Source organism: Streptomyces spongiicola (assembly GCF_003122365.1).
GTDB classification, from domain to species: Bacteria; Actinomycetota; Actinomycetes; order Streptomycetales; family Streptomycetaceae; genus Streptomyces; species Streptomyces spongiicola.
In genome coordinates, this window is sequence record NZ_CP029254.1 from 2,166,903 (window position 1) to 2,223,873 (window position 56,971).

50 protein-coding genes (1 of these 50 running past the window's edge) are annotated in these 56,971 nt (G+C 73.7%); 20 read left to right on the top strand and 30 right to left on the bottom strand.

Features of this window, described 5'->3' with window-relative positions; translation table 11 throughout:
- A protein-coding gene (locus DDQ41_RS09360; protein ID WP_109297642.1) for a glycoside hydrolase family 15 protein crosses the window boundary here: on the bottom strand, nt 1-865 show its 5' portion. It extends 983 nt beyond the left edge of the window; only the first 865 of its 1,848 coding nucleotides appear in the window; its start codon is at nt 863-865; its stop codon lies off the left edge, out of view.
- A 380-nt stretch (nt 866-1,245) separates the two neighbouring features.
- On the opposite strand from DDQ41_RS09360, the gene DDQ41_RS09365 reads away from it, so the two are divergent.
- From DDQ41_RS09365 to DDQ41_RS09380, 5 genes are all read left to right on the top strand, one after another.
- On the top strand, nt 1,246-1,752 hold the full coding sequence (locus DDQ41_RS09365; RefSeq protein WP_109294073.1) for a hypothetical protein: 507 nt from the start codon (nt 1,246-1,248) through the stop codon (nt 1,750-1,752).
- 508 nt (nt 1,753-2,260) lie between these two features.
- On the top strand, nt 2,261-2,500 hold the full coding sequence (locus DDQ41_RS09370) for a DUF2180 family protein (protein WP_109294074.1): 240 nt from the start codon (nt 2,261-2,263) through the stop codon (nt 2,498-2,500).
- Nucleotides 2,501-2,748: 248 nt separating this feature from the next.
- Nucleotides 2,749-2,898, top strand: coding sequence for a hypothetical protein (locus DDQ41_RS31645; RefSeq protein WP_167450245.1), 150 nt, complete (start codon nt 2,749-2,751; stop codon nt 2,896-2,898).
- The gene (locus tag DDQ41_RS09375; RefSeq protein ID WP_109294075.1) at nt 2,895-3,461 is read left to right on the top strand and encodes a PRC-barrel domain-containing protein; all 567 of its coding nucleotides are present in this window, start codon (nt 2,895-2,897) and stop codon (nt 3,459-3,461) included. Before DDQ41_RS31645 ends, DDQ41_RS09375 begins: the two co-directional genes overlap by 4 nt.
- Complete coding sequence (locus DDQ41_RS09380; RefSeq protein ID WP_245990799.1) at nt 3,458-3,901, top strand: PRC-barrel domain-containing protein; 444 nt, start codon at nt 3,458-3,460, stop codon at nt 3,899-3,901. Before DDQ41_RS09375 ends, DDQ41_RS09380 begins: the two co-directional genes overlap by 4 nt.
- A 458-nt stretch (nt 3,902-4,359) precedes the next feature.
- Here the strand turns inward: DDQ41_RS09380 and DDQ41_RS09385 are convergent, their stop codons facing one another.
- From DDQ41_RS09385 to DDQ41_RS09395, 3 genes are all read right to left on the bottom strand, one after another.
- Nucleotides 4,360-5,382, bottom strand: a complete 1,023-nt coding sequence (locus DDQ41_RS09385; protein ID WP_109294077.1) for a TerC family protein — start codon at nt 5,380-5,382, stop codon at nt 4,360-4,362.
- A 685-nt stretch (nt 5,383-6,067) separates the two neighbouring features.
- A complete protein-coding gene (locus DDQ41_RS09390; protein ID WP_109294078.1) occupies nt 6,068-7,210 on the bottom strand; it encodes a site-2 protease family protein in 1,143 nt (380 codons plus the stop codon).
- A complete protein-coding gene (locus tag DDQ41_RS09395) occupies nt 7,207-7,662 on the bottom strand; it encodes a DUF3040 domain-containing protein (protein WP_109294079.1) in 456 nt (151 codons plus the stop codon). The genes DDQ41_RS09390 and DDQ41_RS09395 overlap by 4 nt, the downstream gene beginning before the upstream one ends.
- 500 nt (nt 7,663-8,162) lie before the next feature.
- Here DDQ41_RS09395 and DDQ41_RS09405 point away from each other — a divergent pair, with 500 nt between their 5' ends.
- Nucleotides 8,163-9,098 (top strand): slipin family protein, encoded by a 936-nt coding sequence (locus DDQ41_RS09405; protein ID WP_262508407.1) that lies wholly within the window; start codon nt 8,163-8,165, stop codon nt 9,096-9,098.
- Nucleotides 9,099-10,255: 1,157 nt separating this feature from the next.
- Here the strand turns inward: DDQ41_RS09405 and DDQ41_RS09415 are convergent.
- Complete coding sequence (locus DDQ41_RS09415; RefSeq protein WP_109294082.1) at nt 10,256-10,774, bottom strand: MarR family winged helix-turn-helix transcriptional regulator; 519 nt, start codon at nt 10,772-10,774, stop codon at nt 10,256-10,258.
- On the bottom strand, nt 10,771-11,904 hold the full coding sequence (locus DDQ41_RS09420) for a PP2C family protein-serine/threonine phosphatase (protein WP_109294083.1): 1,134 nt from the start codon (nt 11,902-11,904) through the stop codon (nt 10,771-10,773). Before DDQ41_RS09420 ends, DDQ41_RS09415 begins: the two co-directional genes overlap by 4 nt.
- Before the next feature lie 179 nt (nt 11,905-12,083).
- Between DDQ41_RS09420 and DDQ41_RS09425 the strand changes: the two genes are divergently transcribed.
- The 3 genes from DDQ41_RS09425 (at nt 12,084) to DDQ41_RS09435 (ending at nt 15,228) form a co-directional block, all read left to right on the top strand.
- Nucleotides 12,084-12,617 (top strand): nitroreductase family deazaflavin-dependent oxidoreductase, encoded by a 534-nt coding sequence (locus DDQ41_RS09425; RefSeq protein ID WP_109294084.1) that lies wholly within the window; start codon nt 12,084-12,086, stop codon nt 12,615-12,617.
- Nucleotides 12,618-12,809: 192 nt separating this feature from the next.
- Nucleotides 12,810-13,559 (top strand): DUF4142 domain-containing protein, encoded by a 750-nt coding sequence (locus tag DDQ41_RS09430; protein WP_172607585.1) that lies wholly within the window; start codon nt 12,810-12,812, stop codon nt 13,557-13,559.
- Between the two features lie 502 nt (nt 13,560-14,061).
- Nucleotides 14,062-15,228, top strand: coding sequence for a PucR family transcriptional regulator (locus DDQ41_RS09435; protein WP_109294086.1), 1,167 nt, complete (start codon nt 14,062-14,064; stop codon nt 15,226-15,228).
- 198 nt (nt 15,229-15,426) lie between these two features.
- Here the strand turns inward: DDQ41_RS09435 and hypE are convergent, their stop codons facing one another.
- The 15 genes from hypE to DDQ41_RS09505 all read right to left on the bottom strand — a co-directional run bounded on the left by hypE (nt 15,427) and on the right by DDQ41_RS09505 (nt 30,898).
- The gene (gene hypE / locus DDQ41_RS09440) at nt 15,427-16,494 is read right to left on the bottom strand and encodes a hydrogenase expression/formation protein HypE (RefSeq protein ID WP_109294087.1); all 1,068 of its coding nucleotides are present in this window, start codon (nt 16,492-16,494) and stop codon (nt 15,427-15,429) included.
- On the bottom strand, nt 16,487-17,620 hold the full coding sequence (gene hypD / locus DDQ41_RS09445; protein ID WP_109294088.1) for a hydrogenase formation protein HypD: 1,134 nt from the start codon (nt 17,618-17,620) through the stop codon (nt 16,487-16,489). Before hypD ends, hypE begins: the two co-directional genes overlap by 8 nt.
- On the bottom strand, nt 17,617-17,964 hold the full coding sequence (locus DDQ41_RS09450; protein WP_262508408.1) for a HypC/HybG/HupF family hydrogenase formation chaperone: 348 nt from the start codon (nt 17,962-17,964) through the stop codon (nt 17,617-17,619). The genes hypD and DDQ41_RS09450 overlap by 4 nt, the downstream gene beginning before the upstream one ends.
- A 3-nt stretch (nt 17,965-17,967) precedes the next feature.
- On the bottom strand, nt 17,968-20,460 hold the full coding sequence (gene hypF, locus DDQ41_RS09455) for a carbamoyltransferase HypF (protein WP_109294089.1): 2,493 nt from the start codon (nt 20,458-20,460) through the stop codon (nt 17,968-17,970).
- Entirely contained in the window at nt 20,457-21,152 is a 696-nt protein-coding gene (gene hypB / locus DDQ41_RS09460; RefSeq protein WP_109294090.1) for a hydrogenase nickel incorporation protein HypB, read from the bottom strand. Before hypB ends, hypF begins: the two co-directional genes overlap by 4 nt.
- Before the next feature lie 3 nt (nt 21,153-21,155).
- Complete coding sequence (locus DDQ41_RS09465; protein ID WP_109294091.1) at nt 21,156-21,548, bottom strand: hydrogenase maturation nickel metallochaperone HypA/HybF; 393 nt, start codon at nt 21,546-21,548, stop codon at nt 21,156-21,158.
- Nucleotides 21,549-22,092: 544 nt separating this feature from the next.
- On the bottom strand, nt 22,093-22,200 hold the full coding sequence (locus DDQ41_RS33005; protein WP_394342132.1) for a DUF6893 family small protein: 108 nt from the start codon (nt 22,198-22,200) through the stop codon (nt 22,093-22,095).
- Nucleotides 22,197-22,790, bottom strand: coding sequence for a hydrogenase maturation protease (locus DDQ41_RS09470; RefSeq protein ID WP_109294092.1), 594 nt, complete (start codon nt 22,788-22,790; stop codon nt 22,197-22,199). Before DDQ41_RS09470 ends, DDQ41_RS33005 begins: the two co-directional genes overlap by 4 nt.
- Nucleotides 22,787-24,238, bottom strand: coding sequence for a hypothetical protein (locus DDQ41_RS09475; protein WP_245990791.1), 1,452 nt, complete (start codon nt 24,236-24,238; stop codon nt 22,787-22,789). The genes DDQ41_RS09470 and DDQ41_RS09475 overlap by 4 nt, the downstream gene beginning before the upstream one ends.
- The gene (locus DDQ41_RS09480) at nt 24,235-24,876 is read right to left on the bottom strand and encodes a DUF6084 family protein (RefSeq protein WP_109294093.1); all 642 of its coding nucleotides are present in this window, start codon (nt 24,874-24,876) and stop codon (nt 24,235-24,237) included. Before DDQ41_RS09480 ends, DDQ41_RS09475 begins: the two co-directional genes overlap by 4 nt.
- Complete coding sequence (locus DDQ41_RS09485) at nt 24,873-25,538, bottom strand: DUF5947 family protein (protein ID WP_109294094.1); 666 nt, start codon at nt 25,536-25,538, stop codon at nt 24,873-24,875. Before DDQ41_RS09485 ends, DDQ41_RS09480 begins: the two co-directional genes overlap by 4 nt.
- Nucleotides 25,535-26,122, bottom strand: coding sequence for a hypothetical protein (locus DDQ41_RS09490; protein WP_109294095.1), 588 nt, complete (start codon nt 26,120-26,122; stop codon nt 25,535-25,537). The genes DDQ41_RS09485 and DDQ41_RS09490 overlap by 4 nt, the downstream gene beginning before the upstream one ends.
- Nucleotides 26,119-27,897 (bottom strand): nickel-dependent hydrogenase large subunit, encoded by a 1,779-nt coding sequence (locus DDQ41_RS09495; protein ID WP_109294096.1) that lies wholly within the window; start codon nt 27,895-27,897, stop codon nt 26,119-26,121. Before DDQ41_RS09495 ends, DDQ41_RS09490 begins: the two co-directional genes overlap by 4 nt.
- A 144-nt stretch (nt 27,898-28,041) precedes the next feature.
- The gene (locus DDQ41_RS09500) at nt 28,042-29,136 is read right to left on the bottom strand and encodes an NADH-quinone oxidoreductase subunit B family protein (protein ID WP_109294097.1); all 1,095 of its coding nucleotides are present in this window, start codon (nt 29,134-29,136) and stop codon (nt 28,042-28,044) included.
- A gap of 55 nt (nt 29,137-29,191) precedes the next feature.
- Nucleotides 29,192-30,898, bottom strand: a complete 1,707-nt coding sequence (locus tag DDQ41_RS09505) for an enoyl-CoA hydratase-related protein (protein ID WP_109294098.1) — start codon at nt 30,896-30,898, stop codon at nt 29,192-29,194.
- A 1,120-nt stretch (nt 30,899-32,018) separates the two neighbouring features.
- On the opposite strand from DDQ41_RS09505, the gene DDQ41_RS09510 reads away from it, so the two are divergent.
- The 3 genes from DDQ41_RS09510 to DDQ41_RS09520 all read left to right on the top strand — a co-directional run bounded on the left by DDQ41_RS09510 (nt 32,019) and on the right by DDQ41_RS09520 (nt 37,290).
- Nucleotides 32,019-33,713, top strand: coding sequence for a serine/threonine-protein kinase (locus tag DDQ41_RS09510; protein WP_109294099.1), 1,695 nt, complete (start codon nt 32,019-32,021; stop codon nt 33,711-33,713).
- Nucleotides 33,710-34,408 carry a hypothetical protein gene (locus DDQ41_RS09515; RefSeq protein ID WP_109294100.1) on the top strand — a complete coding sequence of 233 codons (699 nt, stop codon included), beginning with the start codon at nt 33,710-33,712 and terminating at the stop codon, nt 34,406-34,408. Before DDQ41_RS09510 ends, DDQ41_RS09515 begins: the two co-directional genes overlap by 4 nt.
- Nucleotides 34,409-34,575: 167 nt before the next feature.
- Nucleotides 34,576-37,290 (top strand): SpoIIE family protein phosphatase/ATP-binding protein, encoded by a 2,715-nt coding sequence (locus DDQ41_RS09520; protein ID WP_109294101.1) that lies wholly within the window; start codon nt 34,576-34,578, stop codon nt 37,288-37,290.
- Between the two features lie 94 nt (nt 37,291-37,384).
- Here DDQ41_RS09520 and DDQ41_RS09525 read toward each other — a convergent pair whose 3' ends face one another.
- The gene (locus DDQ41_RS09525; protein WP_109294102.1) at nt 37,385-38,251 is read right to left on the bottom strand and encodes an alpha/beta fold hydrolase; all 867 of its coding nucleotides are present in this window, start codon (nt 38,249-38,251) and stop codon (nt 37,385-37,387) included.
- Between the two features lie 120 nt (nt 38,252-38,371).
- On the opposite strand from DDQ41_RS09525, the gene DDQ41_RS09530 reads away from it, so the two are divergent.
- On the top strand, nt 38,372-38,851 hold the full coding sequence (locus DDQ41_RS09530) for a CGNR zinc finger domain-containing protein (protein ID WP_109294103.1): 480 nt from the start codon (nt 38,372-38,374) through the stop codon (nt 38,849-38,851).
- 51 nt (nt 38,852-38,902) lie between these two features.
- On the opposite strand, the gene DDQ41_RS09535 is transcribed toward DDQ41_RS09530, so the two are convergent.
- The 3 genes from DDQ41_RS09535 to DDQ41_RS09545 are packed head-to-tail and all read right to left on the bottom strand — an operon-like array spanning nt 38,903 to nt 42,482.
- Nucleotides 38,903-41,197: an ABC transporter permease gene (locus DDQ41_RS09535; RefSeq protein WP_109294104.1), complete on the bottom strand. Its 2,295-nt coding sequence runs from the start codon at nt 41,195-41,197 to the stop codon at nt 38,903-38,905.
- Between the two features lie 2 nt (nt 41,198-41,199).
- On the bottom strand, nt 41,200-41,970 hold the full coding sequence (locus DDQ41_RS09540) for an ABC transporter ATP-binding protein (RefSeq protein ID WP_109294105.1): 771 nt from the start codon (nt 41,968-41,970) through the stop codon (nt 41,200-41,202).
- Nucleotides 41,967-42,482 (bottom strand): PadR family transcriptional regulator, encoded by a 516-nt coding sequence (locus tag DDQ41_RS09545; protein ID WP_109294106.1) that lies wholly within the window; start codon nt 42,480-42,482, stop codon nt 41,967-41,969. The genes DDQ41_RS09540 and DDQ41_RS09545 overlap by 4 nt, the downstream gene beginning before the upstream one ends.
- Nucleotides 42,483-42,660: 178 nt before the next feature.
- On the opposite strand from DDQ41_RS09545, the gene DDQ41_RS09550 reads away from it, so the two are divergent.
- The 7 genes from DDQ41_RS09550 (at nt 42,661) to DDQ41_RS09580 (ending at nt 51,284) form a co-directional block, all read left to right on the top strand.
- Nucleotides 42,661-43,935 carry an ABC transporter substrate-binding protein gene (locus tag DDQ41_RS09550; RefSeq protein WP_109297644.1) on the top strand — a complete coding sequence of 425 codons (1,275 nt, stop codon included), beginning with the start codon at nt 42,661-42,663 and terminating at the stop codon, nt 43,933-43,935.
- A 214-nt stretch (nt 43,936-44,149) separates the two neighbouring features.
- Nucleotides 44,150-45,820: a glycoside hydrolase family 13 protein gene (locus DDQ41_RS09555; RefSeq protein WP_109294107.1), complete on the top strand. Its 1,671-nt coding sequence runs from the start codon at nt 44,150-44,152 to the stop codon at nt 45,818-45,820.
- 150 nt (nt 45,821-45,970) lie between these two features.
- Nucleotides 45,971-47,296 (top strand): ABC transporter substrate-binding protein, encoded by a 1,326-nt coding sequence (locus tag DDQ41_RS09560; RefSeq protein WP_245990789.1) that lies wholly within the window; start codon nt 45,971-45,973, stop codon nt 47,294-47,296.
- 6 nt (nt 47,297-47,302) lie between these two features.
- Nucleotides 47,303-48,664, top strand: a complete 1,362-nt coding sequence (locus DDQ41_RS09565) for a carbohydrate ABC transporter permease (RefSeq protein WP_109294109.1) — start codon at nt 47,303-47,305, stop codon at nt 48,662-48,664.
- Entirely contained in the window at nt 48,661-49,608 is a 948-nt protein-coding gene (locus DDQ41_RS09570) for a carbohydrate ABC transporter permease (RefSeq protein WP_245990786.1), read from the top strand. Before DDQ41_RS09565 ends, DDQ41_RS09570 begins: the two co-directional genes overlap by 4 nt.
- Nucleotides 49,609-49,869: 261 nt before the next feature.
- Nucleotides 49,870-50,871, top strand: coding sequence for a glycosyltransferase family 2 protein (locus DDQ41_RS09575; RefSeq protein WP_109294110.1), 1,002 nt, complete (start codon nt 49,870-49,872; stop codon nt 50,869-50,871).
- Nucleotides 50,868-51,284: a GtrA family protein gene (locus DDQ41_RS09580; protein ID WP_109294111.1), complete on the top strand. Its 417-nt coding sequence runs from the start codon at nt 50,868-50,870 to the stop codon at nt 51,282-51,284. The genes DDQ41_RS09575 and DDQ41_RS09580 overlap by 4 nt, the downstream gene beginning before the upstream one ends.
- On the opposite strand, the gene DDQ41_RS09585 is transcribed toward DDQ41_RS09580, so the two are convergent.
- From DDQ41_RS09585 to DDQ41_RS09605, 5 genes are all read right to left on the bottom strand, one after another.
- Nucleotides 51,259-52,779 (bottom strand): DUF6056 family protein, encoded by a 1,521-nt coding sequence (locus DDQ41_RS09585; RefSeq protein WP_109294112.1) that lies wholly within the window; start codon nt 52,777-52,779, stop codon nt 51,259-51,261. The genes DDQ41_RS09580 and DDQ41_RS09585 overlap by 26 nt on opposite strands.
- 633 nt (nt 52,780-53,412) lie before the next feature.
- Complete coding sequence (locus DDQ41_RS09590) at nt 53,413-54,327, bottom strand: amino acid ABC transporter permease (protein WP_109294113.1); 915 nt, start codon at nt 54,325-54,327, stop codon at nt 53,413-53,415.
- The gene (locus DDQ41_RS09595; RefSeq protein ID WP_109294114.1) at nt 54,324-54,989 is read right to left on the bottom strand and encodes an amino acid ABC transporter permease; all 666 of its coding nucleotides are present in this window, start codon (nt 54,987-54,989) and stop codon (nt 54,324-54,326) included. The genes DDQ41_RS09590 and DDQ41_RS09595 overlap by 4 nt, the downstream gene beginning before the upstream one ends.
- Before the next feature lie 95 nt (nt 54,990-55,084).
- The gene (locus DDQ41_RS09600; RefSeq protein WP_109297646.1) at nt 55,085-55,915 is read right to left on the bottom strand and encodes a glutamate ABC transporter substrate-binding protein; all 831 of its coding nucleotides are present in this window, start codon (nt 55,913-55,915) and stop codon (nt 55,085-55,087) included.
- A gap of 75 nt (nt 55,916-55,990) precedes the next feature.
- On the bottom strand, nt 55,991-56,734 hold the full coding sequence (locus tag DDQ41_RS09605) for an amino acid ABC transporter ATP-binding protein (protein WP_109297647.1): 744 nt from the start codon (nt 56,732-56,734) through the stop codon (nt 55,991-55,993).
- Nucleotides 56,735-56,971 lie beyond the last annotated feature (237 nt).

A 56,971-nucleotide genomic window follows, 5' to 3' on the forward strand; every position in this document is an offset into this window, starting at 1 on the left:
TGCGCCGGAGCGCGAAGACCGCGTAGGCGGTGTCCCTGATCCAGGCGTACCGGTAGTCCCAGTTCCTGGATCCCCGGAGGTACTCGGGAAGGGAGGAGGTCGCGGCGGCGATGATCGCTCCGTTCTCCATGTGGTCCAGGAGTTTCAGGGTGATCGCCGAACGCCGTACCAGGTCGGGCCGAGGCACGTCCGTCACGACGTGGGAGGCCCATCCGCGCCAGACGCGGGCCGTGGCCTCCAGGTGTTCGCGGGCTCGGGACACCGGGTCACCGGCGGGCCGCACACCGTTCCACACCAGGGACACGACCAGTTCGTCCCCCGCCTCCAGCACGACCGTGCCGGAGGGGCCCGGCAGGGGCCGGGACGCGTGGAACCATGCGGTCGGTACCCGGTCCGGCCCCCGCAGGAGCCACCCGTCACCGCTCGGCTCGACGGCGTGGCCGGGTCCGGGCCGCAGCTCACAGCGCAGTTCGACGACGCCCTGCGTGACACGCATCCGGCGCAGCAGCTCCCCGCGGCCGGCCCGCGCGTCGTCCTCGAGCCTCGCTCCGGGCTCGAGCAGGAAGGCGTCGGTCAGTTCGGCGGCGCCTTCGGGCCCCCACATCTCCGTGACGAGCACGGCAGTGTCGGGCAGGTACCTCTGTCTGCTCGCTCTCAGCCGCGACGGAGCCAGCAGCAGCGCCCCGCCCCTGCGGTGGTCCAGGAGGGAGGCGAACAGCGGAGGCGAGTCGAAGCGCGGTACGCACATGAAACTCACGGCGCCGTCCCGGCCGACCAGTGCACACGTACGGCCGTCGCCGACGATGCCGTGGTCGGCGATGGGAAGGTAGCCCTGGGCACGTTCCACCGGGCGCCGGTCCTCCATGAAAGGGACATACCCACAATCGGCCTTGCCGCCCCGGCCGTCCGCCGAGGTGCCGCCCCGGCCGTCCGCCGAGGTGCCGCTCCGGGGCACGGAGAACGCCCAGGCGCGTTGCGGACGGGCTCCCTCCGCCATGGCCTTTCGGACAGACGGACGGCGGCACTGGTCGGGTCTCGTCCCAGGTCTTCGAACAAGCCGCAGGTCAGGGCCGACCGGTCAAAGTCCGATCTTCGACGCACAAGAGGGAAGCGCGCTTGCCCGTGACGGATCCGGCTGCGAGCATCCCAGCGCGCGCTACGGCGGCCGGAGCACGGGCCAGACTCCGGTCGGCCCCCCACCCGTTGGTTCTGCCCGTCGGACGACCAACACAGGAGTGCCTTCCCATGCTGCGCTCGAAACTCCGGTCCCTGCTCGTCGGCGCCGGCTCGGCCCTCGCCGTGGCGGGTGTCGCCCTCGCCCCCACCACGGCGTCCGCCGCACCGGCGCTCCCTTCGCACACCCCCGCAAGCGTGTCCGAGACCGCGGTGGCGTCGTCCGCCGACGGGTTCTGGTCGTGCACGATCCCTTCCGGCTACACGTACACCAACACGCAGAACACGCTGAACTGCTCCACCGGCGGCGGATTCCGCACCATGTACTACGTGCAGCCCCCGTCGGACGGCCTGTGGGCCTGCACCACCATGCCCGGCTACACGTACACCAACACGCAGAACACGCTGAACTGCTCGACCAGCGGCGGGTTCCGCACCATGTACCTTCTGCGCGCCCCCGAGACGGGCCTGTGGGCCTGCACGGTCCCGCCCGGCTTCACCTACACCAACACGCAGAACACGCTGAACTGCTCCACCAGCGGCGGATTCCGCACCATGTACTACCTCAGGGCTCTGTGACGTCTCACTCCGGGGCGCTGTGACATCCCGCTCCGCGCGCCCGCTCGGTCGGCGCGCGGGGCGGAACCCTGCGAGGGCCGCTCCGCGGGCCGTCGCGGTCGCGGCCGAGAGACCCCGGTTGGGCCCACACGCAACCGCACCCACCCGCACTCGCCCGCAAGCGCCCGCACGCCGGTGATCGTCGCGACCCAGATGATGGATTCCCCGCACCCACCCGCACGCGCCCGTAGGTAACCGTAGGTAACCGCACATGCCCCCAGGTGGCCCTAAGTGTCCATTTGCGTCCGCAGGTGTCCGCACGGGCATCCTGCCGTTGCACGGCAACGTGCACGCGGGCGAGACGGCCTTCTCGGCGCACACGTGAGATCATCGACAGGACGGCAGGGGGTAGACCCCTGGTGAGGGACTCCGGGGACTGCACGGGGCCCGCCCGGCACAGTCCTCCCGCAGGCCTCTCCTCTCGGGCAGCCGACGCTGCCACCGAGGCGCGAGGAAAGGAGGCGCTGAAGTGGACTGCTACGAGTGCCACTTCCACAAGCTCAGGACGACCGCGGTCGCCGTGTGCCGCGAGTGCGGTGTGGGCCTGTGCGGTGAGCATTTGTACCTCGACACACAGACCGTGCACGGCGATGCCGGGCTCGGGAAGACGACCGGCGACATCCCGGCCCGCTGTGTGCTGTGCTCCGTGTGCCGGCGCGCCGAGCACAGCGTCTGGCGCGCGCCGCAGGCGACCCGGCAGCACGTCTAGCGAGGCGACCGGGGACTCCGGCACGCAACCTGCGGCAGCGGGCGCGAGAAGCGGCTGCCGCGCCACCGGCCGGCGACCGGCCGCCGCGAGGCGGGCCAGGCTCCCGCCGACGGACCGCGCCGGACGCGGACCCCGCCCATCGGCCGTGACGCGGACCCCGCCCATCGGCCGTCAGGTCGACGAAGACGCGGACCGCGGCACCGTCGCAACGCGGCGGTCCGTGATCCACGAGCCCGGAGGTGCTTTCCATGGATTGGTGGGTCTGGCTGATCATCGCGGTCGCCGTGCTGGTCGCGGTGGCGTCGTCGGTTGTCGCCCTGCAGGCACGGCGCCGCAGCGGCAGCGTCATCGCCGGCGGCCGCAGGTCCCAGGGCGGCGGGAAGGGCGGACGGACATGAGCACGTATCTGCGCGCACGGGAGATCAGCCAGGAGCCGGTGGTCACACTCGCGGGCGAGGACGTCGCCCGGATCAAGGACGTCGTCTTCGACCCGATGCGCGGCTCCATCACCTGCTTCACGCTCAGCGGCCGGGGACTGCTCGCCGGCCCGCTCAAGCGCGCGCTGCTGTGGAAGAAGGTCCACGCACTCGGCCCGGACGCGGTGATGATCAGGGACGAGGACTCGCTGGAGGAGGACGACGAGGCGGCGAGGGAGCGGATAGAGGCGCCGGGCGGGGGCAGCGTCATCGGCGCCCGCGTGATGACCGAGGAGGGGAGCGCTCTGGGCACGATCACCGACGTGATCATCGAGACCTCCGGGACTCCCAAGGTGATCGGGTACGAGGTCGGCCCCACCGCACGGACGGGGCAGACGGTCTTCCTGCCGGTGATCAGACCGAAGTCCGTCTCGGAGGAGATGATGGTCGTACCGGCGTGCACGGCCGATTTCACGGCCGGGGACCCCGCCGGCCTCCCCGCCGCTGCCGAGGGCCTGCGGCGACGACTCGAGCAGGAGGCATGATGCTGTTCAGCACCGCTCAGGGGCGCACCGTGATCGCCCTCTCGACCGCGGAACGGCTCGGGACCATCACCGCCTGCACGATCGCGCCTTCGCCGGCGCACATCTCGTCCCTCCACCTCAGGACCCGCGGGCGCCACGGCCACGTCATGCTGTGGAAGAACGTCCAGTCCTTCGGCGAGGACGCCGTGACGGTCCGTTCGGCCGAGGGGCTGAAACCCGAGAAGGAGCTGGAGTCCGCCGAGGAGGCGCACAAGAGTCACGACCCGCTCGGCAAGCGGGTCCTCACGGAGGCCGGGGAGAGCATGGGAATCGTCGAGGACATCGACTTCGACGAGAAGGACGGCAGCCTCCGGGCACTGCTCACCACGGAAGGGAAGGTACCGGGAGACCGACTCAAGGGGGTCGGCGGCTACGCCGTCGTCGTCCGACGCCCCGGATGAGACGCGCGGGTTCTCGGGACCGCGGCCCGTCCACCGTCCGCCGTCCACCGTCCGCGACGCGGCGTGAAGAGGCGCGGCGTGAAGAGGCGCGATGCGGCCCGAACAGGCGCGGCGAGCGAGCCGTGGTGCCGCCCGAGGAGGGGCGTACGGCGTGCCGAGGGGCGCGGCGCGGCTGGCACCGCCACGGCGTCAGCGGACCGGCGCCAGCCCGCCGCCGCCCGGGCCCGGTGGCCCGTCGGCGTACCTCGGGCAGGACGGTTCCCGGCAGGGACCGGGTCTCCACCGGGGCACATAGAGCCCCATCGTCTTGTGCCGCCGGACCTCCGCGGCCACGGGGCGGCGGCACACGGGACACACCCGCGCGCCCTGCGGTGTCGTCGCGTCCTCGACGGGGTCCATGAACCAACGATAGAGCGCGGGATCGGCGCCCTCCTCACGAAGCGGGATCGGCGCCCTCCTCACGGGTGGGAGGCTCCGCCGTCTCGCGGCGGGTCGCTCCCGTCCGGTGCGTCCCGCCGCGCGGAATGCGCCTCGTCCCCGGCCGTACGGCGGGAAGGAGGGCGGCGCAGGCTCAGCACGACGGACACCGCCAGCACCACCGCGATCACGGCGAGGCTCACCGGCGAGGGGATCTCCGGGACGCTGCTGCTGAACAGCTCGTGGGACGCCTGCAGGATCAGCTTCACGGCGATGAAGGAGAGGATCAGCGCGAGGCCCGTGCCCAGGTGGTGGAACCGGTCCAGCAGCCCGGCGAGCAGGAAGTACAGGGCGCGCAGGCCGAGGATGGCGAACGCGTTGCTGGTGTAGACGATGAAGGTGTCGTCGCTGATCGCCAGGACGGCGGGCACGCTGTCCACGGCGAAGATCAGGTCGGCCGCCTCGATCGCGACGACGACCGCGAGGAGCGGGGTGGCGACCCGCCGTCCCCCCTCCCGGACGGTGAACCTCATCCCGGCGTACTCGTCGCGCACCGGCATGACCCTGCGCAGCAGGCGCACGGCGAGGCTCCTGCCCGGGTCGAAGCTGTCCTCCTCCTTGAGGATCTTGTAGGTGCTGTAGAAGAGGGCCAGGGCGAAGGCGTACAGCACCGCGGTGAACCGGCTGACCACGGCCACGCCCGCGGTGAGGAAGACGCCCCGGAACACCAGGGCGCCGATGACGCCGAAGAACAGCACCCGGTGCTGGTAGGCACGGGGGACCCGGAAGTAGGCGAAGATCAGGGCGAAGACGAACAGGTTGTCGACCGAGAGGCTCTTCTCCAGGAGCCAGGCGGTCGTGTACTCCACGCTGGGCGTCGTGCCCAGGACCAGGAAGACGACCCCGCCGAAGAGCAGGGCGAGGCCCACCCACACACCGCTCCACACGGCTGCTTCCCTGAACCCGATGACATGTGCCTCGCGGTGCGCCAGCAGGTCGACGGCCAGCGACACCACCACCGTGACGGCGAACGCCGCCCACAGCCAGATCGGCACGTCCAGCACGAAGGCCCCCTCGCACGGGCGGGGGTTGAAGTGGGTCCTCGTGATGAGTGTGCCGCAGCGGCCCGGGCTTGTCGCCCGCGCAGCGCCGCTCCGACGGCCGGCTCCCGGTCGCCGGGACAACCGTCCGGCTCGGCACGACGGCGTCGAGGGGGCGAGGGGGCGAGGCGTGCCGCGGTGTGCGCCCGCGCGGGTCGCGGGCCACGGGCTGTGCGGACGGCCGCCTGCGGCGACAGGGTGGCCCGAGCGGCCCGACCGGCCCGGCCGACCGGTGTGCGGGGGCATGTCGGGATCCGTGCGGGCGGGAGCACTTCCGTCGGCTCGTAAGCACGCCCGTCGGCTCGCGGCACGGGGCCGCGCCACCTGAGCCGCCACCCGGAGCCGGCCCCTGCGCCGGAGCCGCCACCTGCGTACGGGGTCGCCACCTGCGTACGGGGTCGCCACCTGTGTGCGGCGAGCCGGGGCCGTCCCTTCTCCAGCAGCCCGCCCGCGACCCCGCACCGGAGCCGGACCGCGGGATGCGGACCGCGGGATGCGGACCGCCGGATGCGGGGTTGCGGGATGCGGGGTTGCGGGGCCTTGTGCGGAGTCGGTACGGGGCGGGTGGTGCGCCGGGGTCGGCTGCCGGCGGCGGCTTCCCGGCCTCACCGTCCCGCGGGTGGCACGGGTTCCTCGGCGGGCCGGCCGCTCAACCGGTCCCGTCTCCGCGCAGCATTCGGCGCTGGGCCAGGCGGTCGAGGTCGCCGGCGGTGATGACGCCGACGAGGGTCCCGCCGTCCATGACGAGGATCGGCAGGCCGCCGCCCCGGGGCCGCACGTTCTTGAGGACCTCCTCCAGCAGGTCGCCCGGCGCGCATGTGGTGCACCGGGACAGGGGGACGGCCACATCGCGCAGGCGCAGCGTCTCCCGCCGGGCCGCCGGGATCGCGGAGAGCCTGGGCAGTTGGAGCAGGCCGCTCGGACGGCCCTCGAAGTCGAGCAGCGGCACGTCCGAGTGGCGACCGTGCGCGGGGGAGCCCGAGGGTTCGTCGAAGTAGCGCTGCACGGTGATCCAGTCGGGGGCCGTCTCGACGGGACCGGCCATGACATCCGCGGCACGCACACCCCCCAGGACCCTGGTCAGGGAAGCCTGCCGGCGCTCGGCGTTGGCGACGACGATGACGAAGAACCCGAGGACGGCCAGCCACAGCCCGCTCCACGAACCGCGCAGCACGGCCAGCCACCCGACGGCGACGAGCAGGATGCCGAGGATCTGCCCGCCGCGACCCGCCGCCCGCTCGGCGCGCTCCCGGTCTCCGGTGCGCCACCACATCAGGGCCTGCACCACCCGGCCGCCGTCGAGCGGTGCCGCGGGCAGAAGGTTGAACACGGCGACGAGGAGGTTGACCCAGCCGAGCCAGAGCAGCACGGCGGTGGGAACCGCCCAGCCCGGTCCCGCGGCCAGTCCCATCCCTGCACCGAGTGCCACTCCCCCGACGGCCAGGCTGGTGAGCGGCCCGCTCACGGCGACGAGGAAGGCCGCACCCGGTGCGGACGGCCTGTCCATCCGGGTCACGCCGCCGAGCGCCCACAACGTGACGTCGTGGACCGGGATGCCCTTGCGCCGGGCGGTGAGTGCGTGTGCGGTCTCGTGCGCCAGCAGGCTGAGGAGGAGGAGCAGGGCGCCGGCGAGTCCGGCCACGGTGTAGGCGGTGGCCGAGCGTCCCGGGAGCCAGGCGGGGAGCGTCTGGCTGCCCAGGCTGTACCCGAAGAGGACGATCAGCAGCGGCACCGTCCAGTGGACGCTGAGCGGCACTCCGAAGACGTGTCCGATCCGGAGTGAGTTGTTCATGGCCGCCTCCTGTCCGTCCGGTCCGGGGCCGCGCGCAGCCGGACGGGCAGGCGGACGTCCGCCGCGGTGCCCGGGCGGCGTCCGCGGGGCGGTGTCCCCGGCGCGAAGCGGGGCTCGCTCTGGGTCGGCACTCCCGTGCCGGGTCCTCGCGGGGTCCCCGGGTCCGGATCGGCCCTCTCCGGGCTGCCGTTGAGAAGAGCGGTGAGGAAGAGTCCGAGGATCGCCGTGACGGCGATCAGGGTGAGCGCGGTCATCCCCCGGTTGCGCCGCTTCCCGGTGTCCGCGGGGCCGGTCCCCGGGTCCGCCTCCCGTCCGTCGGCCGACCGTTCCCGGGGCTCGTCGGTGAACTGCCGGTTGAGGGCGTCCATGGTCGCCGCCAGCCCCGGATCGTCCCGGGCAAGGCGCCGTTCGAGGTGCGCGAGGATGCGCCCGTCGTCCCTGCCGGAGTTCATGCCACACCCTCCGGAAGGGCGCGGACGAGCGCTGGAGCGGACCGGGTCCGTGGCAAGGCGTACACCGCCTCGCTCGTCGTCGCGTGCTTCTCGACTGGCCCTACTCACCGATTACCCGTGCGCCCCGGCCGGACCCGCGGCCCGCGGGGTGGCGAAGGCCGTCTCGGCCGCCGGTTCCTTGCCGACCCTCGGCAAGGAACCGGTGGGAGGGGAGGCTGGACGGTGGCCGGGCGACGTGGGCGGCGGGCCGCGCCGAACCCGCCGGTGCGCCGGTGCGCCGGTGCCGTGCGCGCCACCGGGGCCGGGGCGTCCTCGGCGGAGCGGCCGGAGCGCCCACCGTCCGCTGCCCACTGCCCACTGCCCACTGCCCACTGCCCACTGCCCACTGCCCACTGCCCACACCGAGGACCGTTCAGCCGCGAGAGAAACTCCCGCAAGGGTAAAGAATTAACAAAGCGGGCATAACCCTGGACAACCTCGTCCCGGAGGAGGTGGCCGCCGTGGCCCAGGAACTCCTGACCGTGCTGGCCCTCGCGGGCTCCGGAGCCGTGCTGTACCTGGCGGCCGCGGCCCGAATCGTCAAACAGTACGAGCGAGGGGTGGTCCTGCGCTTCGGCCGGCTGCGCGAGCGTGTACGCACCCCGGGATTCACCATGATCATCCCGGGCGTCGACCGCATGCACAAGGTGAACATGCAGATCGTGACGATGCCCGTACCCGCCCAGGACGGCATCACCCGCGACAACGTGACCGTACGCGTCGACGCGGTCATCTACTTCAAGGTCGTCGACCCGGCCGACGCGATCATCCGTGTCGAGGACTACCGCTTCGCCGTCTCCCAGATGGCCCAGACCTCGCTGCGCTCGATTCTCGGCAAGAGCGAACTCGACGACCTGCTCTCCAACCGCGAGAAGCTCAACCAGGGCCTGGAGCTCATGATGGACAGCCCCGCCGTCGAGTGGGGTGTCACCATCGACCGCGTGGAGATCAAGGACGTGTCCCTGCCGGAGACCATGAAGCGCTCGATGGCCCGGCAGGCGGAAGCCGACCGCGAACGCCGAGCCCGCGTCATCAACGCCGACGCCGAGTTGCAGGCCTCCAGGAAGCTCGCCGAGGCAGCCGGCGCGATGGCCGACCAGCCCGCGGCCCTGCAACTGCGGCTCCTCCAGACCGTCGTGGCCGTCGCCGCCGAGAAGAACTCCACTCTCGTCCTGCCGTTCCCGGTGGAGCTGCTGCGGTTCCTGGACCGGTCCACGCCGAACCGGCCGGCGGCACAGGCGACGGCCGGAGCCCAGGCGCTCGACCCGCAGCGCGCCGAACCCTCCGGGGACTCGCGCCCGTCGCAGAGGGAGACACCCGAGCGGGCGGAAGCGGCCGAGCGACCGCCGGGGCAGCGCTCGACGGCGAGCATGGACAAGGTCCGGCGCCGCTCCTGATGCTCCTGAGCACCGACGGCGGCACGCCAATGCCTGCGTACGCACACGTGGTTGGGTGCGTTCCGCCGCGGCGGCGACGAGCCCGTGCCAATGCCTGCGTACGCACGCGTGGTTGAGGTTCCGGAGCCGCTGACCCCCGTCCGGCGGCTCCGGAACCTCCGACCGCCCTAAGGGCGGTCGGCTCTGGGCGGCGCCGCTCAGCGCGGCGGGCGGCGGCCGGCGAGGCCGGTTCCCCGGCCCTGCCGGGGTGTTCGCCCGGCGCCGGTGCGGGGCCGCTCCTCCCGGGCGTCACCGGGCTCGGGGCCCGCCGGGTTCCGTACGCACGCCGCGCGAACCGGACCCCCCGGCGTCGCGGCACCGGCACCGGCACCGGCACGCGCACCCGCACCCGCACCCGCACCCGCACCCGCACCCGCGAACTCCAGGTACACGGCCATGGCTCCCCCTCACCGCTCCGCCGAACCGTGCGCACCGCCACCGGCGCACAGCGTTTGCCAGGGCCCGGCAGTGGGAACTCCCCATCGCCTGCGCCGTGCACACTCTGACAGGTCGGCGACTCTGTCGGCATTGCCGGACTCCGGCAATCTTTGGGTGTCGTCGATTCCGACGCCCGCTCACGGCCCGGGCCCGGGAGGACATGCCCCCGCCATGGCCCGCGGGCCCGCCCGCCGGCCCGCGGCCGGAGACCGCGGGTCTCCCCCGGGGGCGCCCGGCCCGGGCCGTCCCGGCCCGAGCCCCTCCGGGGCCGGCGGCACCGCCCGGCGGCCAGGCCGCGGCAGGCGGTCGAATTGCCGCACCGACACGGTCGCCCCGGCGTACGGGGGCCCCGCGCCTCCTCGGACGGGATCCCGCCCGCGAGGACTCCCCCGCGGACGGCGAACCCCACGGCGACCGGCCGGGACCGGACGGCCGGCACGCCTCGCGGGTCCTACGGTGCCTGCTCGCGGGTCCTACGGCGTCTGGTAGGTGCGATCGCAGGGCGGAGAACCATCCTCGTACCAGATGTACCGGACCCACCAGACGTACCGGACCTACCAGACGTACCAGACCTTCAGACCTTCAGACCTACCGGATGAACCGGACCCGCCGGACACACCTGGGCTGCTCCCCCGGCGCGGCGAGCGAGCGCGGCAGCAGTCGCGGGCCGGGAGGGACGTTCACGACACGCCCTGACGGTCGGCCCAGCCCAAGGGGTACATCGCGCTGTCCGCGGCAGGTGCGCTCGGCTCGCCCCCCGCCTCGTTGAAGGCGGTGAGCGCCCCGACCAGCGCGGCACGCTGCTCGCCGGCCATCCGCTCCACGATCGTCGCGATCTCCCGTCGGCGCCGGTCGGTGACGTCCTCGACGAGAGCGCGGCCCTCGGGCGTGAGCCGCAGTACCGTCTCCCGGCGGTTCTCCGGATTCGTCTGCCGGTCCGCCAGGCCGGCCGTGATCAGGCGGTCGATCATGCGCATCGCCGTGGAGGGGTTGACGCCGAGCCGCTCGGCCAGCACCACGAGCTTGGCCGGCCCGCGCGTGGAGAGCACCACCAGGAGCCGGAACTGCGGCAGCGTCACCCGGTCCTCGACAGCGGCCAGGGAGCGGGCGGAGACGGCGACCAGCAGCCTGGACGCCGTGAGCACCGCGCGCGTCACGGCGTCGACGTCGTCGACGTGCTGTTGCCCTTGTTCGGTCATAGCCCTTTTCTACCCTCTGCCGTCGCGGTACCCGCCGCGCCCGGCGCCCGGGGGGCCGTGCCGCCGATCACATCCGCCCGGTGGTAGCGGAGCAGCAGCATGGCCGCATCGTCGTGGAGCGGCCCCTCGGCGTGCTGGACCAGGTCGCCGCGCAGCGCCAGCAGGGCGGACTCGGGGTCGGGGTCCGCGAGCAGACCGCCGCGCTCGCACAGGGGATAGAAGCGGTCCGCCGGGTCGCGGGCCTCGGAGACTCCGTCCGTGTACAGGAGGATCTGGTCACCCGGCGCGAAGTCCGCCCGGTACGGCACGGGGCCTTCCGCCCCGTGCAGGCCGAGACCCAGCGGCAGCGCGGGCAGCGGTGGCTCCGCGAAGCCGACCCGGCCGTCCGGCCGCAGGAGCATGGGCGCGGGGTGGCCGTAGTTGAGCAGTGTCACCGTCCCGTCGTTGCCGACCTCGGCCACGACGGCCGTCACGAACTTCTCGCCCTGCAACTCCCGGTCGGCCACCCGCTCGAGTCTGGCGCCGACACCCGCGAGGTCCGGCTCGTCGTGTGCGGCCTCCCGGAACGCGCCGAGCACGAGGGCGGCGGTCTCGACCGCGTCCAGCCCCTTGCCCTGGACGTCCCCGACGATCACCCGCACGCCGGTGGGCGACGCCACCACCTCGTACAGGTCGCCGCCGATGCGCGCCTCGGCGACGGCGGAGGTGTAGGAGACCGCCACCCGGAGGGGGCCGGCGCTGCGCGGAACGGGTCTCAGCAGCACCCGCTGGGCGACCTCGGCGATCGACCTGACGCTGGCCAGTTCGGCTTCCCGCCGCTGCCTCATCACCGCGGCGACCAGCCCGGCCACGGTCACTCCCGCCACGGACGCCAGCGCCGTCCAGCCCCTCCGGCCGTCGAACAGACCGTCGTAGAGGCCGAGGGTGAGGCACAGCAGCATCGCGATTCCGCCGATCAGGGCCGTCCGGCGCCAGCCTCCGACCAGCCCGGCGAAGGCGGGGCCCAGGGAGACGAGTGGGAGGAACCCGACGGCCGGGCCCGCCGTCACGTCGACGGCGGTGACGACGGCCATGACGCCGTACGGGAGGACGGTCAGCACGGCGGAGCGCCGCGGAGTCGCTTCGGGCATGACGGGATCCCACGGTGTACGAGGGGCGGTGCGGGCGGCTGCGAGCGAGGGATCCGGCACCACCGCGGACCGACGCTTGATTTAGCCTATGCAAAACTTACCCTCCCGAAGCATTTCGGGGAGGTCTCGTTACAGAACCGACAGCCACCACGGCGCGGCCGCCTGAACCGGAGGTGCATGTGAACCACTCCGCTCCCCGACCCCGGCGCCCCGCCCCACCGGCCGGCTGGCGGCGGCGGGCCGCACGGCTGCCCGTCAGGCTGTTCCGGATAGGCCTGGGTCCGCTCTTCGGGGGACGGCTGCTGCTGCTCGTCCACACCGGAAGGCTGACCGGTGCCGCGCGCACCGCGGTTCTGGAGGTCGTCGAGCACACGGCGTCCCCGTGCTCGTGGACGGTGGCGTCCGGGTACGGCCCCGAAGCCCAGTGGTACCGCAACCTCGGGCACACCCCGCGGGCCACCGTGCAGTCCGGCAGACGCTTCCACGCCGTGACCGCCCGGTTCCTTCCCGCGGAGGACGGGGGCCAGATCATGGCCCGCTACGCCGAGGCCCGACCCCGTACGGCCGCGCGCCTGTGCGCCTACCTGGGACTGGGCGCCGACGGGACGCCGGAGGGGTACCGCGAGGCGGGGCGGCTCATCCCCTTCGTCCGGCTGGAGTGCGACCCGGCGTGCCACCGCCCCCGCGGCCGCGGGCGGGCGTCCGGCGGCTGACGCGGCCCCGGGCCGGCGGCCGGCGCGGGCTCCGCGGGGGCCCGGGCCGCGGCGGCGCGGGAGAGCCTCCCGCCACCGGTGAACGCGCCCGCCGCCTGATCCGTACTGCTGACTGCGCGCCGTGCCAGCCGCCGTACAACAGCTCCCGGGCGACCTGAACGAGCAAGTACTCCATGCCGACCGGGAGGCATCATGCGTTCCAATCGAAGCGCAGCCGCATCCACCACCTCGAGGACGATCGGGGTGGTCCTGGCCGTCTGCGCGGTCATCGCCACCGTCCTGATCGTCACGCGGGGAGGCGACGAAGAGGCATCGGCCTCGCAGACACCCGCCGGGACCACCGCGCAGAACGGCTACGGACAGTCCGGCACCGAGGGGTACGGGCACTCCTCCGACGCCGGGCACGGCGCGGCGGCCGAGGGCAGCGCGGCCCAGGGCGGCCAGGCGGAGCGGTCCGGCCCCCAGCCGGTGACCGAGGTGGACAAGACCTTCCTGGTCGCGGTCCGGCAGGCGGGCCTCTGGGAGATCCCCGCGGGCCGGCTCGCGCAGACGAACGCGTCCAGCGAAGCGGTCAAGCGCGCCGGGCTGCACCTGATGGACGGGCACAGCAAGCTCGACCAGCTGGTCCGCGAGGACGCCGAGATCCTCGGCGTCCCGATCCCCGACCAGGCCACGCCGGAGCAGCAGGGCTGGGTCAAGCAGATGGAGAACGCCCGGGGAGCCGAGTTCGACCGCATCTTCGCGAACCTGCTGCGCGCGTCCCACGGAAAGATCTTCGCCACCATCGGCGAGGTCAGGGCCGCCTCGCAGAACGACCTCATCCGCCGCCACGCCCGGCAGGCCAACCAGACGGTGCTGGACCACCTGGAGGTCCTGGAGGACACCGGCCTGGTCGACAGCGCGACCTTCGCCGAGGTGGAGGAGGCCGTGACGCCGAAGTAGGCGCGACCAGCCGGCCGCCTCGGCGCAGCGGTACTGGATCATTCCTTTGCACTGTGCAATCCTGCGGGGGGCGGTGCCGACTCGCCGGAGGAGCGGACCCGCTCGCCCGTGAGGCGCGCGAGCGGGTCCAGCCGTGACGCTCGGCGGCGCGGCGCCGCCCGCCGGCTCCGGACACGCACTCCGGCCCGTTCCGGGCCGCGCAAGGAGGTGCGGTCCGGAGCCGGACCTCCGCCGGACGTTGCCGGGAGGCGGCGGCATCCCACCCCTGGTGTTTGATTTTGCACTGTGCAATACTTTCGTCCGAGGAGGGCCCGTCAACAGGCAGGCCCTGCCGGGGAGCTGAGGCACTGGCACGGTGACGCAGCCTTCACGCGCCCGTCTGCTGCCGGCGGCCCTCCTCGCCAAGCACGGGGCACGCGCCCTGCCGGCGGCCACACGGCCCGGCGGAGGCGGGCGGCCGCCGTGCACTGTGCGCTCGCCCGTCCTTCGGCAGAATGACGGTATGGCGATGGGCGAAGAGCCCCGAGGCACGCGCTCCGCGGAGCGTCCCGACGCCGGCCCGCCGGGGGCGGTCCGGGGCGGTGACGCACTGGAGCGCCATCACCGGCTCCTCGCCGAGACGGCTTTGAGCGGAAGGCCGCTGTCCGGCGCCTCCCTCCAGGGCCTGCGGGAGCTGGGTGCCGCCGCGGCCGACCGGGGCACCACGCTCCATGCCGTGCTCGACGAGTACTTCACCGGTGCCCGCCGGGTCTGGGCCGGTCTGGGGTGTCCTCAGGGCGGCGACCGCTCTTCCGGGCTTCGCGAGACGGCACAGGCGTTTCTGCGGGCGAGCGGCGAGTCGGCCGTGGCACTGAGCGAGGGCTACGAGACCGCCCACCGGGCGGCGATCCGCCGGGAGGAGGCGAGCCGGCGCGAGTTCGTCGACGACCTCCTGGAGGGGCGCACACCGCTGGGCCGGCTGGCGGAGCGGGCCGAGCGCTTCGGCCTGCGGCTCGTCGGGCCCCACACCGTCAGCGTCGGGCATGCCGGGGAGCGCTTCGAGGCGGGCGACGCCACGACGCGGTACGTCGAGGACGCGCTCACCACCCGGTTCGGGGTGGAGCAGGTGCTCATCACCACCAAGGACGGTGTGCTGGTCTGCGTCGCCTCGGGCTCGGGGACGCAGGTTCCCGAGTTCTTCGCCGGACAGGCGGCGAGTGCGGTCGCAGGACCGTGCCGGATCGCCGTGAGCCGGCCCAGAACGGGCCCCAGCGGCATTGTCCGCTCCTACCGGGAGGCCCGCCGGGCCCTCGACGTGGCCCGCCGGCTGGGCTTCACCGCATCCGTGGTGCGGGCCTCGGACGTCCTGGTGTTCCAGGTGCTGGAACGGGACCGGGCAGCGATCACGGATCTGGTGAGCACGGTCCTCGGGGGCCTCGAACAGGCTCGTGGAGGCCCCAGCTCACTGCTGGAGACGCTCGCCGCGTACTTCGCGACCGGATGCAGCAACACCGGCACGGCACGGCGGCTGGGACTGGGGGTCCGCACCGTCGGCTACCGGATCGCCCGGGTGCACCAGCTCACCGGCTACGACCCGACCGACCCCGACCAGCGGTACGTCCTGCAGACGGCGGTACTGGGAGCCCGCCTCCTGGGCTGGCCGGCGACTCCGCTGCGGTCCGCCGACTGAACGGCGCGCCTGAGCACCCGGGCCGACCCGCCCGGGTGCTCAGGTCGCCGCGCGGCGGCCGCCCGCCGCGGGAGCGGCGGGCGGTGCCGCCCCGGGGACGCCCCGCCCCGGCCACTCGCCGACCGCGCGGGGCACCGGGTGGCCGGAAGGCGCACGGGTGACGGCCCGTCGGGCCGCCTCCGCCACCGTGTGCCTCGGTCAGCAGATGCGCGGCAGTTGCTCCCCGAGCGGCAGGTCCACCACGCGCGTTCCGCCGAGCCCGGTGCGGGCGACCACCATCCCGGGATGGTCCGCCACCGCCTCGCCGATCACCGCCGCCTCCCGTCCGAGCGGGTGGGCGCGCATGGCGGCCAGCACGGCGTCGGCGTGCGCCCGGGGGACGAAGGCGACGAGCTTGCCCTCGTTGGCGACGTACATCGGGTCCAGCCCCAGCACGGCGCAGGCGTTCGCCACCGGGGCCGGGACCGGAACGGCCCGCTCCAGGACGACGACCCCGGTACCGGAGGCCGCGGCGATCTCGTTGAGCGCGGCGGCCAGTCCACCGCGGGTCGGGTCGCGCAGGACGTGCAGGTCCTCCGTGACCGCGAGCATGGTCTCGACGAGGCCGGCGAGGGCGGCGCAGTCGCTCTCGATCTCGACCCCGAACTCCAGGCCCTCGCGCACACTCATGACGGCCACTCCGTGGGCGCCGATCGGACCGCTGACGATCACCACGTCACCGGGCACGACGCGCTGCGGCCGCAGGTCGACGCCGGGCGGGACCAGTCCGATGCCGGAGGTGTTGATGAAGACCCCGTCGCCGTGGCCCGCCTCGACGACCTTGGTGTCGCCGGTAGCCACCTCCACTCCCGCCGTGCGGGCCGCCTCGCCGAGTGCCTCGGCCACCCGCCGCACCACCCCGGTCTCGACGCCCTCCTCGAGGATGAACCCGCAGGAGAGGTACGCCGGGCGGGCACCGCTCATGGCGAGGTCGTTGACGGTGCCGTTGACGGCGAGGTGCCCGATGCTCCCGCCGGGGAAGAACAGCGGGCGCACCACGAAGGAGTCCGTCGAGAACGCGAGCCGGGCGCCGCCGAGTTCGACCGTCGCGGAGTCGCCCGTCACGGACAGTGCGGGGCCTCCGTAGGCGGGCGCGAAGACGTCGCGGACCAGTTCCGCCGACAGGGCGCCGCCCCCGCCGTGGCCCATCACCACCCGGGGCCGTTCACGCAGGGGAAGGGGGCACGTCCAGGCGAGGACGTCCGGCGCTTCGGTGGTCTCAGACAACGGGACTTCCCTCCGGGTGGCGCGACGCGGCGGACGGCAGGTCCAGCCGCCGGTAGAGGTAGTAGGCCGCGCAGGCGCCCTCGCTGGAGACCATGGTGGCCCCCAGCGGCGAGCGCGGGGTGCACACGGTGCCGAACGCCTCGCACTCGTGCGGCTTCAGCAGGCCCTGGAGCACCTCCCCGCTGCGGCAGGCCGACGGTTCGCGGGTGTCGATGCCGGAGACCCGGAAGCGGTGCTCGGCGTCGAACTCCCGGTAGCGGGGCGAGAGCCGCCAGCCGCTGTCGGGGATGACGCCGATTCCGCGCCAGGCGCGGTCGGTGACCTCGAAGACGTCGTCCAGCATCGCGCGGGCCGCCGGATTCCCCTCCGGCCGGACGGCGCGGGGGTAGGCGTTCTCCACGAAGTGCTCGCCGCGCTCCAGTTGCAGCACGGTGCGGCGCACGCCCTCCAGGATGTCCAGCGGCTCGAAGCCGGTCACCACGACGGGCACCCGGTGCCGTGCGGCGAGTTCGGGGTACTCGCCGGTGCCCATCACACTGCACACGTGTCCGGCGGCGAGGAATCCCTGCACCCGGCAGTTCGGGGACCGCATGATCGCCTCGATGGCGGGGGGCACCCGCACATGGGACACCAGCAGGCTGAAGTTCGGGATGCCGAGCCTGCGGGCCTGGTAGACCGTCATGGCGTTGGGCGGCGCGGTGGTCTCGAAGCCGATGCCGAAGAACACGACCTGACGGTCGGGGTTCCGCCGGGCGATGCGCAGCGCGTCGAGCGGCGAGTACACCACCCGTACGTCACCGCCCTCGCCGCGCACCTGGAAGAGGTCGCGGCCGGTGCCCGGCACCCGGAGCATGTCGCCGAAGGAGCAGAAGACCACCCCGGGTCGGGAGGCGATCTCCAGGGCCTTGTCGATGACCTCCAGCGGGGTGACGCAGACCGGGCAGCCGGGGCCGTGGATCAGTTCGACCTCGTCCGGGAGGAGCTGGTCGATGCCGTGCCGGATGATGGTGTGGGTCTGTCCCCCGCACACCTCCATCAGCGCCCACGGCCGGGTGACGGCGGCCCGGATCTCGCCGAGCAGCCGCTCCGCCAGCGCGGGGTCCTGGAACTCCTCGATGTACTTCACCGCCGGGCCTCCTCGCGCGAGGGGCCGAACCCTTCGGACCCGCCCGCCCCACCCGGGCCGTCCGGGTGGTCCGGGTGGTCCGGGTCGTCCGGGTCGTCCGGGTCGCCGAACTCCTCCTGGAGCAGCCCGAGGTTCTCGAACAGTTCCAGGGTCCGCCGGGCCGACTCCTCGTCCAGCCGCTGGAGCGCGAAACCCACGTGGACGACGGCGTACTCACCGACCCGGAGGTCGGGCAGGTACTCCAGGCACACCTCCTTGACCACCCCGCCGAAGTCGACGGTGGCCATCCGGGTGCCGTCCCGGTCCTCGACGTCCAGCACCCTGCCGGGTACCGCAAGGCACATGCCTCACTCCTCGCTGTCGTGCCGTGTACCGCTCGTTCGTCCCGTGCCTCCCGCGGCGCGGGCGGCCACGACGAGCTGACCGAGCGCCAGTCCCCCGTCGTTCGGCGGGATCCGGTGGTGCCGCAGTACGGTGAAGCCGTCCTCCCGCAGGCCCGCGGCGCACGCCGAGGAGAGCACCGCGTTGGCGAACACACCCCCGGTCAGCGCGGCGGTCCGCAATCCGTGCCGCTCGCGTGCCAGGGCGCAGACCCTGCGGACGAGCACGGCGACCGCGGCGTGGAAGCGCGCCGCGATCACGGGCACCGGGATGCCCGCCCGCACGTCGCCTGCGACGGCAGCCAGGACGGGGGCGGGATCTGCGGCCGCCGCGGTGGTGGGAACGCCGCCCGCCGGACGCAGTCCGAAGGCGTACGGCTCCCCGTACCCGCCGTCCGCGAGGACGGCGGCCGCCTCGAGTTCGATCGCGGCCTGCGCCTCGTACCCCGCGATGTGGCACACGCCCGCGAGGGAGGAGACCGCGTCGAAGAGGCGGCCCATGCTCGAGGTGTGAACGCAGTTGAGGTTCCGCTCCAACTGCCTTCTCAGCAGCGGAAGTTCCTGCTCAGGGCAGGCCGCGGTGCAGGGCAGATCGCCGCTCCAGCCGATACCGGCCGCGCGCAGATGGGCGAGGGCCGTGCGATAGGGAAGCCGCACGGCCGCGTCACCGCCCGGCAGGGGGACGTATGCGAGGTGTGCGAAGCGGTGGAAGCCGTCGTAGTCGGCGAGCAGGAACTCGCCGCCCCACACGGCGCCGTCGTCCCCGTAGCCGGTGCCGTCGAAGGCGACGCCGATCACGGGGCGCCCGCCGTCGAGCCCGTGTTCGGCCATCGCGGAGGCGATGTGCGCGTGGTGGTGCTGGACGTGCACGACGGGCCGGTCGCCGGCGGCGCCTCGGGCCCAGCGTGCGGAGCGGTAGCCGGGGTGCCGGTCGGCGGCGAGCAGCTCCGGCCGCACTCCCGTGATCTCCTCCAGCTGCTCCTCCGCGCGGGCGAAGGCGTACTGGGTGGCGAGGTCGTCCATGTCGCCGATGTGCGCCGACAGCCACGCCTTGCGGCCCCGGCCCAGGCAGAAGGCGTTCTTCAGGTCCCCGCCGACCGCGAGGGCGGGGAGGACCGGCACCGGCAGGGTGACCGGCAGCGGGGCGTGCCCCCGGGAGCGGCGGAGGGTCAGGAGTTCCCCGTCGCAGACCCGCACCACCGAGTCGTCGCAGGGGACATGGATGGGGCGGTCGTGCAGCAGCCAGGCGTCGGCCAGGTCCGCCAGCCGCTCCAGCGCGTCCCCGTCGTCGGTGACGATCGGCTCCCCCGCCACGTTGCCGCTGGTCATGACGAGGAGCCGGGGGCCGGTGTCCTCCTCTCCCGGAAGGCCGAGCAGCAGCTGGTGCAGCGGTGTGTAGGGAAGCATCACGCCGAGGTCGGGGCTGCCGGGTGCCACCCCGTCCGCCGGCCACGGGACTCCGGGCGGGCCGTCCGCATGCGGTACGCGGCGGCGCATCAGGACGATCGGCCGCACGGGGCCGGTGAGCAGTTCCCGCTCCTCGGCCCCGAGGTGGACCAGCTGCCCGATGTCCCCGATGTCCCGGGCCATCAGTGCGAACGGCTTGTCGCCGCGGGACTTGCGGCGGCGCAGCAGTGCCACGGCGCCCTTGTTGCCGGCGTCGCAGGCGAGGTGGTAGCCGCCGAGGCCCTTCACCGCGAGGATCGCCCCGTCGGACAGCAGTTCGCGGGCCTCCCGGACCGGGTCGGCGGCAAGCGGCCCGCCGAGGCTGCGGTCGTCGGGGTCCGGCGCGACCACGTGCCGGGGGCGCAGCCCCGGAGCGGCGGGGGCCACGATCATCCGCAGCCGCGGCCCGCAGGAGGGGCAGGCCACGGGCTGGGCGTGGAAGCGCCGGTCACCCGGGTCGGCGAACTCCCGGGCGCAGTCGGGGCACATGGGGAAGCCGGCCATCGTCGTGTGTTCGCGGTCGTAGGGCAGGCCGGTGACGATGGTGAAGCGCGGACCGCAGTGCGTGCAGGTGACGAAGGGGTGCCGGTGGCGCCGGTCGGCCGGGTCGGCGAGCTCCCGCAGGCAGTCATCGCAGGTGGCGGTGTCCGGGGAGACCAGGGTGCGGACAGGCCCGTCCCGGTCCGAGGCCAGGATGAGGAACCCGCTGCCGCCGGTGGCGGGGACCTGCTGGTCGTGGACGGACTCGACGACCGCGAGCGGCGGGGCGTCCTCGGCGATCCGGGCGCAGAAGCGGGCGACCGCGAGCGGGGTGCCCTCGACCTCGGCGACCACGCCGTCGCCGGTGTTGGTCACATGGCCGGTCAGCTCCAGCCCGGTGGCCAGGCCGTGGAGGAACGGGCGGAAGCCGACCCCCTGCACGACGCCCCGCACGGTGACCCGGCGCCGCTGGACCGGCGCGGGTGCGGCGAACCCGGGCCGGGAGGCGGCCGGGCCCGGCGCGGAGGTGGTCACGCCCGGGCCTGGGCCATCACCGGCATATGGACCGCGGTGCCTTCCGCCGCGGCCAGGGCCCGGTCGAGCAGCACTCCCGTGCCGGCGCCGGTGCGGGCGGAGGTGAGTGCCACGTCCACGCCCGGATTGACCTGCTCGACGTTGGCGCGGAAGGCGGCCTCGTCGAAGCCGACGGCCTCCGCGATATCGGTCTTGGTGACGATCACGAGGTGGGCGAGGCCGAAGGCCGTCGGGTACTTCAGCGGCTTGTCCTCGCCCTCGGTGACGGAGGCCAGCACCACCCTCAGCGCCTCGCCGAGGTCGTAGGAGGCGGGGCAGACGAGGTTGCCGACGTTCTCGACGAAGACCAGCCGGGTGCTCTCGGCCGGCCAGCCGCGGAGGTGTCCCGCGAGCATGTCGGCCTCGAGGTGGCAGAGACCGTCGGTGAGCACCTGCTTGACGGGGAGTCCGGAGCGGGCCAGGCGCACGGCATCGTTCTCGGTCGCGAGGTCGGCCGTGAGGGCCGCGGCGGTGACACCCCGCTCCCGCGCCAGCAGGAGTTCGGCCTCGAGCAGCGCGGTCTTCCCGCTGCCGGGGCTGGAGAGCACGTTGACGACGGCCGTCCCGCGCGCGGCCAGTTCCCCGCGCAGGATGCCGGCCGCCTCGTCGTTCCTGGCCAGCACCGCCTGTTGCAGTTCGACGACACGGCACATGCGTCAGCCCTCCTGGGAGATCGGTTCGCGGACCCCGGGGTCCGCGGGGTCGTCGTGCCACTCCACGGCGGCGATCCGCAGCTCGCGGCCGGACACCAGCTCCGCGGTGGCCCGGCCGCACACCGGGCAGGCCAGCCGCGGCGGCACGCCCACCGCCCACTCGCCGTCGCACGGGGCGCAGCGGGCGCGGGCCCGGACGGTCTCGACGGCGAGTCGGGCGCCTTCCACGGCGGTTCCGGCGCAGGCCAGTTCGAAGGAGAAGGCGAGCGCGTCGGGGACCACTCCGGCCAGTTCACCGACCAGCAGGCGCACGGTGCGCACCGCGGTGACGCCCTGCGACCGCGCCGCTTCCCCGACCTGGTCGACGACGGCGAGCGCGATGGACATCTCGTGCATCGGTCTCCGTCCTGGGCGGCGGTGGTCCGGCTGCGCCCGGGGCGGGCGCGGCCCCGCCCATTACAGGGGCCCCCGCCGGGCCGTTCCGACCGGCACGCCGACGGCGCCCGGTCGCGTCCGCCGTTCGGTGCAGCGGCCCCCGCGGCCGGGCGGGCGGCCGGGCCCCGCCGTTCGGCGGGGCCGGGATCGCCCGGGTCGCGCCGAGCGACCCGCGGGGTGACGACCAGGGCGGGTGCCGGCCCTCGCAGCCGCGCCGCCGGCAGAGTCGCCACAGGTGGGGCCGCGAGTCGCGCCCGTCCCGCCGGTCCCGCCGAGCGGGGCGGGGATTCGGAGGGGGCGAGCCCCACGGGACACACCCTGCGGGCACGGGGACCGGGCCCCGCGAGCCGCGCCGCCCGGACCACACTGCCCGCCCGTACCGCCCTGGCCGGGCCGGGCGGGCCATCATGTGCGGGCCGAGCAGGCCGGGCCGGGCGAGGAGGTGCGAGCCGAACAAAGGCCGACAAGGCCTGTCGAGAAAGGACAAGGCAGGCCCAGCCGGGCGTCACATCCTGCGGATGCGCAGATAGCGCCTGAGGTCCGGGAGGAGTCCCCTCACGAGCGCGACGACCGCGGTGGCGGCCGCGGCTCCGCCGATGACCTTCTTGATCATGGGTGTGCTCCTCCTGTGAGGCCGGTCCGTGCCGGGGCTGACTGGTGCACCAGGTCCGTGATCATGCGAACGGCTCCCGGTACGGCGGCGGCGACCCGCGGGCTGAGTCCGATCCCCTCCTCGACGCAGGCGGGCTCGCAGCCCACGACGAGGATGCGGCGCGGCGGCTGTGCGCCGGTACCGGCGCACAGCCTGTCCAGCAGGGCGAGTACGGCGTCGGGGGACATCCCGTGGCCGTCGAGGACGCCGGTGTCCGTACCGGTGACCGTGCTGATGTCCGTACCGGTGACCGTGCCGGTGTCCGAGGGGACGCCGGTGCCGCCGTCGCGATCCGGCTCGATGAGGTAGAGCGTGCCGGGTTCCCCGCCGCGCGCCGTCGCGTCGACCAGGACGAGGGTGCCGTAGCCGTCGAGCAGCCGGTAGGCGAGGTGGACGCCGCGGATGCCGATGTCCGCGACCTCGACGTGGTCCGGCAGCGGTCGCCCGGCCAGCGCGCGCACGGTCTCCACTCCGAAGCCGTCGTCGCCGAGGAAGATGTTGCCGGCGCCGGCGACGAGGGTCCGGGGGCGGTCCCGCCCGGTGGCGTTCACGCTGTCTCCAGGGGTTCGACCTCGTCGGGCTGGAAGTAGAGGAACCGGCCCTGTTCGCGGCGGATGTCGGCGCCCGGGTCGCCCTCCACGGTGACCGCGATGTGCACACCGCCGTCCACGTCGTGCAGCACGGCCTCGACCAGGGCGGTGCGGCCCTGCAGGAACAGGTCCTGCGCGTCGCTGCGCCGCAGCCCGGGCCGCAGCGCGACCCGGCTTCCCGCGCCGACGGCGACGCCGTCCACCACCACCCGGTCGTGCTCCGGGTCGACACCGGTGTCGGCGCCCGGATCCCACCACGGGGTGTCGGGGCGGGCGGTGCCGTGGTCGGAGGGGGCGGACGGAGCGAGGCGGTCCTCCCGCGGCGCGGGGCCGGTGGCCTCCCGCAGGCCGCGCACGGCGCCGTGCAGCCGCTCCAGGACCTCCGCCGGCATGGTGTCGGCGAGTTCGACGACGGCGGCCGCACGCTCGTCGGTGCCCCTGGCCTCGCGTTTCTCCTCGTCCGTGAGGGCCGCGGTGCGCAGGGCGAGGATCTCGTCGATCTCGGTGGCGTCGTAGAGGGCGCCGGGGCTCTCCGGTGCGATGGCCGGGTGGTCCTCCAGGATGATCGGCGAGGACAGCACGAGGTCCGTCCGGCCGGGCTCTCCCGCGAGTACGGGCCAGGTGTGGAGGTTGCGGCAGGCCGCGACGGCGCCCTTGGCCCACTCCGGCGGGCCGGTCATGGACAGGAACGCACCGCGGTCGAGGCAGAGCAGCAGATGGCTGGCGACCAGTGAGTGCGGCAGGGCCGCGTCGCGGTCCCCGCCCGGTCCCGGCGCCCAGTCGCAGATGTTCTCCACGACGGCCGTGAGCCGCGTCGTCCGGTAGGGGCCGTCGAGTCCGGCCGCGGAGAGCCGTACCATGCCGCTGATCTCCTCGCGGCGGCGCAGCAGGCGGCCGACGGTGCGTCCCTCGCCGTCCAGGACCGGTTCGGTCTCCCGGCGGGCCGGCCGGGTGAAGGGTACGGTGACGCCCTCGCCCGCCAAATCGGCTACCGGAATCGTCAGTTCGACGCGTTCCTCGACACCCTCGTCCCAGGGCACCAGGACCCGGTCGTCCAGGTGGAGTCGGGGAACCGTTTCGAATCCGCCGTCCGGGAGGACTCGTTGGACGGTGCGCCGCCTGGCGTGCAGGAAGCGGACCTCCACCGCGAGGTTCGCGCCGGGCCGGGGTTCCATCAGGCACTCGGTGCGCTGGAACACGTGCTCCACGCCGCGTGCGCTCCACGCGGGCGGCACGAGCACCCCGAACTGCCAGCGCAGCCTGTTCTTGGCCGCGGAGGCCCGGTACGGGTACAGCACATAGCCCTCGAACAGGACCGCGTCGGCGACCTGGCGCGCGGTGGCGAGCCGGGCCTCGATCGCGGGGGCGAAGGCGGCGGTTGAGGAAGCGGCGGAGGCGGGGGCGGTCACGGGGCGGTCCTTCCGCCGGAGGCGTCGAGCAGGGCCTCGACCGTGGACTCCCAGGTGGGCAGGGCCCGCCGCGAGCGGAAGGCGAGGAGGGCGTCCATGGTCGCGCGGGGCAGCCTGATCCACCCGCAGCCCGGGAAGTGCTGGTCGAGCATCTCCTGCCAGACCTTCACCGGCATCCGGAAGGCGGCCTCCCGGTCCCAGGGAACCGGTTCGACGTGGAATCCTCCGGCGCCGGTGAACGCGGTGCCGGAGAAGAGCATCAGCAGCGGCACCTCGCCCTCGGTCAGGGCGCGGGCGTAGCGGGCCGCGGCGACGTCCATGTCGTAGGTGCAGGGGACGGGCAACTCGGTCTCGGTCTCGCCGGTGAAGCCCGGCACCATGTGGGAGACCTGCGCGAACTGCACCGGGTGCAGTGTGCTGCCCCAGCGGGAGCGTGTCCCGAAGAGGTCCTCCAGTCCCCCGGCCTCCGCGTCGGAGTAGCCGCGCCGGGCCGGTTCGATGCGCAGCTGGCAGCGCAGGGCGAGCGCGTGGACCCTGGTCCCGGGTGTGGCGGTGACGCGCAGCCGGAACACGAGCGTCGGCCCGGCGGCGTAGGGGTCGGCCCGTACGTCCGTGCAGTGGAAGGTGAATTCGGTCATGCCCGGCTCCCCCGGAGCGGTGTGGCCCGCCGTCGCACGCGGTCGAAGAAGGCGTCGAGTTCGGCGCGGGCCCGGGGACCGCCGTCGAAGCCCTGCCAGGTGAGGCGCATCCGGCCCACGAGTTCGTAGGTGGTGTCCACCGGCACCAGGTGGCACTCGGTGCGGCCGCCGGAGCGGCGCAGCAGCAGCGCCTCCACGTCGGGTTCGAGCATCCCGGCCAGTCCGGTGGCGGACAGCACCGTCTCCCAGGCGGACGGGTCCGGCTCGCTCTCGGTGGCGCCGGCCGGGCTCGGGTAGAGCGCGACGGGCCGTCCGAGCGCGGAGTTGTGGAAGAAGAAGGCGACGCCGACGGGGATCCGCAGCAGTTCCCAGGTGGTGTCGTCGATGCGGTGCGCGGGATCGGTGAGGTGGCGCGAGGGCACGGCACGGAAGCGGCCCCGGGACGCGCCGGTCCGGTCGAGGAGTCGGGTGCACGGACCGCAGGCGCAGGCCAGCGCCCGGTTCTCGGTGTCCACGAGGTGCCGGTGCGGTCCGTCGGGGAGCGCCGCCCCGCAGAGTTCGCAGCGCTCGGCGCGGGGCGGCCGGGGGGCCGTGAACCGGCGCAGTCCGCGTCGGTCCGGGGCGGCCGCGGACCGCCCCGGCCCCGTCGGGGGCGCGCTCACCGCGCGGTGGCCGGTGCCCGGCCCGCGGCGGAACCTCCGCCGGGCGGTCCGGCGCCGATCTGCAGCAGGGCCGGTTCGCGGGTGACGGGCTCCAGTTCGACGGCCGTCACCTCGGGTGCGAAGCAGGCGAGTGCCTCGGCGGCCGCCTGCCGGGCGACCTCCCGGGTGCTGGGGCAGCCGCAGCCGGTCGAACCGGTGAGGCGCAGCCGGAGGACTCCGGTGGTCTCGTCGAAGCCGGCCGATTCGAGGGAGTGCCGGACTCCGCGCAGTGCCCGGGTGATCCGGGTGGGCACGTCCTCGGGGTGCAGATCGTGCAGGACCAGCAGGCTGCTGACGAGTTCGTCGCCGAGCAGCCCGTCGAGCGGCGCCGGGGGGTGTCCTGCGGCGGACGCGTCGTCGCCGGGCCGGCCGAGCAGTTCCACGGTCCTGGCCAGGGCGGCGCCGTAGAAGTCCATGAGGACCCGGACCAGTTCCTCGGCGGCCGTGCACGCCCGCTCGTCGCCGCCGGCGGCCAGCCGGTCGAGGATCTCCTCGACCCGCCGGCCCGCCCGCTCCGCGCTGACCGTGCCGGTGACCGGGCTCATCCGGCGAGGCCGCTCAGGCCGGTGGGCACGTGCATCGACTTCACGGTCCTGCCGTCGCCGACGTACATGTGGACACCGCAGGGCAGGCACGGGTCGAAGCTGCGGACGGCCCTCATGATGTCGATGCCCTTGAAGTTCTCCGGGGAGTTCTCCTCGAAGATGGGCGTGTTCTGCACCGCGTCCTCGTAGGGGCCGGGGGTGCCGTAGGTGTCGCGGGTGCTCGCGTTCCACGGGGTCGGCGGGTACGGGTGGTAGTTGGCGATCCTGCCGTCCCTGATGACCATGTGGTGGGAGAGGACGCCCCGGACGGCCTCGGTGAATCCGACGCCGATGGACTCGTCGGGCACGTCGAACTTCTCCCAGGTCCGGCTGCGTCCGGCGCGTACCTCCTCAAGGCCCTTCTCCGCGAAGTGCAGCGCGACGGCGGCGGCGTACGCCTGGAAGTAGGTGCGGGCGCGGTTGCGCTCCAGGGCGTTGCTCCACTGCGGGATCTTCCACTCGAAGGTGGTCTCCGGCTTGGTGAGCGAACGCGGCAGGTTGATGACGACGCTGTGCCCGGTGGCCCTGACGTAGCCGATGTCGACGAGGCCGGAGAGCGCGGTGGACCAGAGCCGGGCGATGGGGCCGCCGCCGGTGTCGAGCGGCAGGTGGTCCTTGCCGTCGAACCAGCGCGGGGACATCACCCAGCTGTACCTGTCGGCGAAGTCGCGCTTCTGGGGGGCGGGGATGGTGTGCTGGTTCCACGGGTGGCGCGGGTCGACCGGGTTGCCGAGCGGGTCGTGGGTGACGAACTGCTCCTGGCCCTCCCAGTCCTCGTAGTACGAGCTGCCGAGCAGGATCCGGATGCCGAGGTTGATCTGGGTCAGGTCGTTGGTGACGAGCTTGCCGTCCACGACGACGCCCGGGGTGACGAACATCCTCCGTCCCCAGTCGGTCATGTTGGCGTAGGTGAAGTCGCAGTACTCGGGGTCGTTCAGGGCGCCCCAGCAGCCGAGCAGCACGCGGCGGCGGCCGACCTCCTCGTAGCCGGGCAGGGCCTCGTAGAAGAAGTCGAACAGGTCGTCGTGGAGCGGTACGACCCGCTTCATGAACTCCACATACCGCATCAGGCGGGTCAGGTAGTCCGTGAAGAGCTGGACGGAGGCGACCGTGCCGACGCCGCCCGGGTAGAGCGTGGAGGGGTGCACATGGCGGCCCTCCATCAGGCAGAACATCTCCCGGGTGTAGCGGCTGACCTGGAGGGCCTCGCGGTAGAACTCGCCCTCCAGCGGGTTGAGCGAGCGCATGATGTCGGCGATGGTGCGGTAGCCGTGCTCGGCGGCGTGCGGGGCCTCGGTGCGCTCGGCGAGTTCGAGGACGCCGGGGTTGGTCTCGCGGACCATCTTCTCGCAGTAGTCGACCCCGACCAGGTTCTCCTGGAAGATGTTGTGGTCGAACATGTACTCGGCGGACTCGCCGAGGTTGATGATCCACTCTCCGAGGTGCGGCGGCTTCACCCCGTACGCCATGTTCTGCGCGTAGACGGAGCACGTGGCGTGGTTGTCGCCGCAGATGCCGCAGATGCGGCTGGTGATGAAGTGCGCGTCGCGCGGGTCCTTGCCGCGCATGAAGACGCTGTAGCCGCGGAAGACCGACGAGGTGCTGTAGCACTCGGCGACCCGCTTCTGCTTGAAGTCGATCTTGGTGTGGATGCCGAGACTGCCCACGATCCGGGTGATCGGATCCCAGGACATCTCCACCAGGCCGTCGCCGGCCGCCTGTGTCTTCGGTGCCATCGTGTGTGCGGTGCCCTTCTTCACGTCTTCGCGTCTTCGCGTCTTCACGTCGTCACGTCGTCACGTCGTCACGTCGTCACGTCGTCACGTCGTCAGGTCGTCAGGTCGTCGAGCAGGAGGGGGTGCCGGGGCCCCGGAGCGGGTTCACATGGGCCACGGGGGCCGGTAGCCGGTGGTGATCCGGTCACCCGGACGGCGCCACTTGGGCTCCTTGTCCACGGCCTTGGCGGTGATGTCGCGGAGCCTGCGGACCACGGCGCCGTAGGCGCCGCTGGCGGTGCTGGAGAGCTTTCCGCCGGGCGGCTCGTCCATGAACGGCATGAACTTGTCGGGGAAGCCGGGCATGGTGCAGGCGATGCAGATGCCCCCCACGTTGGGGCAGCCGCCGATCCCGTTCATCCAGCCGCGCTTGGGCACGTTGCACTTGACGACGGGCCCCCAGCAGCCGATCTTCACCAGGCACTCGGGCGAGTCGTACGTCCCGGCGAACTGGCCCTGCTCGTAGTAGCCCGCCCGGTCGCAGCCCTCGTGGACGGTCTGGCCGAACAGCCAGGTGGGACGGAGCTTGTCGTCGAGCGGGATCATCGGTGCGGAGCCGGCCGCCTGGTACAGCAGATACGTGAGGGTCTCCGCGAAGTTGTCCGGCTGGATCGGGCAGCCCGGGACGCACACGATCGGGATGCCCGCCCTGGACTTCCAGTCCCAGCCGAGGTAGTCGGGCACGCCCATGGCACCGGTGGGGTTGCCCGCCATGGCGTGGATGCCGCCGTAGGTGGCGCAGGTGCCGATCGCCACCACGGCGAGGGCGTTGGGCGCCAGCCGGTCGATCCACTCGCTGGTGGTGATGGGCTGGCCGGTCTCGGGGTCGTCGCCGAAGCCGCACCAGTAGCCCTCCTGCTTGATCGACTCATTGGGCACGGAGCCCTCGACGACCAGCACGAAGGGGTCGATCTCCCCGCGCTCCCCCTTGAAGAACCACTCGATGAAGGTGTCGGCACCGCCCACCGGACCGCACTCGAAGTCGATCAGCGGCCAGTGGACCTGGATCTTCGGCAGCCCCGGCAGGGCACCGAGGACGATCTCCTCGATGCTCGGCTGCATGGCCGCGGTCAGCGCGACCGAGTCCCCGTCGCAGCTCAGTCCGGCGTTGATCCAGAGGATATGGATCGGCTTGTCCTCGGCGGTGGCCGCGTCGGACGAGGCCGCGGCGTCGGCCGCGGTCGGCGTTCCTGCATCCATGGGGCATCTCCCGGGGATATGCGACAGAAGATCCTTCTCGGGCTTTCGTCCCTTGCTAACAGGTGGCCGTTGCCGCTGCCACCGAGGCCTCCTCCGGCCGGGCGCCCGCCGCGGGCTCCTTCCGTACGAAGGCCCGCCGCAGCCGGTGGTAGGGCGCGGCCGGGTCCGAGAACGTCCGCCGCATCCGGGCCAGCTCGTCCTCGCGGTACGCGGCCAGGGGCCGCACGGCCTCGTCGCGCTCCCGCACGGCCTTCTTGGCCGCGATCCGGGACTGGGTCGAGGGATTGGGGGCCAGGCGTGCCGCCATCCGGGCGACCTCGCCCGGGAACTCCTCCGGACCGCATTCGACGACCCGCTCGACCAGGCCCTGGCGGAGGGCCGCGGTCGCGGTCAGCGGCAGGGCCTGGGAGGTGAGGCGTTCGGCCATGGGACCGCCCACGCGGCGGGGCAGAGAGTACGTCCAGTACTCCGAGCCGTACAGGCCCATGAGCCGGTAGTGGGGATTGAGGACCGCTCCCGCGCGGCACCAGACCTCGTCGGCGGCCAGCGCCAGCATCACCCCGCCCGCGGCCGCGTTGCCGCCCACGGCTGCCACGACGAGCCGGTCCGTGGTGGTCAGCACGGCCTCCACGAGATCGTCCATCGCGGTGATGTTCGCCCAGGACTCGGCCGCGGGGTCGGCGGCCGCCTCGATGACGTTGAGGTGGATGCCGTTGGAGAAGAAGTCCCGGGCCGCCCCGAGCACCAGCACCGAGGTGGGCCGGGAGCAGGCCACCCGGTAGGCGTCGAGCAGCCGCCGGCAGTGGTCGGTGCTCATCGCGCCGCCGGGGAAGGAGAACGACAGCACCCCGACGGGCCCCTCCTCCCGGTAGCGGATGTCGCTCCAGGTCCGGCGGTGGCCGCCGAGGCAGAGGGGCGCGGGGAGATCGGTCAGCGGCGGCAGCAGCCGCCCCAGCGCCAGGGTGGCGGGCAGCTTGAAGGACCGCCCCCCGGCGTCGCGGCGGGGGCGCAGCTCGGGGATCCACACGGCACCGTCCGCGGTGGCCCGGCACAGGGCTCCCGCCCTGGTGGCGAGCAGTTCGCCGGGGCGGCCGCGCAGCCGGTCCTCCGGGTGCCCGCCGTGGAGGAACCACTCGCCGTCGAGCAGTTCGTCGAGCACCCCCGGCTGGGAGTCCGCGGCACGCAGCTTGCGCAGCACGGTCTCGGTGGAGTCGTCCTCCCAGGAGATCCGCCGGAACTCCTGGCGGACGTACGGCCTGGCGCACACCCGGCCGCCCCCGGCGCTCTGCGGCCGGGGCACATGGGTACCGGAGGCGAAGCGGTCGACGGCGAGGAGGACGGCGGTGACGGCGGCGTCGGAGACCTCGCCGCGGTAGAGGTCGCTCTTGGCGAGCGGTGGGAGGGCGACGTTCGCCGCCGCCCAGACGTCTCCGGCGTCCATCTCCCCGTCGGCCTGCAGGACGGTGACGCCCCAGACCCCGGCGTCCTCCTGGACCGCGTAGTCCAGGGACGACGGGCCTCGGTCGCCCACCGGGCCGGGGTGGACGACGAGGCAGGTGTGCCGGGTCCAGACGTCGGCCGGGATGACCGCCTTCAGCAGGGGCGCGAGCACGAGGGCCGGCTCGTGCCGCCGGACCGCCTCGCGCACGGCGTCCCCGTCCGGGGTGCGCTCGACGGCGACGGTGTGGCCCCGGTCCCTCAGCTCCGCGTGGACGCGCTGGGTGAGGCTGTTGTAGGCACTGGCGACGAGGAGGATGCGCATGACGGCCTTCCACCGGATCCGGCGGCTGGGCCGTGCCGCGCGGCGGCGCCGCCTGCCCGGAGGGCCAGGCGGGACTCCGCGGGCGCGCCCCAGGGCCGGCGGGGAGTCCGGCCGACTGCGATGCTCCGGCACGGCGGGGCCCCGCACCCGGTACGGAGCCGCGGGGTCACTCGAAAGCGACCCCGTGCGGGACCGATCGGCGGCGCTCGGAACGCGGTACAGCGCTGCGGAGCGGGCGGTTCCGCGGCCTCCCGGTCCGGGACGCGGCCGGGGTCTGCCGGACCGGGTGCGGACGACGGTGCGGACGACGGGTGCGGACGGCCAGCTCGGATGACGGGCCCGGACGACAGGCCGGACGACAGGGGCCGACGACGGACCCGGGCAGCCGGACGACGGGCCGGACGACAGGCGCCGACGACGGACCCGGGCAGCCGGGCTCGCGCACCCGGACGGTGAGTTCGCCGGTCCGGACGACGGGCGCGCGACCGGTCGCCGGCTCGCGGGCCGGAGGACCGGGTGCGGACGACGGTGCGGACGACGGGTGCGGACGGCCGACACGGACGACGGGTGCGGACGGCCAGCTCGGATGACGGGCCGGACGACGGGCCGGACGACAGGCGCCGACGACGGGCCGGACGACAGGGGCCGACGACGAACCCGGGCAGCCGGACGACGGGCCGGACGACAGGCGCCGACGACGAACCCGGGCAGCCGGACGACAGGCACCGACGACAGGCGCCGACGACGAACCCGGGCAGCCGGACGACAGGCACCGACGACAGGCGCCGACGACGGGCCCGGGCAGCCGGACGACGGGCCGGACGACAGGCGCCGACGACGGGCCCGGGCAGCCGGGCTCGCGCACCCGGACGGTGAGTTCGCCGGTCCGGACGACGGGCGCGCGACCGGTCGCCGGCTCGCGGGCCGGGCCGCCGGGACGCGGAGCGTTGCACACCGTCGTGCCCGTACCCGGCTCCCGGCGGTGGGCGTTCACCTGGCCGTCGACCGGTTCCGGCCGCGTGCCGGCGGGAACCGTACGGTGCCGTTCAGGTGTCCCCCGTGGGGAGGACGGCGCGCGCGGCCGGCCGTGGACTTCGGCCGCGTCCGCCGAGGGGGTGGGATGAGCGCATGGACGGTCCCGGGATACACCGAGTCCCGGGAAATCGGTTCGGGCGGCAGCGGACGGGTGGTGCTCGCCGTCCACGACGCCACCGGCACGCCGGTCGCGGTCAAGTACCTCGCCGAACGGCTGCGCCGGGACACCGCCTTCGTCCGCGCCTTCCGCGCGGAGGCACGGCTGCTGAGCGGGCTGGACACCCCGCACGTGGTCCGGCTGTACGAGTACGTCGAGTGCCCCGGCGGCGCGGCCATCGTCATGGAGCTGGTCGACGGGATACCGCTGCGCGCCCTGCTGGCCAGGGAGGGGGCGACCGGCGTGGCACCGGCCCTCGTGGTGCTCAAGGGGTCCCTGCTGGGGCTCGCGGCGGCGCACCGGGCGGGCGTCGTGCACCGCGACTACAAGCCGGAGAACGTGCTCGTCGCGCCGGACGGCTCGTCGAAGCTCGTCGACTTCGGCATCGCCGCGGGCCGGGGCAGCACGCCAGGGGTCGCGGGCACGCCCTCGTACATGGCGCCGGAGCAGTGGAGCGGCGGACCGGCCTCGCCCGCCGCCGACGTGTACGCGGCGACGGCGACGTTCTTCGAGTGCGTCACCGGTCGCAGGCCGTACTCCGGCGAGAACTTCGCGGAACTCGCCCTCCAGCACACCAGCGCGCCCGTACCCGTCGAGGGGGTTCCGGCGGAGCTGCGCCCGCTGGTGGTGCGCGGGATGGCGAAGGCGCCCCGGGAACGGCCGGAGACCGCGGAGGCGTTCGTCGCGGAACTGGAGTCGGCCGCGTGCGCTGCCGCCGGGCCCGACTGGGAGGAGCGCGGCAGGGGTGAACTCGCGGCGCTGGCGGCACTGCTGCCGCTGCTGTTCCCGTCGGCGGCCGCCCCGCCCGTCTCCGTCTCGGCGCGGGCGTCCACCTCGCTGGGGCGCGGCCGCCGGTCCGGGTGGCTCCGGCCGGACCCGCGGGGTCTCCTCGCCGCGTCGCTCGCGCTCGTCCTGGGGCTGCTGCTGGTGATCGCGGCGCGGCCGGCCGGCGGGAGTCCCGGCGGCACGGTGGCGGAGGCGGTCGCCACGACCAGCGCGGGCCCCTCCGCACCGGACGCGGCCGACGGCCCCCCTTCCGCCGCACCACCGCCGACCGCCGGCTCCGCCTCCCCTTCCTCCACCTCCTCCGCCTCCTCCACTTCCTCCCCCTCCTCTCCTTCCTCCCCCTCCTCGTCGGGCTCGTCGGGCTTCCCCTCGGCCTCGCCGTCCCAGGCTCCGCCCGCGGCGACCGGCAGCCCGTCCGGCCCCGCCGCCCCGCCCACCGGGCCCTCGACGGCCCCTCCGGGCGCCTCCGGCCGCCCGCCGGCCCCGGAGCCGACGGAGCCGCCGGCGGGGGCGGTGACGTCCGTGTCGATCGAGTCGCTGCGGCAGACGGGTACGGAAACCGCCGAGGCGACCGTCGAGGTCGTCACGGACGGCGCCGGGCCCGTGCGCATCGCCCTGGAGTGGGCGACCGCCGCGGCCAAGGGCGGCCCCGGCACCCCGGACGGTGCCCCCGGCGGCATCGAGCGCAGCGGCGCGACCCGGTACACGCTCGTCGTCCGGCACGTGTTCCGGAACTCGAAGGCCTGCTACTGGCGGCTCACGGCGGCCGCACCGCCCGGCTCCGGGAACGGCGGCTCGCGCCAGGAGATCCTTACCAGGAGGTGCACGATCGGATGAACGGCCCGCACCTCCCCTCCCGCGACCCGTCGCCGCCCTCCCCCGCTCCCTCGCCGTCTCCCGGCGGCGCGGGGCACGGCCCACCGCCGGACGGGGACTACAGCGCCACCGCCCTGGCGAGTCACTGGTCCGAGCTGCCCGACACGCCCCCGGACGCGGTCGAGGGCACGGTGCTGCGCTTCGGCCCCGGAGTCACGGCTGCCGCCCGGGAGAGGTACCAGCGGGACGGGACGAGCGCGGTATGGCGCTCGGGCACGCTGCCCGGCGCCGCCGCGGGGCAGGCCGCCACCGGAGCGCCACGGCAGCCCGGACCACTCCGCTACGCCCCGGCGGCGGCCATCCTGCTCGCGGTCCTCCTCCTGCTCGGCTGGCAGCGCTACGGACCCGGCCCCGCGGTCCGGGGAGTCACGGTGGACACCGATCCGGCCGGCCCGGGCTGCGACGGCACCGCCGTCGTCACGGCCGTGGTGCGCACCGACGGCAGGCCGGGCACCCTGACGTACCGCTGGGTGCGCAACGACGGCACCGGGTCCGAGGAGCTGACGGAGCGGCTGGCACGCGGGCAGGAGCGGGCCACGCTGCGTCTGCTGTGGACGTTCCGCGGTGAGGGCGCCTACCGGGCCCGTGCCTGGCTGCGTCTGAGCCCGCCGTCCGGGCACGACGCGTCGGCGGAGTTCACCTACTCCTGCGGCTGAACCGCTTCTCCGCACGTCCGCGGCCCGACCGCTCGCCCCGTCGGGGCCCGGTACGACGCGCCCTGTGGGACATCGGGCCGCACACCTTATGGGACGCGTATGGCCCGAGGGGGCCAAGCGGTGCTAGAAAGGACAGCGTGATCAGGCCTGTCGACCGATTGCGGGGCGTGTCGGTGCGGCAACTGATCGGCAAGCGCCCCAAGAGCGTCGCCGGGCAGGTATTCGTCCTCCAGGTGGCGGTCGTCGTCCTGCTCGTCCTCGGCACGATCCTCGCGCTGTTCCTGCAGACCCGGCACGACGCGGACCGCGAGGCCCGCAACCGTTCCGTCGCCGTCGCCGAGGCGTTCGCCCACTCCCCCGGCCTGCTCGCCGCCCTGGAGTCGCCCGATCCCTCCGCCGTCCTCCAGCCGATCACCGAGGAGGCGCGGAAGCGCGCCGGTGTCGACTTCATCGTCGTCATGGACACCAACGGAATCCGCTACACCCACCCGCTGCCGGAGCGGATCGGGAACCGCTTCGTCGGCACCATAGAACCGTCCCTGCGGGGCGAGGTGCTGCTGGAGAGCGTGGACGGCCCCCTCGGCAAGGAGGTGCAGGCGGTCGTCCCGGTCAACGGCCCGGACGGCAAGGTGGAGGCGCTGGTCTCGGCCGGTCTGACCGTCCGGAACGTGACGGGCGCGGTGAACCGGCAGCTGCCGGTCATCCTGGGCGCGGGAGCCGCCGGTCTCGCCCTGGCGACCGCGGGCACGGCCATGGCCACCAGGCGCCTGAAGCGCCAGACCCGCGGCCTCGGCCCGGTCGAGATGACGCGTATGTACGAGCACCATGACGCCGTCCTCCACGCGGTTCGGGAAGGCGTCGTGATCGTCGGCGGGGACGGCACCCTCCTGCTCGCCAACGACGAGGCCCGCCGGCTGCTCGGTCTGGGCCCCGACTCAGAGGGGCGGCCCGTGCGCGGGCTGTCCGGTCTGGAGCCGTCCACGGCCGAGCTGCTGGCCTCGGGGAAGCCGGCCACGGACGAGGTGCTCACGGCCGGGGACCGGCTGCTGGTGGTCAACCAGCGTTCCACCGACGGCCCCAGCGGTCCGCTGGGCACCGTGGCGACGATCCGCGACTCCACCGAGTTGCAGGCGCTGACGGGGCGGGCGGAGGTGGCGCGCAAGCGGCTCCAGCTGCTGTACGACGCCGGTGTGGGCATCGGCACGACGCTGGACGTGATGAGGACGGCCGAGGAACTGGCCGGGGTCGCGGTCCCCTCCTTCGCGGACTACGTCACCGTCGACCTCGCGCGCCCCGTGCTCGACGGGGAGGAGCCGAACGGATCCGCGGGCGACATGCGCCGCATCGCCGTCAGCGGCATCCGCGACGACCACCCGCTCTACGAACGCGGCAGGCAGATCGCGTTCCTGCCCTCCACGCCGCAGGCGCGCGGGATGGGTACCGGGCGGGCCGAGGTGGTACCGGACCTGTCCAGGGCGCTGGGCTGGCGCGCGCAGGACCCCGAGCGGACGAAGGCGATCGTCGAGTACGGCATCCACTCGCTCATCACCGTGCCGCTCCAGGCCCGCGGTGTCGTCCTGGGGGTCGCCAACTTCTGGCGCTCGGAGAAGCCGGGTCCCTTCGAGGACGACGATCTGTCCCTCGCCGAGGAGCTGGTCGCCCGGGCCGCGGTGTCCGTGGACAACGCCCGCCGGTACACGCGCGAGCACGCGCTGGCCGTGACGCTCCAGCGCAGCCTGCTGCCGAGGGTGCTGCCGGAGCACAGCGCCGTCGAGGTGGCACACCGCTATCTGCCGGCCCAGTCGGGGGTTGGCGGCGACTGGTTCGACGTGATCCCGCTGCCGGGCAGCCGGGTGGCCCTGGTCGTCGGCGACGTGGTGGGGCACGGGCTGCACGCGGCGGCGACGATGGGGCGGCTGCGGACCGCGGTGCACAACTTCTCCACGCTCGACCTTCCCCCCGACGAGCTCCTGGGCCACCTCGACGATCTGGTCGGCCGGATCGACCAGGACGAGATGGGTCCCGGCGGCAGTCCCGACGGGCCGGCGATGACCGGAGCCACCTGCCTTTACGCGATCTACGACCCGGTATCGCGGCAGTGCACGATGGCCCGGGCCGGGCATCCGCTGCCGGCGCTCGTCCGCCCGGACGGCAGCGTCGAGTTCCCGGAACTCCCCGCCGGTCCGCCGCTCGGGCTCGGTGGCATGCCGTTCGAGAGCGAGGTGCTCGAGATCCCCGAGGGCACCCGGCTCGTGTTCTACACGGACGGGCTCATCGAGGACCGCAGCCGCGACATCGACGTCGGCATCGAGATGCTGCGCAGTGCCCTCGCACACACGGACGGGACGCCGGAGCAGATGTGCCGGGGGGTCCTGGAGGCGCTGCTGCCGGCCCGCCCGAAGGACGACGTGGCGCTGCTCATCGCCCGTACCCGCGCCCTCGGCCCGGACCGGGTGGCCGAGTGGGACGTGCCGTCCGATCCGAGCGCGGTCGCCGGGATGCGCGCGGCCGCCGTCGCGAAGCTGGCGGAGTGGGAGCTGGAGGAGATGGCGTTCGGCACCGAGCTGATCCTCAGCGAGCTGCTCACGAACGCGATCCGCTACGGCATCCAGCCCATCCGGGTGCGGCTGCTGTACGACCAGGGCCTCACCTGCGAGGTCACCGACGGCAGCAGTACCTCGCCGCACCTCCGGTATGCCGCGACGACGGACGAGGGCGGGCGCGGGCTGTTCCTGGTGGCCCAGCTGTCCGAGCGGTGGGGCACTCGGTACACGTCCGAAGGCAAGATCATCTGGGCCGAGCAGCCGCCGCCGGGCGGCACGCCGGGCAGGGGTGCCGACGAGGAGTCCCTGCTGCGGGTCTTCGACACCGAGCTGCTCTGAGGGGGTCCGCGGCCGCCGCCCGCCGGTGCGGGGACCGGTGCGGAGACCGGTGCGGTGGCCTGCCGGGGCGCCGCCTCCGGTGTCCCGGCGCCGTTCATCCCCATACCCGCCCCAGGAAGCCGCGCAGGTAGCCCGCGACGACGTCCAGGTGGCTCTCCAGCAGGAAATGACCGCCGTCGACGAGGTGCACCTCGGCGTCCACGGCGTCGCGGGTGAAGGCCAGCGCGCCCGCCGGGCCGAAGATCTCGTCGTTGCGGCCCCACACGGCGAGCACCGGAACGCCGCTGGTGCGCAGGAAGTCGTGCAGCGGCGGGTAGAGCGGGCGGTTGTTCCGGTAGTCGCGGAACAGCGCGAGCTGGACCTCGTCGTTGCCCTCTCGGGAGACGCGGGAGAAGTCGTGCTGCCAGGTGTCCGGGCTCACCAGACTCGGGTCGGGCACGCCGTGCACGTACTGCCGGCGGATGGCGTCGAGCCCCAGCGCGGTGCGGACGGCGGCTTCGGTGCCGGGTCCGGGGTTCGCCCCGTACGCCCAGACGTCGGCCCAGAAGGACTCGACGAAGCCGTCCTCGTAGCCGTTGCCGTTCTGGGTGACGAGGGCGGAGATGCGTTCGGGGTGCCGGAGCGCGAGGCGCCATCCGATGGGGGCGCCGTAGTCCTGGACGTACAGGGCGTAGCGGTCAAGGCCCAGTTGATCGAGCAGTTCGGACGTGAGTCCGGCGAGGGCGTCGAAGGTGTAGTCGAACTCCCGCGCGAGCGGCGCGTCGGAGTGGCCGAAGCCGAGATGGTCCGGCGCGATGACGCGGTAGTCGTCGGCGAGCAGGGGGATGAGTCCGCGGAACATGAACGAACTGGTCGGGTAGCCGTGCAGCAGGACGATCGCGGGGGCGTCGGCCGGACCGGCCTCGCGATAGAAGATCCGATGGCCGCCGACGGTGGCGGTCCGGTGGTGCACCGAGGGCATGTCTAACCCCTTCAAGCGGTTGAGACGGTTAGTTTCATCTCAGACGAACATGCGATGATCTAACCTGTCAAGTGACTCGATGTAGTGAGAATCGGTCCGGCCGGAGAGGAGTGGCGACCGATGGACGCGCTGTTGGACCTGCTCAACAGCAGGCCGCTGGTGAACGGCGAGGAGCAGGACGCGCTCGGCGACCCGGCCGGCGGCGCCCGCTGGGCACGGGAGCACGGCGGCCAGGGCAGCCGAGCGGAGCTGGAGCTGCTGCGCGAGGCACGGGACGCCCTGCGGGACGTCGTGCGGGGAGAAAGCCCACCCGCCGTGCTGAGGCCGCTTCTGGACGGGGTCCACCAGATCCCGGAGATCGCCTCGGACGGCCTTCGGTGGACGCTCAGGACACCCCCGCACGCCCGGCTGGCCGTCGAGATGGTCCTCGCCTGGGCCGGCGCCGAGCAGCAGCTGCCCGGCCGGCTGCGCCCCTGCGCCAACGACGAGTGCCGGCTGTTCCTGCTGGACCGCAGTCGCGCCAACCGCGCCCGCTGGTGCTCGATGGCCGTCTGCGGCAACCGGGAGAAGGCGCGCCGCCACTACGCACGCACCCGCTGACGCCTCGGCCGAGGACCGCCGAGCGGGGCGGCCGGCTGCGGAGGGCGGGGCTCAGGCCACCGCGCCGAGGGTGTCCACCAGCCGGCGGCGCGCGGCACGGGCCGCGGGCAGCGCCGCCAGCGCGATCGCGCCGAGGACCGCGGCGGCCGCGAGCAGCACCAGGTGCAGCGCCGACGGGGCCTGCGCGATACCGGCGCCGATGCCGCTGGAGCGGCCCTCGGTGTCGATCAGCCACCGCGCCAGCGGGACCCCGAGGCCCGCGCCCGCCACCGCGGCGGCCAGCGCGGTGCAGCCGACCGCGGTCACGGTGACCGCGGTGATCTGGCGGGGCGACAGCCCGATCGCCTTCAGGGCGAGCAGGTCGCGCTCGCCGTCCCGCACACTCCCGCCGATCGCGGTGGACAGCTCCGTGAGACCGATCAGGGCGAGCACGGCGATGAGGCCGGCGACGACGCCCCGCATCGTGGAGAGCCGGTCGGCCGGGCTGGTGACCTCGTGGATGTCGAGCCGACCCTGCGAGGCCTCGGTCAGTTCGGCGCGCACCCCGGCCGGGTCGGCTCCCGGCCGCAGCTGGAGCTGGTAGAGGGTCGATCGCAGGGCGGGATCGTTCTCGCGGAGGGTGTCGAGCGAGGTGGAGATGGTCCGTCCGCCGTTCTCCGGTTCGATGCTGCGGCCCACGATGTGCAGGATCTGGGGATGGCCCCCGACGGTCATCCGCACCCAGTCCCCGACCTCGACTCCGAGCAGATCGAGCAGGCCCTGCCCGGCCACCGCCTCGTCGGGACCGTCGGCGGCACGGCCCTCGACGACGGTGAACGGGTACGGCCGCTCGCGGGTGCCCAGGCCGCGCAGCGCGATCGTGCCGGTCTGGCCGGGTACGAGTGCCGCCGCCTCGACGCCCGGGTGGGCGGCCACGACCTGCGGGTGGCCGTCGAGGAGCGCCGCCGCCTCGGGGGCGGTGAGGCCGCCGCCGGCGCGGGCGGTCAGGGCCGAGGGCAGTCCCAGGTGCTGCGGTTCGCTGTCGAAGCGCGCGATGGTGGTCCATGCGCTCAGCGCCACGGTGATCAGCAGCAGCGGCAGGGCCAGCCGGACGACGGTGGCGGGGGTCTGCGGTCCGCGGGCGAAGGCCCGGTGCCAGCCGAGGACGAGGGCCGGGGGCAGCCCGAGCCCGAGAGCCCTCCGGGCGGGGCCGGACAGCCCGCCGCCCGGGGCCCTCCCGGCAGGGAGCACGGGCACCGGTGGCACCCGGCCGGCCCGCCAGGCGGCGAGTCCGGTGGTGGCCGCGATGAACAGCACCGCGGCGACGGGTACGGCCGGCAGTGCGGCGGTGTGCCCCGGCAGCCCCTGCCAGACGCCGACCGCTTCGCCGAGCCGGCCGGGCAGGGCGCTGCCCAGGGTCTCGATCAGCACCGTGGCGACCAGGGCGCCGAGCACCGCGAAGGCCAGGTGCTGCACCAGGAAGACGCGCACCACCTGTCCGGGGGTGAAGCCGATGGCCTTGAGTACGGAGATGTCCCTGAGGTGGCCGCGGACCCGGGTGCTGATGGCGCCGTAGACGGCGAGCGCGGCGGCGAGCAGCGCGCCCAGCCCGAAGAGCCCGAGGACCTGGCCGAGCAGCCGGGTGTCCCCCTGGGCCTCCGAGCGGGCCTGCTTCCAGTTGGACACGTCGGTGACCGCCCCGGCGCCGAGCACGGTGACGGCGCGCTGGACGGCGTAGTCGGTGTCCTCCGGGTCGGCGAGCAGCAGACCCACGACCTGTCCGGGCCTCTCACCGGCGGCATGCACCCGGGCGGGCAGGGCCCAGGCGATCCCGGGGCGCTCGCCGGGGCGGTAGCGCGGTTCGGCGCTCTCGGCGACGCCGACGACGGTGAGGGTGCGGCCGGTGCCGGGGAGGGCGAGGCTGTCTCCGGGGCCGGAGACGAGCGCGCGGGCGAGGCTGCTCTCCAGGACGACGCCGTCGGGCGTCGCGGGGGTGAGCCAGCGGCCGGAGGTGACCAGGGGGCGGCCGGTGGCGGGGGGTTCGGCTCCGGCGCCGCGGAGCTCGACGGACGCCCGGGCGCCGGGCGAGGCCACGGTCGCCCTGGAGGTGGGGAAGGGGCCGGACACGGCCCGCACCCCGTCGAGGGCGGCGAGCCGGCCGGGGTCGGCGGTGGGCCCGGTGCTGATCCAGACGTGGGCTCCGTGGGACTGCGCGAAGACCCGCTGCCAGGGGTTGGTCGCGTAGCCGAAGAGCGCGGCCGCGAGCAGCAGTGCCGCGACGATGCCCGCGGTGGCGGAGACGAGGAACAGCGCCTCGCCCCGGTGGGTGCGCAGATCGGCGTGCGCCCAGCGCAGGGTTGCCCGCACGGTCAGTCCCTCAGTTCGAGGACGCCGGACAGTCCGGTGCCCCGGGCAGGAGCGCCGCCCAGTTCGGCGTCGTCGGCTATGCGGCCGTCGAAGAAGCTGACGACCCGGTCGGCGGCGCTGGCGAGCCGCGCGTCGTGGGTGACGAGCAGGATGGTCTGGCCGCGCTGGTGGAAGCGGGACAGCAGGCGCATGACCTCGCGGGTGCCCTTGCTGTCGAGGCTGCCGGCCGGCTCGTCGGCCAGCAGCAGCCGGGGGTGGTTGACCAGGGCGCGGGCCAGTGCGACCCGCTGCTGCTCGCCGCCGGACAGCTCGCCCGGCATGCTGCGGGCCTTGCCCTCCAGTCCCAGCTCGGCCAGCAGCTTCTCGCGCTCGGCCCGTGCCTGGCGGGCGCCGGTGCCGGCGAGCAGGGCGGGCAGTTCGACGTTGTCGGCGACCGTGAGGTTGGACACCAGGTTGAAGAACTGGAAGACGATGCCGATCCGGCGCCGCCGCTCCGTCGCCCACCGGGCCTCGCTGTAGGAGTCGGTGCGCTCGCCGTCGAGCAGGATGCTTCCGCCGTCGGGGCGCTGCAGCCCGCCGAGCAGGTGCAGCAGGGTCGACTTGCCGGCCCCGGAAGGGCCCGTGACGGCGACGAACTCCCCGTGGCGCACGGACAGGTCCACCCCGCGCACGGCATGGGCCGGGGCGCCCTCTCCGTAGTGGGTCTTGACGAGGCCCTCGGCGCGCAGGAGCGGGGTGCCGGAGGCGTCGTCCGGGTCGGCGGTGCGGCTCATTCCAGCCCCTCCAGCTCCTCCTGGCAGCGCTCCAGCCAGTCGAGGTCGGCCTGCAGGTGCAGCATGGCCCCCTCGATCAGGAGCTGGGCGATGCGGTTGTCCCGGTCCTCGGTCGCGGACAGCTTCGACAGGTTGCGCATGGTGTTCAGGTACTCGCGTCGCTGCTTGTTGATGAGGGCGATCTGGTCGGCGAGCCCGGTCCTCGGGGCGAGGGCGAGCTTCATGAAGAACTCGTCCCGCACCCGCGGCTCGTCCGCCGTCTCCTCGAACCAGGCGCGCAGCGCCTCCGTCCCGGCGTCGGTGAGGCGGTAGATCCTCTTGTTGGGCCGGCTGGACTGGGCGACCTCCTCGCCCTCGATCAGTCCCGACTTCTCCAGGCGCCCGAGCGTCACATAGATCTGGCCGACGTTCGGCTGAGGGTACGCGGCGCCCAGCAGTTGCTCAAGGTCCTGCTTGAGTTCGTAGCCGTGCGCGGGCCCCCGGGACAGCAGGGCCAGCAGGGGCAGACGCACGCGCGCTCCCCTCCTCCCCGTTGTCCGCCAGCAGGCCGAGGGCGGTCCGCCGCCGTCCCGCGGTGTGGCCCGGATCGCTCTCGTCATCCGATACGGGCCCTAGTATCGCCCATGCCTAACGGGTATACATGCCCTGGACGCGGTCGACGTGGACCGCGCCGGTGCGCGGGAGGAACCCATGCGGTGGATACGTGCCGCCGGCAGGGGGCTCCTGGTCGCGGCGGTGGTGCTCGCGGGACACGTCTCGGCGGGCGCCGGGGCGGACCCGGGCTCCGCCCGGGGCGGCGGGCGCGGCCCGATGACGCTGGCCACCGCCGGCGACCTCACCGGCTACCTGGGCCCGCTGCTGGAGGGCTGGAACCGCGGCCATCCGGACGAGCGGGTCACCCTGGTCGAGCTGCCGGACGCGGCGGACGAGGCGCGGGCGCAGCTGGCCACGGGCCTGCGCTCCGGCGACGGCCGGTACGACATCCTCAACATGGACGTGGCGTGGACCTCGGAGTTCGCCGCCGCGGGCTGGATCGCCCCGCTGGAGGCGGACCGGTTCCCGGTCGACAGCTTCCTGCCGCCGGTGCTGGACACGGCGAGGTACGGCGGACGGCTGTACGCCGTGCCGTATGTCACGAACGCCGCGATGCTCTACTACCGCAAGGACGTCCTCGACCGGGCGGGCGAGACCCCGCCGCGCACCTGGGCGGAGCTGGAGCGCCAGGCGCGGACGCTCGCGCCCCGGCACGGGCTCGGCGGCTACGCGGGGCAGTTCCTGCCGTACGAGGGCCTCACCGTCAACGCGACGGAGGCGGTGTACTCGGCCGGGGGCTCCATCCTCGGCGACGACGGGCGGGTCGCCGCGGACTCCCCCGAGGTCCGCACCGGTCTCGGCTTCCTCGCCCGCGGGGTGCGCGACGGCTGGATCCCCAGGGAGGCGCTGACCTACAAGGAGGAGGAGTCCCGGCAGGCCTTCCAGGACGGCCGGCTGCTCTTCCTGCGCAACTGGCCCTACGCGTACGCCGGGGCGTCCGGTGCGGACTCGCGGGTGGCGGGGAAGTTCGGCGCGGTGCCGCTGCCCGGACCCGACGGGCCGGGGACCAGTGTGCTCGGCGGGTCCAACCTCGCGGTCAGCGCCCGCGCCCGGCACCCGGAGTCGGCGAGCGACCTGATCGCCTACCTCACCAGCGCGCCCGTGCAGCGCATGGTGCTCACCGAGGGCGCGCTGCCGCCGGTGCGGGCGGAGCTGTACCGGGATCCCGGACTGATCCGGCGGTTCCCCTATCTCCCCACCCTGCGGGCCAGTGTGCTGTCCGCGGCCGCCCGGCCCAAGAGCGCGCGCTACGAGCAGGTGAGCCTGGTCGTGCAGGCCGTCGTGCACGACGTGATGGCGCAGCACCGGGAACCCGGCGAGTCGGCGCGCCGGCTCGCCCGTGAGCTGTCGGCGGTCACCCGCCGGGGCTGATGCCCGGCACGCCCCTCCTGCCACTCACTTACCTGTTAGGTAACGGCATCACATCATCCTGACCGCGAACGGCGCGGTGATTTCCGGCATTTCCGGCAACTCTCCTCGCATTCCTGCACAACCGTTGACACCCTCTCGACCCAGCTACTTAACATGCATACATAACCGCGACCTTCTGGTCGCGGGCACCCTTCACGGAGAAACAGGTCAACGGGTGACGCTCACAGCCACGGCCGGCCACGGCCTCCCGCACCGCCTCCCGCACCGCTGGTGGCGCGACGCGGTGATCTACCAGGTGTACGTCCGCAGCTTCCTGGACAGCACGGGCGACGGGATCGGCGACCTCGCCGGAGTGCGCGCCGGACTGCCGTACCTGAAGAAGCTCGGCGTCGACGGCATATGGCTGAGCCCCTTCTACCCCTCGCCCCAGCACGACCACGGCTACGACGTCGCCGACTACTGCGACGTGGACCCGGTGTACGGCGACCTGGCCGAGTTCGAGCTGCTGATCACCGCGGCGCACCGGCTGGGCATCAGGGTGCTGCTCGACATCGTCCCCAACCACTGCTCCAGCGAGCACGCCTGGTTCCGCGCGGCCCTCGCCGCCGGCCCGGGAAGCGCGGCCCGCGCCCGGTTCCACTTCGCCGAGGGCCGCGGCCCCGGCGGTGACGTGCCCCCCAACAACTGGCACGCGATGTTCGGCGGCCCGGCGTGGAGCCGGGTGACCGAGGCGGACGGCAGCCCCGGCCAGTGGTACCTGCACATGTTCACGCCCGAGCAGCCCGACCTGAACTGGCGCGCCCCCGAGACCGGCGCCCACTTCGAGCAGGTGCTGCGCTTCTGGCTGGACCGGGGCGTCGACGGCTTCCGCATCGATGTCGCCGCCGGCCTGTTCAAGCACCCGGAGCTGCCCGACTCCCCCGATCCGGAGGCCGACGCGCGCACCCGCGACTCCGTCAACCCCCTCGCCTGGAACCAGCCCGAGGTACACGACGTGTGGCGCCACTGGCGGTCGGTGTGCGAGGAGTACACCGACCGCGACGGCCGGGAGCGTCTGCTGGTCGGCGAGGTGTCCGTGCCGACCGCGCGCGAGCACGCCCGCTACGTCCGGCCGGACGAGCTCCACCAGGCCTTCTTCTTCGACCTGCTGAGCGCGCCCTGGGACGCCGCCGCGTTCCGCAAGGTCGTCTCCGAGGCGATGCAGGACATCGCGGGCACCGGTTCCACCGTCACCTGGGTGCTCAACAACCACGACCAGGTCCGCACCGTGACCCGGTACGGGGAGTGCGGCACCGAGTCCAGCGGGCTCGGTTCGGCCCGCGCCCGGGCCGCCGCGCTGCTGATGCTGGCGCTCCCCGGCGCCGCCTACATCTACCAGGGCGAGGAGCTGGGCCTGCCCGAGGTCGTCGACCTGCCCGACGAGGTGCTCACCGACCCGATCTTCCGCCGCACCGGCAGCCGGGCGAGGATCCGCGACGGATGCCGGGTACCGCTGCCGTGGTCCGGCCACGCCTCGCCGTTCGGATTCACCTCCGGCGCCGAGGGAGCCAAGCCCTGGCTGCCGCAACCCGGCTGGTTCGCCCGGCACGCCACCGACCGCGCGCTCGCCGACACCCGCTCCTTCTGGCACCTCTACCGCGACGGGCTCCAACTGCGCCGCGGTCTGCCGCAGCTCGGCGAGGGCAGCCTGCGCTGGCTCGACTCCCCGCCCGACGTGCTCGCCTTCGTCCGGGGGGACGGGCTGGTGTGCGCCGTCAACTTCGGCACGGCCCCCGTACCGGCCCCCGTCCCCGGTGCGCCGCTGCTGTCCAGCGGCCCCTGTCCGACCGGGGCGCTGCCGGGATCGACCGCCGCCTGGTGGATCGGCGACGGGAGCACCGAGTGACCCCCGCCGTCCGCGCCCGATCACGCCCCCTCGAACGCCTGGGCCGCTCGCGGCCGTTCACGTCCGGCCGCACCCGCCCCCAGGCCGCACCCGCCCCGCAACCCCTTCGACGCTCCGTCCGATTCCCCGACCGGTAAAGGAAGTCCCGGCATGAACCCACGACGCACGATGCTCGCCGGATGCACCGCCCTGGCCCTCGCCCTCGGCGCGACCGCCTGCGGCGGCGACCCCGTGACCCCGTCCGGAGGCGGCGGCGGGTCCCTCGACGGCCAGACGATCACGGTCGCGGCCGTCTGGTCCGGCGCCGAGCAGAAGAACTTCCAGAAGGTGCTGGACGCCTTCACCGAGAAGACCGGCGCCAGGACGCAGTTCGTCTCCACCGGCGACAACGTCTCCACCGTCGTCGGCAGCAAGATCGAGGGCGGCAACGCACCCGACGTGGTGATGGTCCCGCAGGTCGGGGTGCTCCAGCAGTTCGCGAAGAGCGGCTGGCTCACCCCGCTGTCGAAGACCGCCGAGAAGTCCGTCGACGCCGACTTCGCGCCGGTGTGGAAGAACTACGGCAGCGTCGACGGGTCGCTGTACGGCCTGTACTTCAAGGCCGCCCACAAGTCGACGGTCTGGTACAGCCCGGCCGCGCTGGACCAGGCGGGCGTCGAGCCGCCCACCACGTACGCGGACATGCTCAAGGCCGGACGGGCCGTCTCCGACTCGGGCCTGCCCGCCTTCGCCGTCGCCGGCGAGGACGGCTGGACACTCACCGACTGGTTCGAGAACATCTACCTCTCCCAGGCCGGCCCGGAGAAGTACGACCGGCTCGCCGCCCACACGCTGAAGTGGACCGACCCCAGCGTGGTGGCCGCGCTCACCACCCTGGGCGAGCTGTTCTCCGACAAGGAGCTGATCGCCGGCGGCCAGAAGGGCGCACTCGCCACCGACTTCCCCGGCTCGGTCGAGAAGGTCTTCGGCCCCGACCCCGAGGCGGGCATGGTGTACGAGGGCGACTTCGTCGCCGGTGTCGCCAAGGACCAGTTCGGCAGGAAGATCGGCGAGGACGCCGACTTCTTCCCCTTCCCCGCGGTCGACGGCGGCAAGGCGCCGGTCGTCAGCGGCGGCGACGCGGCGGTCGTACTCGAGGACGGCAAGAACCAGAAGGCCGCGATGGCGTTCCTGGAGTACCTGGCGACCCCGGAGGCGGCGGCCGTCTGGGCCGGGGCGGGCGGCTTCCTCTCCCCCAACAAGAAGCTCGACCTGGCCGCCTACGGCGACGACACCACCCGCGAGACGGCCGAGTCGCTGATCGACGCCGGCGACTCCGTCCGCTTCGACATGTCCGACCAGGCCCCCGCGGCCTTCGGCGGCACCAAGGGCGCGGGCGAGTGGAAGCTGCTCCAGGACTTCCTGCGCGACCCGTCGGACCCGAAGGCCACCGCGGCCCGTCTCGAGGACGCCGCGGCCAAGGCGTACAAGGGCTGACGGACCATGACCGCAGTCACCACACCCGGCGCCGCCCCGTCCGCGGGGCGGCCCCGGGCCGCCGACCCGCGGCACCGCGCCAGGCGGCGACGGCGCCTCGTCGCCCTGGCCTTCGTGCTGCCGGCGCTGCTGCTGCTCGGCGCCCTGGTGGTCTATCCGGTGCTGTTCTCGGTGGGGCGCAGCCTCTTCGACGCCTCCGGCACCCGGTTCGTCGGCGCCGGCAACTACACCGAGATGTTCCGCGACCCGGCCACGCTCACGGCCGTGCGCAACAGCGCCGTCTGGGTCGTCGTCGCACCGACGCTGCTCACCGGGCTGGGGCTGGTCCTGGCCGTCCTGGTGGAGAAGGTCCGCTGGGCCACGGCGTTCAAGCTGCTGCTGTTCATGCCGATGGCCGTGTCCTTCCTCGCCGCCGGCATCATCTTCCGCCTCGCCTACGAGGAGGACCCGGACAAGGGCGTGCTCAACGCGGCCGTGGTCGGGGTGCACGACGTCTTCGCGGACTCGTCGTCGTACCCGACCGCACGCGCCCGGGACGGCGAGGGCCTGGCCAAGGCGCCCGACGGGTCCTACATCACGACCGGGTCCGCCTCACCGGGGGACACCCTCGCACTCGGGCTCGTGGGGGTGAAGCCCGCCGACCTCCCCGAGGACGCCCGCCCGGCGTACGGGGCGGCGGGGAAGGCCGGCGCCGACGCCCTGTCCGGCGTGGTCTACCTGGACTTCACCCCGGGCGGAGGCGGTGAGCGGGGCAAGCTCGACCGGACCGAGAGCGGGCTGCCGGGGATGACGGTCGAGGCCGTCCGGGACGGCAGGACCGCCGCCACCGCCACCACCGCGGCGGACGGCTCCTTCGCCTTCCGGGACCTGGCGGCGGGCTCCTACGCGGTGCGGCTGCCCGCGGAGAACTTCGCACCGCCCTACGAGGGGATCTCCTGGCTCGGGCCCGCGCTGGTCACCCCGGCCATCATCGGCGCGTACCTGTGGATCTGGACCGGGTTCGCGATGGTCCTGATCGGCGCGGGACTGTCCGCGCTGCCGCGCGACGCGCTGGAGGCGGCCCGGATCGACGGGGCCAACGAGTGGCAGGTCTTCCGCAGGATCACCGTCCCGCTGCTCGCGCCGATCCTGACCGTGGTCTTCGTGACGCTGGTGATCAACGTGATGAAGGTCTTCGACCTCGTCTACATCATCGCGCCCGGGCCGGTGCAGCAGGACGCCACGGTACTGGCGACCCAGATGTGGCTGGTGTCCTTCGGCGGCGGCAACGACCAGGGGCTCGGCAGCGCGCTCGGCGTCCTGCTCCTGCTGCTGGTGGTCCCCGCCATGGTCTTCAACGTCCGCCGCTTCCGCAGGAGCCAGTCATGAGCGCCGCCACCGACCCCGCCACCGGTCCCGCGAGCGGCGCCGCCACCGACCCGGCCGCCGCGAAGGCGCCGGCCGCCCCGAGCGCGGCGGCACGGGCCGGATCCGGCAGCCGGCTCGGCCGCTGGCTCGGCAACGGCGCGGTCCAGGCACTCCTGGTGGTGGTCGGCCTGGTCTGGATCACCCCGCTCGCGGGTCTGCTGCTGTCCTCCCTGCGCTCCGCCCAGGACAACGCGGGCAGCGGCTGGTGGACCGCCCTGGCCGGCCCCGGGCAGCTGTCGTTCGACAACTACACGGAACTGCTCGGCAACGCCGGGATCACCCAGGCGTTCTGGAACACCGTGCTGATCTCGGTGCCGACGACCGCCCTGGTCATCGTCCTCGCGGCGCTCGCCGGATACGCCTTCGCCTGGCTGGAGTTCCCGGGCCGGGACTGGATCTTCCTGCTCGTGGTGGCGCTGCTGGTGGTGCCGGTCCAGGTGGGACTGCTGCCGGTCGCCAAGCTCTTCGGCCAGCTCGGGCTGTTCGGCACGATTCCGGGTGTCGTGCTGTTCCACGTGGCCTACGGGCTGCCCTTCGCCGTCTTCCTGCTCCGCAACTACTTCGCGGACATCCCCCGCGAGATGCTGGAGGCGGCGCGGATGGACGGCGGCAGCGAGTGGCGCATCTTCACCCGGCTGGTGCTGCCGGTGGGCCGTCCGGCGATCGCGAGTCTGGCCATCTTCCAGTTCCTGTGGGTGTGGAACGACATGCTCGTGGCACTGCTCTTCGCGGACAGCTCGTCGCAACCGCTCACGGTGGCCCTCCAGTCCCAGGTACGGCAGTTCGGCAGCAACATCGACGTACTGGCACCGGGCGCCTTCCTGTCCCTCGTCGTGCCGGTGGTGGTGTTCTTCGCCTTCCAGCGGCACTTCGTCCAGGGGGTCATGGCCGGCTCGGTCAAGTGAGCGGCCGTTCGGGCCCGGCCGGTAGCCGTACGCGCGGCGTACGGCGGCCGGCCGGGCCCGCCGGTCTCCGCACGGCCGTGGCGCGTGCCGCACGCCCGCCGGCCCGGCCCGCGGTGCCCGGCCGCCGGTGTGACGGGCCGCGAACACCCGGCCCCTGACACCGGCGGCCCCCGCCCGTGGACGCCGGGACCCGTCGCCCCGACACACTCGTGCGGAGTAGGTACCACGGCCTGCCGCCCCCGGCCGCGTTCCACTGGGGGGATGCCACACCCCCAGCTGACGGTCGTCGTCCCCTGCTTCGACGAGAGCGAGGTGATCGACGCCTTCCACTCGGCGCTCGTCGCCGCACTGGAGCCCACCGGAGCGCGCTTCGAGATCTGCTACGTCGACGACGGCAGCGGCGACGGGACCGCGGAGCGGCTGAGAGCACTCGCGGCCGGTTCCCCGTGCGTCCGCTACACCTCCTTCAGCCGCAACTTCGGCAAGGAGGCCGCCCTGCTCGCCGGGATGCGGATGGCCCGGGGCGAGGCGGTGGTGCTGATGGACGCCGATCTGCAGCATCCCCCCGAACTGGTCCCCCGCATGCTGGAGCTGCACCGCAACGGCTACGACCAGGTCGTCGCCCGGCGCGACCGCGCGGGCGAGGGCGCGCTGCGTACCGCGCTGAGCCGCGCGTACTACCGGCTGGTGCGGCACTTCATGGACGTGGAGGTCGCCGACGGGGAGGGCGACTTCCGGCTGCTCTCACGCCGGGCCGTCGACGCCGTGCTGTCGCTTCCGGAGAGCGACCGCTTCTCCAAGGGGCTGTTCTCCTGGATCGGCTTCCCGACGGCCGGCTTCGCGTACCGCAACGCCGAACGGGCCGCGGGCCGCTCCAAGTGGGGTGGCCGCCGGCTGGTGGACTACGGCATCGACGGGCTGCTGTCGTTCAACACCCGTCCGCTGCGCCTGGCGATCCACACCGGCCTCTGGCTGTTCCTCTCCGCCCTGGGCTACGCCGGGTGGATCGTCGTGAACGCGCTGGTCGACGGTGTCGACACCCCGGGGTACGCGACGCTCATCACCGCCATCGTCGGCCTGAGCGGCGTCCAGCTCGCGACCCTCGGCGTGATCGGCGAGTACGTCGGCCGGATCTACCACGAGGCGAAACGGCGGCCGCACTACGTCGTGGCCGAGACCGACACCCCCGCCCCCGGTCACCCGGACGGCGTCCCCGCGGCGGCCGCGGCGCGGCCCCGGTCCCGGTCCCGGTCCCGCCGGTGAACGCCGCCGGCCTGCGGCAGTTCGCCGTCTTCGCGCTGGTCGGGGTGGTCAACACCGGGGTGTACTACGGGGTGTACGCGCTGCTGCTGAGGTGGCTGCCCTACCTGGCCGCGCACGCCCTGGCCTATGGCGTGGGAGTGACGGGATCGTTCCTGCTCAACTCCTGCGTCACCCTCCGGACCCGGCCGACGTGGCGCGCGTTCGCGCGCTACCCGCTGTCGGGGGCGGCCGGTCTCGTGGGCAGCGGGCTGCTGCTCCATCTGGCCGTGACCCGGCTGGGCGTGGACGAGCATCTCGCGGCGATCGCCGCCGGGGTCCTCGCCACGCCCCTGACGTTCCTGGTCGCACGCTGGGCGATCATGTCCGGGGCCCGGCGGACGGGGACGGTCACGGAACCCGCGTCGAGCGAGTGACCGCGTCCAGCCGGTAGTACTCGGCGACGCACCGGGCGGGCCAGGCGCGACGGCCCCCGTCGCGGAACGGTTCGAGCATCCCGGCGACCGGGGTCGGGGTGTACGGCGCCACCTCGGCTCCGCGGGCGGCCGCCGCGCGCAGCGACGCGTCCTGGCGGTCCCACCGCCCGGCCCGCACTCCCATGTCCTGGCCCAGGCGGTGCAGCGGTGGGGCCAGTCCCGCGGCGGACACGGCGCAGAGTGCCGCCGCGGTGGCCACCGCCACCGCCGTCCACGACCGGGCGGCGCGGCGGCGCAGCGCCCGGCCCAGCAGGGCTCCGAGGCCCGCGAGCACCAGGACGTACAGGAGCAGGTAGTCGTTCCAGGTCCGGGCGGCGGTGACGACGCGCGGGCCGAAGACCGGATAGGTGATGACGGTGCACAGATAGCCGGAGACGAGGACGGCGAGCAGGCCCGCGCAGGCGAGCGGCAGCGGGCGGCAGGGGCGCAGCACGGCCGTGCCGGTGCGGGAGGGGCGGACGAGCAGGCCGAGCAGCAGCCCGGCGGCGAGGACTCCCGCGTACTGCCAGGTCGTCAGGACGCTCTCCGCGATGCCGGCGAAGCCGCGGGCCGAGGCCGCCAGGGAGTCGGGGGCCACGACCGAGGCGGTGCCGGCGCCGAAGCGTTCGCGCCGGTGGCGGGACCCGGGCGAGGTGACGAGCACGGCGGTGCCGACGACGACCCCGGCGGCGCCGATCAGCGCCCAGGTCCGCAGGAAGGGCCAGGCCCGGTCGGTGACGAGCCGGCGGCCGAACAGCAGCAGTCCCCCGAGGACCACGAGTGCCACGACCGAGGTCTCCTCGGAGAGGGTGCCGGTGAAGACCCCGGCGACCGCCGCCGCGGCCAGGGCGGCGGCCCGGCCCCGGCGCGTCCCGGCCGCCAGCGCCGGGAGGACGGCGGAGCAGGCCAGTACCGGGGCCACGGTGTGCGAGACGGACCCCGCGGGCCAGTAGAGGGTCTTGTAGGTGTTGGGGGTGGCGAGGAGGAACACCGCGGTGGCCGTCGCGGCGACGAGCAGCGGGAGCCCGCGCGGGGACGACTGGCGGGCCCGGCGCAGTACGAGGGCCACCAGGGCCCACAGCACGGCCAGGACGAGCAGCGCGCTCAGGGCCGCGTACCACTGGTGGCCCGCCACCGGGAACCGGGCGTACAGGCCCACGAGCAGGCCGTTGCCGACCCGGCCGTTGTCGGTGACGTAGAACTTCCCGACGAGTCCGCCGATGCCCTGGTCGCGCACCACGGGCAGGAAGCACCACTCGTCGGCGCTGGGCCGCACATGTCGGCCGAGCCGGGCGGCGGCCGCCAGCAGCGCCAGCGGCAACGCGGCGAGGACCAGGGCGAGTGCGGTCACGGGCGAGGTGGGCGGCCACCACCGGCCGCCTCCGCCCCGGCCCGGCTGCCCTGAGGAGTCGCCCGGTTCCCGCGGAACGGTCGTATGAGATGCACCGACGGCCATGTCCCTGACTAGTTGCACGGCGACCGGGCGCTCAACCGCCCGGCGGTCATCCGGCTCAGCAAGAAGCCCCGATGGGATTCGGGCGGCCGCCGCGGGCGCGCGTCGCCTTGCCCGGGCGGGGCTCGGCGGTTCCGGTGTCCGCGCGGCTCAGGCGAAACGCACCGGGACGCGGTCGCAACCGCCGCACGGACGACACCCGAAACACACCGGAACGCGATCGCAACCACCACACCGACGACACCCGAAACACACCGGGACACAGTCGCAACCACCACACGGACAGCACCCGAAACACACCGGAACGCGGTCGCAACCGCCGCACGGACGGCACCCGAAACACACCGGAACGCGGTCGCAACCACCACACGGACGACACCCGAAACACACCGGAACGCGGTCGCAACCACCACACGGACGGCACCCGAAACACACCGGGACGCGGTCGCAACCACCACACGGACGGCACAGGCACCGCCGACGGCGGCCGTCCGGCGGTGGCACCGCTCGGCGGCTCCGGCCCGCGCGGCGCGGCGGGCGGCGGGCCGGCACGGCGCGGGCGGCGCCGGCGAACGGCGGGCCGGCACGGCGCGGGCGGCGCCGGCGAACGGCGAACGGCGGACGGCGGACGGCGGGTCAGGACCGTCCAGGCGGCTCCGGCCTGTGCCCGACATGCTCGCCCGGTGTCGCCAGTTCCTCGACCGCGTCCGCGGCCACCACCGCGCCGGCGGACCTCCGGCCGCGCCGCAGCCGGCTCTCCAGCCGGGCGGCGAACGACGTGAGCGCGAAGTTCAGCACGATGAAGATGACGGCGACCACGGTGAAGCCGGCGATGGTGTTCGCGCCGTAGTTGGCGCTCATCGGCCGGACCGACGCCAGCAGCTCGGAGAAGCCGAGCATCGCGCCGCCGAGGGCGGTGTCCTTCACGATGACCACCATCTGGCTGACGATCGCCGGGAGCATGGCCGTCACCGACTGCGGCAGCAGCACGTACCGCATCGTCTGGCCCTTGCGCATACCGATCGCCCTGGCCGCGTCCGACTGCCCGCGGGGGAGCGCCAGGATGCCGGCCCGGACGACCTCGGCCAGCACCGAGGCGTTGTACAGCACCAGACCGGTCACCACGGCGTACAGCGGCCGGCTGTCTGGGCTGATGTCGAAGAACGCGGCGTAGGCGGCGTTGGCGAACAGCATCAGGATCAGCACCGGGATGGCGCGGAAGAACTCCACCACCGTGCCCGCCGTGCCGCGCACCCACCGGTGTTCCGACAGCCGGGCGATGCCGAGGACCGCGCCCAGCGGCAGCGCGATGACCAGCGCGAGCGCCGCGGCGATGAGGGTGTTCTCCAGACCCGGCAGGAGAAACGTCGTCCACACCCGGGAGTCGGTGAGGAACGGCGCCCATTTGGACCACTCCAGCTGCCCCTTCCCGGCGAGGCCCGTGAACACCCACCAGGCCCCGGCGGCGAGGACGAGCAGAAAGCCCGCCGTGTACAGGGTGTTGCGCCGTCTGGCCCGGGGCCCGGGGGTGTCGTACAGGACGGAACTCATCGCCTCACCGCCACCTTCTTGCCGACCCAGCCGAGGAAGAGGCCGGTGGGGAGGGTGAGGACGATGAAGCCCGCGGCGAAGACGGCCGAGATGAGGATGAGCTGGGCCTCGTTCTCGATCATCTCCCGCATCAGCAGCGCGGCCTCGGGGACGCCGATGGCCGCGGCCACCGTGGTGTTCTTGGTGAGGGCGATCAGCACGTTCGCGAGCGGGCCCACCACCGAGCGGAACGCCTGGGGGAGGACGACGAGCCCGAGCACCTGGGTGAAGCCCAGCCCGAGGGCGCGGGCCGCCTCCACCTGCCCCAGGGGCACGGTGTTGATGCCGGACCGCAGTGCCTCGCAGACGAACGCGGCCGTGTAGGCGGTCAGTCCGAGCACGGCGAGCCGGAAGTTGATCACGGTGAAGGTGTCGGCGCCGAGGCTGACGCCCAGGGTCTGGAACAGGCCCAGCGACGTGAAGACGATGATCACGGTGAGCGGGATGTTCCGTACCACGTTGACGTACCAGGTGCCGAAACCACGCATCACGGGCACCGGGCTGACCCGCATCGCGGCCAGCACGGTGCCCCAGAGCAGGGAGCCGGCGGCGGACCACAAGGTGAGCTGGACGGTCGTCCAGAACGCCCCCGGCACGTCGTAACCCTGAAGGAAGTCGAACACGGTTGCGCCTCTGTGAGGTGGTCGTCTCGGGGTCGGCCGACGGCGTCTCAACCGGCGGCGTCTCAGCAGGCGGGGCAGGGCGGTCGGGCGGCGCCTCAGCCGGCCGGGGCGGCGATGCCCGGCGGGGGCTCGCTCCGGTAGCCGGCCGGTCCGAAGTTGGCCTCGACGGCCTCCTTCCACGCGCTGTCCCGGACCATCTTCCGCAGCGCCGCGTCGATGTCGTTCCTGAGTGCGGTGTCGCCCTTCTTCACACCGATCCCGTACAGCTCGTCGCTCAGTTTGAAGCCGCCCAGCCGGAACTTGTCCTTGAACTGGTCCTGCGCGGCGTAGCCGGCGAGGATGGCGTCATCGGTGGTCACGGCGTCGATCGTGCCGTTCTCCAGGCCGGTCAGGCATTCGGAGTAGCCGCCGTACTCCTGCAGCTGGGCCCGTGGCGCGAGCCTGGTCTTGACGTTCTGCGCCGAGGTGGAGCCGGTGACCGAGCAGAGCTTCTTGTCGTTGAGGTCCGCCGGGGACCCGATGGAGTCGTCTCCGGCACGGACGAGCACGTCCTGGTGGGCGAGGAAGTAGGGCCCGGCGAAGTCGACCTTCTTACGGCGCTCGTCGTTGATCGAGTAGGAGGCGACGACGAAGTCGACGTCGCCGCGCTGGAGCAGCGTCTCGCGGTCGGCGCTCTTGGCCTCCTTGAAGACGATGTCGGAGGGGGCGTAGCCGAGCTGCCGGGCCACGTACCGGGCCACGTCGACGTCGAACCCCTCGTAGTCGCCGTCCGGCGTCTTCAGGCCGACGCCCGGCTGGTCGAACTTGATGCCGACGGTGAGCTTCCTCCCGTCGTCCGATCCGCCGCCGCCCGATCCGCAGGCCGTGGCGGCGAGTGAGAGCGTGAGCGCCGCGGCGGCCGCGGCGGAGACCTTGCGAGGCTTCATGATGGTCATCCCTGGGGATCGCTGGAGGGTGCGGGGTCCCGGGGCGGCGCACGGGTGCGACGCGGGCGCCGGGCGTCAGTGGTGGAGGATCTTCGAGAGGAAGTCCCTGGCGCGGTCGGTACGGGGGGCGGTGAAGAACTCGTCCGGTGTCGTCTCCTCCACGATCCTGCCGTCGGCCATGAACACCACGCGGTTGGCGGCCGAACGGGCGAATCCCATCTCATGGGTGACGACCACCATGGTCATGCCGTCCCCGGCGAGCTGCCGCATGACCTCGAGTACCTCGTTGATCATCTCCGGGTCGAGGGCGGAGGTCGGCTCGTCGAACAGCATGATCTTGGGGTCCATGGCGAGCGCCCTGGCGATCGCCACCCGCTGCTGCTGCCCGCCGGAGAGCTGGGCGGGGTACTTGTCCGCCTGGGAGCCCACGCCCACCCGGTCGAGGAGGCCGCGCGCCCGCTCCTCGGCGGCCTTCCGGCCCTTTCCGCGGACCTTGATCTGGCCGAGGGTCACGTTCTGGAGGACGGTCTTGTGCGCGAAGAGGTTGAAGGACTGGAAGACCATGCCGACGTCGGCGCGCAGCCGGGCGAGTTCCCTGCCTTCGGCGGGCAGCGGCCTGCCGTCGATGGCGATCTCGCCGGAGTCGATGGTCTCCAGGCGGTTGATGGCGCGGCAGAGCGTGGACTTGCCTCCGCCGGACGGGCCGATGACGACGACCACCTCACCGCGTTCCACGGTCAGACTGACGTCCCTGAGCACGTGCAGCGGGCCGAAGTGCTTGTCGACGTGGTGCAGCTCGACCAGCGCACGGCTGCTCATGCCCGGGGTGAAGGGTTCCTCGCTCACGGCGGCTCCGCTCGTCGGCTTCATCGTCCATCCGCTCCGGGCCGTCCGCACTCCGGGAGCCGGGTGGCGTCCGCGTGCCCCGGGCCCGCCGACAACAGGGCGCGAGACCAGGGCGCGGCGCGGAGGCGCGACGCGGAGGCGCGACGCGGAGGCGCGACGCGGAGGCGCGACGCGGAGGCGCGGCGCGGGGTGTCCCGGACGCGGAACAGG

Coding starts and splice junctions, on each gene's coding strand:
- DDQ41_RS09365 (WP_109294073.1), top strand. CDS start 1,246: ATGCTGCGCTCGAAACTCCGGTCCCTGCTCGTCGGCGCCGGCTCGGCC.
- DDQ41_RS31645 (WP_167450245.1), top strand. CDS start 2,749: ATGGATTGGTGGGTCTGGCTGATCATCGCGGTCGCCGTGCTGGTCGCG.
- DDQ41_RS09375 (WP_109294075.1), top strand. CDS start 2,895: ATGAGCACGTATCTGCGCGCACGGGAGATCAGCCAGGAGCCGGTGGTC.
- DDQ41_RS09380 (WP_245990799.1), top strand. CDS start 3,458: ATGATGCTGTTCAGCACCGCTCAGGGGCGCACCGTGATCGCCCTCTCG.
- DDQ41_RS09390 (WP_109294078.1), bottom strand. CDS start 7,210: ATGAACAACTCACTCCGGATCGGACACGTCTTCGGAGTGCCGCTCAGC.
- DDQ41_RS09395 (WP_109294079.1), bottom strand. CDS start 7,662: ATGAACTCCGGCAGGGACGACGGGCGCATCCTCGCGCACCTCGAACGG.
- DDQ41_RS09415 (WP_109294082.1), bottom strand. CDS start 10,774: ATGACCGAACAAGGGCAACAGCACGTCGACGACGTCGACGCCGTGACG.
- DDQ41_RS09420 (WP_109294083.1), bottom strand. CDS start 11,904: ATGCCCGAAGCGACTCCGCGGCGCTCCGCCGTGCTGACCGTCCTCCCG.
- DDQ41_RS09430 (WP_172607585.1), top strand. CDS start 12,810: ATGCGTTCCAATCGAAGCGCAGCCGCATCCACCACCTCGAGGACGATC.
- DDQ41_RS09435 (WP_109294086.1), top strand. CDS start 14,062: ATGGCGATGGGCGAAGAGCCCCGAGGCACGCGCTCCGCGGAGCGTCCC.
- DDQ41_RS09450 (WP_262508408.1), bottom strand. CDS start 17,964: ATGTGCCTTGCGGTACCCGGCAGGGTGCTGGACGTCGAGGACCGGGAC.
- hypB (WP_109294090.1), bottom strand. CDS start 21,152: ATGTGCCGTGTCGTCGAACTGCAACAGGCGGTGCTGGCCAGGAACGAC.
- DDQ41_RS09465 (WP_109294091.1), bottom strand. CDS start 21,548: ATGCACGAGATGTCCATCGCGCTCGCCGTCGTCGACCAGGTCGGGGAA.
- DDQ41_RS33005 (WP_394342132.1), bottom strand. CDS start 22,200: ATGATCAAGAAGGTCATCGGCGGAGCCGCGGCCGCCACCGCGGTCGTC.
- DDQ41_RS09480 (WP_109294093.1), bottom strand. CDS start 24,876: ATGACCGAATTCACCTTCCACTGCACGGACGTACGGGCCGACCCCTAC.
- DDQ41_RS09490 (WP_109294095.1), bottom strand. CDS start 26,122: ATGAGCCCGGTCACCGGCACGGTCAGCGCGGAGCGGGCGGGCCGGCGG.
- DDQ41_RS09495 (WP_109294096.1), bottom strand. CDS start 27,897: ATGGCACCGAAGACACAGGCGGCCGGCGACGGCCTGGTGGAGATGTCC.
- DDQ41_RS09500 (WP_109294097.1), bottom strand. CDS start 29,136: ATGGATGCAGGAACGCCGACCGCGGCCGACGCCGCGGCCTCGTCCGAC.
- DDQ41_RS09505 (WP_109294098.1), bottom strand. CDS start 30,898: ATGCGCATCCTCCTCGTCGCCAGTGCCTACAACAGCCTCACCCAGCGC.
- DDQ41_RS09510 (WP_109294099.1), top strand. CDS start 32,019: ATGAGCGCATGGACGGTCCCGGGATACACCGAGTCCCGGGAAATCGGT.
- DDQ41_RS09515 (WP_109294100.1), top strand. CDS start 33,710: ATGAACGGCCCGCACCTCCCCTCCCGCGACCCGTCGCCGCCCTCCCCC.
- DDQ41_RS09525 (WP_109294102.1), bottom strand. CDS start 38,251: ATGCCCTCGGTGCACCACCGGACCGCCACCGTCGGCGGCCATCGGATC.
- DDQ41_RS09530 (WP_109294103.1), top strand. CDS start 38,372: ATGGACGCGCTGTTGGACCTGCTCAACAGCAGGCCGCTGGTGAACGGC.
- DDQ41_RS09540 (WP_109294105.1), bottom strand. CDS start 41,970: ATGAGCCGCACCGCCGACCCGGACGACGCCTCCGGCACCCCGCTCCTG.
- DDQ41_RS09550 (WP_109297644.1), top strand. CDS start 42,661: ATGCGGTGGATACGTGCCGCCGGCAGGGGGCTCCTGGTCGCGGCGGTG.
- DDQ41_RS09560 (WP_245990789.1), top strand. CDS start 45,971: ATGAACCCACGACGCACGATGCTCGCCGGATGCACCGCCCTGGCCCTC.
- DDQ41_RS09565 (WP_109294109.1), top strand. CDS start 47,303: ATGACCGCAGTCACCACACCCGGCGCCGCCCCGTCCGCGGGGCGGCCC.
- DDQ41_RS09570 (WP_245990786.1), top strand. CDS start 48,661: ATGAGCGCCGCCACCGACCCCGCCACCGGTCCCGCGAGCGGCGCCGCC.
- DDQ41_RS09575 (WP_109294110.1), top strand. CDS start 49,870: ATGCCACACCCCCAGCTGACGGTCGTCGTCCCCTGCTTCGACGAGAGC.
- DDQ41_RS09585 (WP_109294112.1), bottom strand. CDS start 52,779: ATGGCCGTCGGTGCATCTCATACGACCGTTCCGCGGGAACCGGGCGAC.
- DDQ41_RS09590 (WP_109294113.1), bottom strand. CDS start 54,327: ATGAGTTCCGTCCTGTACGACACCCCCGGGCCCCGGGCCAGACGGCGC.
- DDQ41_RS09600 (WP_109297646.1), bottom strand. CDS start 55,915: ATGAAGCCTCGCAAGGTCTCCGCCGCGGCCGCCGCGGCGCTCACGCTC.
- DDQ41_RS09605 (WP_109297647.1), bottom strand. CDS start 56,734: ATGAGCAGCCGTGCGCTGGTCGAGCTGCACCACGTCGACAAGCACTTC.